This window comes from Nocardia sp. NPDC049220 (assembly GCF_040647855.1).
GTDB lineage: Bacteria > Actinomycetota > Actinomycetes > Mycobacteriales > Mycobacteriaceae > Nocardia.
Genome location: NZ_JBEZDA010000004.1, coordinates 1 through 57,671, shown reverse-complemented (window position 1 = coordinate 57,671; position 57,671 = coordinate 1). Strand labels below are relative to the sequence as shown.

Sequence of the window (57,671 nt, the reverse complement as noted above, 5' to 3'; positions counted from 1 at the left end):
TCGGTGCTCGGCGGAGCCCCCGCCGCAGCTGTGGTGTTCTCGGGAGACGTCAACGTTCGCACGGCCGCTGATTCTCGTGTCCGGGATCTCGAGACCCGTGTCGCGGCCGCGTCCGGGGCCGATCGCGGCGCGTTGAAAGCGGAACTCGACGAACTCCGCTCGACGGTCCGTGCCGAGAAACTCGGCGAAGTGGCGACAGAGTTCGACGGCGTGCACAACATCCAGCGTGCCGTCGAAGTCGGCTCCGTCGACGCCGTCATCCGTGCCGCCGAGCTGCGTCCACGCATCATCGAGGCCATCCAGGCTCGGCTGCCGTAACCGATCATTGGCCCAAGATCTGTCTAGGCAGATCTTGGGCCGCGTTCTCGGGCCCGTGGGCCTCGGTCGTCCGCAGGGGTGTACGGAATGGTGAGGGCGCTGTTCTCATCCACTCGGATCGCGCGACCGAGCTGCGGAAAGGCACGCTGGGCACAGTCGACGCGTTCGCAAACCTTGCACCCGGCGCCGATGGGTACTGCGGTGCTGGGGTCCTCGATGTGGAGTCCATGGGAGTAGACGAGTTTGCCGGCATAGGCGAGGTCGCAACCAAGCCCGATCGCGAAGTCACGTTTGGCGGACAGGTAACCGGGACTGCTCTCGTCGGTGGTGCGCGCGAGCCATAGGTAGTTACGTCCATCCGGCATTTGTGCGATCTGCGTGCGGATTCGGCCCGGGGTGGCGAATGCTTCGTGTACGACCCAGAGCGGACAGCTGCCGCCGACCCGGGAGAAGTGAAATGCGGTGGCCGATTGTCGTTTCGAGATGTTTCCCGCGCGATCGGTGCGAACGAAGAAGAACGGCACACCACGCTGGTCGGGTCGTTGCAGGGTAGACAGTCGGTGGCAGACGGTCTCGAAGCCGACCTCGAATTTGCTCGCCAGCAACTCGATGTCATAGCGCAGGGTTTCCGCGGCGTCGTGAAATTGCGTGTACGGCAAAATCAACGCTCCGCCGAAGTAGTTGGCCAAGCCGATGCGCAACAAGCCACGGGATTGGGCGGGCAGGGTATCCGCGCGTGCGAGTAGGGCGGCGATCGTATCGCCTTGGGTGAGATATGCCAGCTGCGTGGCGAGTTGGAAGGCGCGTTGGCCGGCCGCCAGTCGTCGCGCGAGGGTGAGGATTCTGGCGGCTGGGTCGTAGGTCCGTTTGGGGCCGGGCCGATCGGGGGCATCGGTGCGGATCGCCACGGCGATGTCGTGTTCTTCGCGAAGCAGGCGAGCCAGTTGCAGGTCGAGGCCGCCGAGGGTGAATCGGTTGCGGGCGAACAACTCTTCGGCGGCGCCATCGAGTTCCGGAATATGATTGCGATGGTCGTAGAAGAAATCGCGAACGTCCTCATACGGCATCGCGGTCATCGGCTTATGCACACTGCTCTCGATCCCGGCGGAGAAGCGCTCGAGTTGTTCGGTGGCGCCGCGCAGTCGTCGGTGCAGGCCTACGAGAACCTGGGCTGCGGCGGGAACGCGAGAAACCAGGTCGTCCAGTTCGGTGGTGGAGATCGTGGCGCCTTCCGGATCTTCGGCGAAGACCTCGTGCAGGTCGGCGATCAGGCGCGCATCGGTGTCCGCCGAGAAGAACTTCATGTCCAATTCGAACGTCGCGGTGAGCCGTAGCAACACCGGCACGGTAATCGGACGCTGGTCATTCTCGAGCTGATTGACATAGCTGACCGACAGATCGAGTGCCTTGGCAAGCCCGGACTGGGATAGGCCCCGTCCCTCGCGCAACGCGCGCAACCGCCCACCCGCATACATCTTCTGCACACCCAAATCTACATCAACGATTTATGCAATATTCGCAAATTTGCCGATGGCATTCCGCAAAAATAGGCATTTACGATGGGTTATTGCAGATAGCGAACATGTGTAGTGTGCGAATTGTCTCGACAGTGACCGACGTCTGGAGGATTCGACGGTGAAGAATCATCTCGTCCGCACCCATCGCTCCGCTGAGCAGTTCCCTCGCGACGAGCACCTCGCGTGGCGCATCGCCGAGGTCGCCGCGGATTCGGTCGAGGTGACGCCGGAGGCGGCGGAGATGATCATCAACCGGATCATCGACAACGCCTCGGTCGCGGCAGCGTCGCTGACCCGTCGCCCGGTGGCCAATGCGCGCGCCCAGGCGCGGGTGCATCCGCATTCCCCTGGTTCGACCGTGTTCGGCGTCGATGGCCGCTACTCCCCGGAATGGGCGGCCTGGGCCAATGGAGTCGCGGTGCGTGAACTGGACTTCCACGACACCTTCCTCGCCGCCGAGTATTCGCATCCCGGTGACAACATTCCGCCGATCTTGGCAGTAGCTCAGCACGCCGGACGCAGCGGTGCCGATCTGATCCGCGGGTTGGCAACCGGCTATGAGATCCAGATCGACCTGGTGCGCGCAATCTGCCTGCACGAGTACAAGATCGACCACATCGCCCATCTCGGTCCGTCAGCCGCCGCGGGTATCGGCACGCTACTCGGGCTGGACACCGAGACGATCTACCAAGCGATCGGGCAGGCACTGCACACCACCACCACGACCCGGCAGTCACGCAAGGGCGAGATCTCCAGCTGGAAGGCCTACGCTCCGGCGTTCGCGGGCAAGATGGCCGTCGAGGCCGTCGACCGAGCACTACGCGGTGAAGGTGCGCCAGCGCCGATCTGGGAGGGCGAGGACGGCGTGATCGCGTGGCTGCTCGGCGGTCCGGACAGGGAGTATTCGGTGCCGCTGCCGGGTCCGGGTGAGCCGAAGCGAGCCATCCTGGACTCCTACACCAAGGAACATTCCGCGGAGTATCAGAGTCAGGCGCCGATCGATCTGGCCCGCCGGATGCGCGACCGGATCGGGGATCTCGATCAGGTCGCCTCGATCGTGTTGCACACCAGCCAGCACACGCATGTGGTGATCGGCACCGGTTCGAACGATCCGCAGAAGTTCGATCCGACCGCGTCGCGGGAAACGCTCGATCATTCGGTGATGTACATCTTCGCGGTCGCGTTGCAGGACGGTACCTGGCATCACGAGCGGTCCTATGCGCCTGAGCGTGCCCGACGGCCGGACACCGTGGCACTGTGGCACAAGATCTCCACCGCCGAGGATTCGGAATGGACCCGTCGCTACCACTCCGCCGACCCGGCCGAGAAGGCTTTCGGTGCTCGCGCCGAGGTGACCTTGCGTAGCGGTGAGGTCATCGTCGATGAACTGGTGATCGCGGACGCGCACCCGCTCGGTGCTCGTCCGTTCTCCCGTCCGCAATACATCGCCAAGTTCCGCACCCTCGCCGAGGGCGTGATCGACCGCGCTGAGCAGGAAAGATTCCTCGAGACCGCGCAGCGCGCCAGCGAACTGAAGCCCGCAGAACTGGGCCAACTGACCTTCGCTGTGCCCGGCGAGGTGCTGGCCCGCGCACCGAAACTGTCGAAAGGACTGTTCTGATGACCGGCCCACTCGCTGCTGCCACCGCGGCGGCCGATAAGCGGATCGCTTTCCGTGCCGGATTGGCCTCGGACAAGATCCAGCGGTTCCCCGGCGCCTTCAATCCGTTGGTGGCCAAGCTGATCCAGGAGATCGGTTTCGAAGGGGTCTATGTCTCCGGTGCGGTGGTCTCGGCCGATCTCGCGCTCCCTGATATCGGATTGACGACATTGAGCGAGGTCGCCGATCGCGGGCGGCAGATCGCAAGCGTCACCGATCTGCCGGTGCTCATTGATGCCGATACCGGATTCGGTGAACCGATGAACGCGGCCCGGACCGTGACGATTCTCGAGGACGCGGGGATAGCAGGCTGCCATCTCGAAGATCAGGTCAACCCGAAACGATGTGGCCACCTGGACGGCAAAGCGGTCGTCCCGACCCAGGAGATGGCGCGGCGGCTGCGCGCGGCTGTAGCCGCGCGGCGTGACCCGAATTTCGTAATATGTGCCCGGACCGACGCCGCGGGCATCGAGGGTATCGAAGCCGCCATCGAACGCGCGAAAGTCTATGCCGACACGGGCGCGGATCTGATCTTCGCCGAGGCGCTCGCGGGTCCGGCAGAGTTCGAGAAGTTTCGGGCAGCGGTCTCGATTCCGTTGCTGGCCAACATGACCGAGTTCGGAAAATCCGAACTGCTCTCGGCGAACACACTGCAATCGTTCGGCTTCAACGCGGTGATCTACCCGGTTTCTACCCTGCGCCTGGCGATGTGGGCCGCCGAGTCCGGATTGCGCGAGATCTTCGCGGAAGGGACCCAAGCGGGCCTGCTCGGCCGGATGCAGCACCGTAGCCGGCTCTACGAACTGCTCGGTTATGAGCGTTACAGCGAATTCGATTCCGACATCTTCGATTTCTCCCTGGGAAGGAATCAGTGATGACAAATATCGTACCGACGATCTACAAGGGTCTCGCCGGTGTCGTCGTCGATACGACTGCTGTCTCGAAGGTGGTGTCGGAGACCAACTCGCTGACCTACCGGGGTTACGCCGTGCAAGATTTGGCCGCGCGGTGCAGCTTCGAGGAGGTCGCCTTCCTTCTGCTGAACGGTGAACTGCCCTCCGTCGCCCAGTTGGAGCGGTTCTGTCAGCAGGAACGCGCAGCGCGGCGCGTGGATCGCTCGCTGTTGTCGCTGGTGGCGAAGATGCCGGAGAACTGCCACCCGATGGATGTCGTGCGCACCGCGATCAGCTTTCTGGGTGCGGAGGACCCCGCCGAGGACGACAATTCACCGGCAGCCAACAGGAGCAAAGCATTGCGTATGCTTGCGGTGCTGCCGACAATCGTGGCCGCCGATCACCGGCGCCGACACGGCCTGGACCCGATCGCGCCGCATTCTCACCTCGGATATGCCGACAATTTTCTGAACATGTGTTTCGAGAAGATCCCGTCCCGGGAACTGGTGAAGGCCTTCGAGGTATCGCTGATCCTCTATGCCGAGCACAGTTTCAACGCCTCGACCTTTGCCGCCCGCGTCGTCACCTCCACACTGTCCGACATCTACAGCGCCGTCACCGCGGCTATCGGTGCCTTGAAAGGTCCGCTGCACGGCGGCGCCAACGAAGCGGTCATGCACGACCTGCTCGACATCGACGACCCGGCCCGTGCTGAGCAATGGCTGTCCGACAAGCTCGCCGAGCGGCAAAAAGTGATGGGCTTCGGGCATCGGGTGTACAAGAACGGCGACTCCCGAGTGCCCACGATGAAGAAGGCGTTCGACGAAATCGCCGCCGTGACCGGCGGCCAGAAGTGGGTGCAGATATACGAGGTGCTCGAACGCGCCATGGCCGACGCGACCGGAATCAAGCCCAACCTCGACTTCCCTACCGGTCCCGCCTATTACCTTCTCGGATTCGATATCGAGATGTTCACTCCGATCTTCGTGATGAGCCGCATCACCGGGTGGGCCGCGCACATCATCGAACAGGGCGAATCCAACGCGCTGATCCGGCCTTTGAGCGAATATATCGGCGTGCCACAACGTTCCATTGCCTGAATACCGACCTATCTCGGACCCTGGTCCACGAGTCTGTGCGAACAGCGCTGCGGGCCGAGCTGCGCATGAGGTCGCAGCGACAAGCCGGGGGTTGAGGAGTAGATCCGCCCGATCCAGCGTCAAGCGTGGCACATCGAACGGAGTTGGCCTGTAGGTGAGTTCGTGTCGTCGTGACCGATGAGGGCGGCTACGGCCGGTTCGGGCCCTCGTACCCAAGAATGTTTGCTTCCGGTAGCGCCGTACAGGTTCTCGGACTCGCAATGACAGGATCAGCCATCAACGGTCGGGCCGGTGATTGGTTGGCGGATATTCGCCGCGCAGCGGGAGTGGGTGCGCAGGTTGGGGTTACCGGTTGAGCTGCTCCAGCAATTGTTCGTAACGGTTCGCGTTGTGGAAGTTACCGGGGGTGAAAGGCGCAGGCTCGCCGTCGACTTCGATGTAGCGCTGCTTCAGCCGATCCAGTCCGAACGCCGTCACCGGATCAATCTCCGGGGCTGATCGAATCCGGCTCTCCCACTGCCCGTATTGGTGACTTCCTTCTCGGACAGACCTTGTATAGTCGGGCAGGGAACTGTAGAGATCCTTGTTGAATTCGTTGAGCGCAGCAGGTCTCAGGCCGTCCCGCTCCAGTGACCAGTTCATGGCCTGCCGGGACCACCGGCCGCTGTCACCCATGAGCCATGGATGGATGCTGACGAGGCGTCGCTGTAGTTCTGCAGCGACGCCGTAAGCGTCGTAACCCGGTCCCCTTGTTGCGTTGTTGTACCAGTCGGCCACCGAATGTAACTCGGTGCGAAAGTCATGGAATCTCGGATAGATAATAATGCCGTGTTCGCGCACTACCGGGCCGGATACGAACGCCAACAGCGGATCGCGGTCGATTGCGGCCTTCTCCGAATCGGTCAAAGGTCGGTCCAGCTCACGGAACCAACGGGCTCCTTCCTGCCCTGCATGCCTCGGTTCCATCACGAGTCCATATTCCCCCACCTCGAAGGGAGGTGGAACGTAGGAGAGCAACGGATTGCCTTCGATCGCCGCGATCTCGTCAGCGTTCAGCGGCTTCGTCGGCACACCCCACCCCTTGCCGCGCCCGTCGGTGAGTACACCACCCCATTCAGGGTTATCGGTATGCATCTGAAATCGTCTGTGCAGGTCTTGCATAAAGTCGACGGTCAATGGTCGGCGGCCGAATTTCCGAGCGGCGAGCCGAGCTTCCAGATGCCCAGCCCACTCGGCTTTTCCGAATAGAATTTCCGGTCGCGGTTGGCCGGAGACGAGGGCGATGTCCAGGAACTTCCGGTCGATGAACAGTCTGGCCTCCAGCGCTCGCTGAGCGTCGGTGCGTATGCCGAGTTCTGATTCGAGCCTGCGGATTGTGGTGTCGATCGGGCTGTCGGTCCCGCCGTCATGATGAGCGGCCGCTACTGGTCGAGGACCGTCTTCGACAGTGTGGGATGACCGTTCCGCATCACGCGCGCTCGCCGCGATCTGCTGCCGACCGTGCTCATCGGTGCCTTCATACTCGCGTATCGCGTGGCGGAACTCACCAGCCTTGCCCTCGTACCTGTCATGCAGGTGACCAGCAACCCGGCGACTGAGCAGTTCATCCAAATCGTCCCGCAATCGCCGCAACAGCGCATTGAGCTCATTAGCAAAGAAACCGCTCACCCCAGACCACTCCGGTCACCGCAACCGGCGTTCGAGCACGAAACTCATGCCCGCCCGGGCAGCCGACGCGCGGCTGGGTCGCTGTTGGCTTGATAACGTCGCAGTCCTTCGTCGGACACACGTGCGTACTTCGCGAGGCTTCGCACCGAGGTGTGACCCGACAGCCTCATCAACACTGGTGTCGACGCGCCCTCCCCGGCGGCGTGGGTCAGCCGTGAATGCCGCAGCCGGTGCTGCGTGCGCGGTCCAGCGTCGTAGCGGGCGGTGTGGGCCTCGAGCAGCTCACCGGCGGGGCGGTAGGACAGCCGTGCCCGCCGTGTCGTCGGGTCGATATCGTTGCAGGCCACCGATGGGCGGGCCTTGCGGTCGGTGAAAAACAGCGGACCGGAGTTGCGACCTGCCAGCATCCGAGGCGACAACCGCGCGGTGCCGGTCTGCCACGCGATGATTTCCCGTCCCCCGCGCTCGCGGGTCACCACCGAACACCGGTTCGCCGTGTCGAGATCGGGCACATCCAGCATCAACACCTCCTCGGCGCGCCGAGGATTCACACAGCAGGTGCCACAACACCCGTTTCCGCGACACCGCATCCGATCCCAGGATTTGCTCGACCCGGTCGCGGCTGAACGCCTTACTGGTCTCCGGCGGCACGGGCCGCGCCCGCAACCGCGCCAACAGATCACCGACCAACCAGCCCTGCGCCCGCCATTACCCACACGCCGACGCCAGCGCGGTCAACCGAATGGTGAACGTCTTCGCCGACTTGTCACCCCACACGAACGTGAACCAACCACTCACTCGATCCGGCTCGGAGTCCAGCAGCGCCACATCCGTGTCCGCCCCGAAATCGGCCACCAGCCGATTCAGTGCCGCCGCGCACGTCGCGCGCGTAATTGTGCACCGTGATCGTCGCCAAGTAGATCCGCACCGCATCCGCCACGCCAGCCACCCGCCACTCACCGGTGTCGGCAGCCTTTGAACCCGCCCCATCTGCTGCTCCCTAGATCTACCGCACATAGTTTCCCGAGTCGATCCCGCCGGAAAGGTTGCATCGAGCCAGGACGACTCTGAAGTTACCGCATATAGTTTGCCACTATCCGCGGTAACTACTCAGCGCCGGCTTGGGTTGATTGCTCCTCGCCCGCCAAGCCGAGGGGCGATGCGCCTATGTCATTGAGGGGGCATCGAACGACGCTCTCGAACTGCACGTTATGCGCGAACTACTGGCTCGCAATCACGAACTTGTCATGTTGTCTCGAGATCCGACCGCGCTGGATCGCGTCGCGAGGTACTCGACCTCGTGGGAGAGCCACCGCAACTGATCGATGCGCTTCCTCGTCGGATCCGGACCTTCAGTCGGACGTGTCGTTGCCGCTGCTCGGCCTGCCCCGCAGTATCTTCCGGGCTTTGGCCGATGAGATCGGCGCGATCTGGCACCGTGCCGGCGATATCGAACTGCACGACAATCTGGACGCTCTGGCTGTTCTGGCTCATCTTCGACAGATTTCGCTGTGACGCTGAAGCGTACGGCGCGATTGGTCGGATTCGAAAAGCGAAAAGCGACCGGCGAATGATGATCGCCGGTCGCTTACCTGCCGAACGCTGCTTCGGCGGGCTCGTGGCTTATCGGTCGGGGGACGGGTCGACCACCCAGCTTCCGGCTGAGTCCGGCGAGTCATTGAAGAAGTATTCGCGGATTGAGGCGAATATGACATCTCGTGCGATCAGTCCGTCGTCGTCATGATCGAGTCTACGGATGATCTCGTCGATCTCGGGCTGCGAATGGTTCAGCAGCGAGGCCGCCCAGAGGGTGAACTCGGTCGCGGTCAGTTTTCCGTCGCGGTCGGCGTCCGCGATGTCCAGAGCCGCGTCGATCAAGGGAATATAGTCCTCTTCGAACGAGTCGACTGTTTCCAGCGAGCCCGACAGGGACGCTTCCTTGAACTCGGCTTCACTGACCTTGCCGTCGTTGTTCGCGTCACACTGTGCAACCAGCCGATCCCACAGCGCGAAATTCAATTCCGCGACGCGTTGCAACTCGGGGTCGTCGGGTTTTCGGCCGAACGCGTCTCCCATGCGTTCGACTGCCAGTGCGAAATCACGGCGTTCGATAACGCCGTTTCCGTCCACATCATAGGCCTGGAAGCGTTTCGCGAGTTTACGATCTAGAAAATCGGAAATCATGCTGGGAAGCGCTTTCTCTCTTGACATTTCAGTCTCGGAGCGGTCTCGTTCCGTCGCGACCGACGTACCGTTCCAGCATATCGAGGACCGGGGCGAGCGAGCGGCGGAACGGCGGAATAACAGTGCTGTGTCGGCGGGGTGTCGTGTCGCGTCAATTTCCTGGTTTCGGGCGATTTCAGGAACGACTGCGGGCGTGCGCGATTCGGCCACGCGTCGCGGCAGTAAGGACCGCCACGACCATGACGGTGATGAGTTGCAGCACGTTCCATGCCACGTGGTCGCTGACAGGCACTGCCAACGGGGGTTGGTACGTGGTGACCGCCGGGCTCCGCGGCGTGATCGGCGGTAGCGGTGGTGCAGTCGGTGCAGGCAACGGTGGAGTGGGAGGCGGCGCAAGCATCGGCGTGCCCGGCTGCGGCCCGAGTTGCAGTGGAAGATAGGGATTGGGAATCGGAGCGCCTGGCAGCAGCAACAAGCAGGTCAGCAGCCCGCTCCCAGCGGCCGCGCTGCCTACTGCCGCGCTCCCGAGTGCGACCCGTGGCCACCAACTCGCGGTTGCCGATCCAAGGGTGATCAGGACGCTGCCGGCGACGGCGCTGCCGGCGCAGGCCGTCGCTACGCTGCCGGAGTCGAGGCCGAGCGCATCGCTCGAGCCCGTCGGTGCGGCCTCCGCGGCGCTGACCGCCGGACCGAGTGCCAGTGGGCTGCCCGTGCTTTCCGAGCCTTCGGTCGAATCCGATCGCGGTACGAAACTCCCGGTGGCAGGAGGTGTCGTAGGGAGAGGAGGACCGAGTGCCAACTCGGGACCGACAGAGTCGGCAGCTGTGTGGGGCGGGGCACCGGCCATTGCACTCCCGGAGGTGAGATCACCCAGCGACGGCCATGCCGTCGGATCGGCCGCCGCCGGTGGTGCTGCTGCCATCAGCAAGGCTGCGGCGGTGCATGGGACGAAGACCAATCCGGCTGTCACCCTGCGAATTCGCGTGATATCGAGCGGCGCTGCCATGTCTGCGAGCCTCGGCTGTCTCATACTCGGAGGCCCACTCAGTTCGCGTGTCCGAAACGGGACAACGCCAGTTCGAAGGCATCCCGTGGAACGACGCTGCCGCCGGAGAACGGTCGATCGAGGTTGTAGATCGCAAGGATCACCCAGCCGACCACGACACCGAGCACAGCGGTGGTGAAAATATTTCGGCGGGTGATGTCCTGGCCTGTCAGCACCATACCGAGCAGCAACAGGGCGGTGGCGAACCACAGGGCGGCGTAGAGGAACCCGGGCATCGACAACCGCGCGTCCATCGCCCGGTCGTATCGGGCCTCCGCGACTCCGTCGAGCCCGGTCTTGACGCGCGATCGCGCGTCGTCGTCCGTGTCCGGCAGTGCCGCAGCTTCGGCGCGCAGCGCGTCGAGCGTCTGCTGGGTCGATTCGCTCAGCTGTCGCTTCTCCGCCATGACCGGCCATTCGTGCTCCAACACCTGCGTGGTGTAGTCGCGCACCAGCCCCTGGATCCGATCTCGTTGTGTCTGCGGTAGTTCTTCCGCGGCAGAGTGGACGTCCACCAGCGCTTTGGCCTCCGCAACAGTGTGGGTGTGCGCGTTGTCATAGTTCTGCCACGCGATCACCACCACCAACGCGACCACCGCGGCGAAGAACGTATTGATGATGTCGAGGACCAGTCCGTCGCCACCTTCTTCCTCAATCTTCCGCTTCGACCTCGGACGTAACCGGTTGGCCAGAACAAAGACGGCCACCGCCGCGATTATGAACAGAACTAGCAGAGCCGATTGCGCAATCATGTAGTGCTCCATATCCCGGGGTAGCCGCTCGTCCACGCGGGATCACGACTTGTGTTGAGGGGGCGAAGGATGACGACGATCATGTGGCGGGTGGGGGTGTCCAACGGTTGGTGTGCGATCGGGCGGAGGAAACGCCGAAGTCCTTTTTGAGATGTTCAGGGATGGCGTAATGCATCACACGACCACGTGTCAGAGAGCTGAGTTCGAAGACGGTGGTGAGCTTACCGAGGTGGTCCAGCGCCCAGGCGCCCAACGGCGAACCATCTTCGATGGTTTCGAGAACACCGAGGCAGTTGGGGACAGCTTTGACGGCGGTATCCCATGCGGTGCGCGGCACACGGAGCCAGTCCGCGCAGGTGTCGCCGATGAGATAGCGGATCAGCGCGGAGACGATGGGGTCGAAAAGGCTGCCGGGGACAACCTCCTCGTAGAGGTCGATGAGTTGGCGGGTGAGGTGGGAGCCTTCTTCGCTGGGGCCGATATAGCGCGTCAAGTATGTGTCGAGGAACTGCCGCGCTTCCGCCAAGCTTTGCGGTGCGTGCGTCTGATCGACCCCGAGCATGGCGCCGACGACGCGCCAGGCATAGTAGTACGCCTCGGCGCCGTCGACGCTCATGTGAATGTTGAGCCGATGCAAGCTGTCCAGCACGAGCAGGGAGAAGAGCAGTTGGCCGCCGATCATGTCCTCTTGACAGATGGGCGTGCCGAATGTCTCGATGTCCCATTGGTTTTCCCGGCTGAGGTGGTGCCGGATGGTCGCGTGCAGCAACCGGACTTTCTGGGCAGCGGGGATGAAACGGCCGCCGGCTTCGAAGGCATCCGGCTGCATGAGGTACACGGTGAATTGACCGGTCTCGGCCATGCGTTTGGCGGGGTATGCCAGCGAGTGGGTGGCCGACAGCAGTTTCGCGATGTGCGGAACGAGGTAGCAGGCGGGCATGGCGGCAAAGGACAGCGCGGTGGAGATGTGCACGTTGTTGTCGATGAAGAACAGCCGAGCCTTCTCCATCTCACCCCAGTCCACCCACGATGGCGCGGTCGCGGTTTCGTTCAGGTACTCCCGGGCGACGTCGGGCAGATCGTCGGGTAGGGGCGCGCCTGCGGCGGAGACATTGCGCATGAGCGTATTGAATTTGCCGACCTCGCCACGCTCGAACAGCGTAGCCACGGTGGTGTCGGCGAGTTCGTCACCGTAGTGCCGCAATGCGTCCATCGACGCGTGGGTGTAGGTCATCAGGCGCTCCTTACAGTGACGGGCGAGGCAGCCGACGAGTCGTCGCCTGGGTCAGTGCCTGCGTATCGACGCGGCGTGTGCGAGTTCGGTCAGTGCGTGCGCGGCGTTCGCTGGGACAGCCACACCGACCAGCGCACGAGTGGCCTCCGCCACCCGTGCGGTGATCATTTGTTCGATGCGGGCCGGCGATCCCACCTGGTTCATCAGGGCGCGCATCTCGTGCAGATCCTTGGTATCCAGGTCACGTCGGTCCAGCACGTTGCGTAACTGTTCTCGCTGGAGATCGTCGGCGGCGCGCCAGGTCTCGGCGAGCAGGGCGGTCGGTCGGCGAGTGCGGAGGTCGTCGAGGCTCGCCTTGCCGGTCCGCACCGGATCGCCGAACAGACCCAGCAGGTCATCGCGCAGCTGAAACGCGTCGCCCAGTGGTAATCCATACGCGGAGAACATCTTCAGTAGCCGGCCGTCAGCACCGGCCAACGCACCCCCGATGAGTAGTGGCTGCTCGACGGTGTACTTGGCGGTTTTGTACCGGATCACCTTCAATGACTCGGCGGTGTTCGGTGCTGTGCCGGTCCAGAGGATTTCCAGGCACTCCCCCGCGATCAATTCCCTGGCCAGAGTCGACCAGTGCGGACGCGCGCGCGACAGATAAGCCGCCGGCAGACCACTCTCGATGAACAGCTGTCCTGCCAGAGCCATCAACATATCTCCGACCAGAACGGCGAGCGCCCTGGCGGACTTCTTGGAGCTCGGGCGGCCGCGCAGAGGTGCGCGCAGGGCGACGTGCGCGGTGGGCAGGCCGTGCCGCAACGGGCTCCCGTCGATGATGTCGTCGTGCACGCTGGCCGCCGCATGCACCAATTCCATGGCCGCCGCGGCCCGCACGAGCGCGTCGCTGTCTGGTTGTCCGGACGCGCGCCAGCCCCAATAGCAGAACGCCGCACGCAATCGTTTGCCGTGTGTCGTCGCGACTACGATCTGGTCAGCGACTGGACGCAGTTCGGGATCGATCATCAGGAGCTGGTCGTTCTCCTGCGCGACGAAGTCGCCGAGTGCGGCGTCGATACGCGCCTTGAACGCACCCGGATCGAATCTCTCAGACATCGCCGGAAGCAGCACGTTGTGCCACTACCCGCTGGGCAAGTATTTCCAAGTGGGCAGGCGGCACCGTGGCATACCGGTCCAGCGCCAGCCGACCGCGCGCTTTCAAATCCGTTTCCGCATCGCCCGCCAGACCCACCACATCCGACCGCCGCAACAGCCCCCATACTCGGCCCACCACCGGGCCGACACGACCCAGCGCTACATCGGCTAGACCGGCCGCCAGTAGAAGAGCGTTCTCGCCTCGAGAGCCGGACTGAAAAGAGCGTTGCGACATACGATCACGCTTCCCCTCCGAACGGATGACACCCGATACCGTGTTGTCCCACCAAGATCGGCGCGGCAGGTCCAGTGTGACATCAGCTCCGTCCGGACACGCCGGGAACTTGCCAGAGAATTCGCAGTGCGCCACTCGCATCTGTCCGCCCGCCGGCAAGCGACAGCCGATCTCGGCCTCGGTACGTAGGCGCGCTATCTGTTCGCTGTGTGGCGCTCGATGAGTTCGGCTACCTCGTCGGGTCGTTCTTCGACGAGGTAGTGCTTGCCGTCGGGGACGACATGGGCCCCGACGTCGGACCATCCGTAGTCGGCCAGTAGGTTTTCGGCAAGCTGCGGAAGAATCGGTCCGAAGACATGCTCGCCGCCCGCGAGTAGCAGAGGGATATCAATGGGGTCGGTATGTGCGCTGTTGAAGGTCATGTTGGCGGCGACGGCGCGGTACATCTCGAAGGCCGAATGCAATCGGTCCGGGCCGCGATAGGCAGCGGCGTAGTGCTCGACGTCGGTATCGCTGATGACACTGTTGTCCTTGGTGCCGACGTCGAAGAAGTAGCGGAAGTAGGTCGCCTGTCGATCGGCTACCAGCGCCTCGGGTAGACCGGGGACCATGTGGAATGCGCCATGCCACAACGGAACATCGATGTCGAGGGTGAGCCAGGGTTCGATGCCGGGGATCGGCGTCTCCAGGATTATCACGGTACGGGTGGAGCAAGGGAAACGTCGAGCGAACGCGTAGGCCACCATTCCGCCGATGTCGTGGCCGACCACATGGGCGCGGCTCAGTCCGAGCCCGTCGATGAGCAGGTGGACGTCCTCGGCCATGTCCGCAGCGGCATAGCCCGCCGCGCTCGGCGCGGAACCGCCCACACCGGGCAGATCGACGGCGATTACCGTGAATCGTTCCGACAGCCGTGGCATGACTCGCCGCCACTCGAACCAATCCTGCGGAAAGCCGTGCAGAAGAACCAGGGCGGGGCCGTGCCCGCCCCGCACGTAATGCATGGTCGTGCCGTTGACCTCGGCAGTTACGGCGACGAAGTCTCCGCCGAGTTCGGGCACCACTGAACCGAGTGCCGGCGGCAGGCCCAGCCCTCCGGAATCGAAAGTACTCACACGTGTTCTCCTCGCTGTAGAAATCGACTATGTAGACTCGCAGCGGCAAGAATTCTCATCGCTGTCGGCGTACTCCTGTGATTCGTCGACATATCGTCGTGACATGTGAAGTCGTCATCCGAAAAGGTTCGAGTCGACGCGGATCGAGTCCACCTCGTCCCAACCGATATTGCCGCCGGTGACCATCGTGGCCACCGCCTGCCCTCGCAAGTCGTGCACGGCGCCACCCGCGACATGTCGCATCCCGTCCGACCCGAGAACTGCCATGGGCCCCAGCGTCCCCGGTGCCTCGCACAGGATCACCGATGGCATAGGTCAGCAATGGAATCCCTTGTTCGATCCAGCGGTCCGGCACCAGAACGACATCGTCGGCGCAATCGATGACCTCCGGCAACGAATGGGCGTCGACAGTGGCAACATTCATCGCCTCGGCGATGGTGCGCGGCTGCACAGTGACCGGTCCGCCGGCTTTGATTGATTCATAGATGGTGGGTGCGTTCTCCGGGCACGCGATCAAGATCTTGTACCTCCCGCCCCGGATCTGGTCGAAGTTGCGAACCACACATGCGGCCGACGCGATGGAACCGCCGCGCAACCGGCACCCGCCGTAGGCATTTCCCCCATAGTGCGTCGGCATTTCCCCCATACCGTCCCAGTCGCCAGCTTGGAATGATCGGATCGACCTCAACACGGTGTTCTTCCAAAGACGAGGACGTTCTGTGCATCTCGGCATGCTTACCACTCCGGTTGTCACCCTCACCGCTCTCAGCGCCCGGGGGTGACACGGTCAACGCGTCGAGGTTGTTCCCGACAGTTCCCATGCCCGAGGCACCTCGGCATGAGTCCACTGCCTATGGCGCCGCGGTCGGCTGCCACGAGGGAGGTCATACCCTGGCGGCCTACCGCGCTGATGCGACCGACGACAGGCGCCGCAGTGGGCATGGTCTCCTGACTCGGCCGCTTTTGGGCTGGCTGGTAGGTGGGGTCTCCGGTGAATTGAGCAACCCGCCGCGTGTTGTCCACACCGGAAGGCAATGACCAGGTTTGCGTGCCGTGCGCAGTGTCGGATTGCGCTGGGATCCATCCCAGCGGCGTCGTGCGCCCCGTTACCTGTGGCAACCCGCATCGATGCAGTCGAACCGTCGAAGTAGAGCGAGGAGTGTGTAGCAGTGAAGAGCGTCGCGCGAGCAAAGAGTGAGGGCTCACCGCAGCACGGAAATGGGCGAACGCCGAGAAGGCAGCAGCTGGGGGGAGCCGGCATGGCAGCAAAATCCGACCGTCGGCACCGCGTTCTGGTCGTCGACGACAACCCTGACGTGCGCCGAGCACTAGAGCGAGGACTGCGGCTGGCCGGCTTCGACGTGCTCACCGCACATGATGGGGCGCATGCCATCCGGCTGTGCACCGACCACAACCTGGACGCCATGGTCTTGGACATGCAGATGCCGCGATTGGACGGCCTCGGCGTTATCACTGCATTACGCGCATCCCGCAATGACGTCCTGATCTGCGTCCTCAGCGCTCACAATGCCCCCGACCACCGAATTGCGGGCTTGGAAGCAGGCGCGGACGACTATCTTGCCAAGCCTTTCGTCTTCGATGAACTCACCGCTCGCCTGCGCGCGCTCCTGCGTCGCCGCAACAACCGGTCCGATCCCCCTCGCATGGAGCCGGCCACCATCGGATCGCTGCATCTGGACCTGGTCGGCCGTCGAACCTACCGCGCGGGTCTGGAAATCCCCCTAACGCAACGTGAGTATGAACTGCTGTCTGTTTTCGTCACCCACGCTGGTGTCGTCCTCCCGCGTCAGTATCTTCTGGACAACGTCTGGGGCTACAACTTCGTCACGGACACCAACGTCGTCGACGTGTTCGTCGGTTATCTTCGCCGCAAGCTCGAAGCAACCGGTGAACCCCGCCTGATCCACACTGTCCGTGGCGTCGGCTACGTGCTGCGCAACGACTAACGGGTTTCTCGGGCGAATGTCATCTCTTCCTTCTCGGGCAGCGCTGGTCGCCGCAGTCGGCGCATTTGTTGTCGTCTGTGCGCTGACCGCCGCGCTCTGTGCGGGCGCCACGGTCACCCCATGGCGACGTGTCCGGTGCGCGGGGGCCGCCGCAGTCTTGGCCGCTGCCGCGCTCGGATGGATGGATCTTCGGGGGCCGCATCGCACGGCCCATCGTCGAACTCACTCGCCAGATCAACCAAGGCGCCCCGATGCCCGTACAAGCCCCGGCACGTTCCTCCGTCCGTGAAGCCCGTCAATTATCGGAAGCCGTCACCCATTTGTTCGATGACATCACCCGAGCACAAGTCCGAACCCAAGCCGCCCTGAAGTCCGCGCGCATCTTCGCGGCCTCCGCGGCACATGAACTGCGAACCCCGCCGACCACGATGCGCACAGACCTCGAGGTCGTGCGCGGTCTCGACCTGTCTCGTAGCCAAATCCGGGACGCCGCCACCGATACCCGCCGCCGAAACCCAGACGTGGCGATCGAGGTACGCAGCGCAGGACCGGTGCTGTTCGACTGTCTACCCAGCGGCATTCGGCTCACCATCGGCAACGCAATTGCCAACGCCATCAAGCACGGCCATGCCACCACCGTCCTCATCGGCGCCGAACATGTCCAGGGCCGACTCTCCGTTACCGTCGACGACAACGGCACTGGAATCCCCGGAAACGAACGGGACGCGGTTTTCCGCCGCTTCTATCGTGGTACGAATGCCGCCGACGACGGCTCAGGACTCGGTTTGGCGCTCGTCGCACAGCTGGCTGAAATCCACAATGGCAGAGCCTGTTTCACTGATAGTGCGCTCGGCGGAATCCGCCTGCTTTCGACATCCCGTCTTCGCTATAGGTTCACAGTCCGGTCGGCGGTTGTGGTGTCAGGGATGATCTCGCTGATGGCATCGACGGTTTTGAAGACCGGGATGGTACGCGCGGCAGCGAGGTACGGCGTACCTTCTGTGTAGCCGGTGCCGGTGGCGTCGCCGAGCATCCGCACCGCCAGCCGATAATGCGTGGTGCGCCAGCGGAGCAGGGCGGCGGAGAAATCCGCCATCGCCTCCGTCAGCCGTGCCCGCTCTGGTTCGGCGAGGTCGCCGGAGCGGAGCGCTCGGGTGTACGCGTCGTCCAGTGTGACCTGTTGTCCGGTCATGAGGCGATCGCGCACCTCGGGTACCGACAGGTAGGCGGGTGAGTCGGCACGCTCGGCGTCCGGCTTTCGGCACAGTGATTCGACGAATTTGTAGTTGCGCGACTGTATCGCGCTGGCCCCATCGGTGAACTGGCGGAAGGTCCTGAAGGACTCGATCTGCATTGTCGCCAGCATCGAAAACAGTGGCGCGGTCTGGCGCAGCGTCGCCGTGGAGCTGGTGATAAAATACACCGCTCGGTCGATTTCGTCGACCTCCAGTGCCATCACGGCCACGCGCAGATGTATGGCCAGCAGCGCGAACATCGATTCGAACGCTTGGAGAACTCGCAGGAACAGGTACTCGTCGTGCACGGTATACACCGGCAGGATGCTCAGATCTATGGAGTGCCGCTCCGCGAACGACATGTCGGCTCGCACCAGCGCGCAGATCTCGCGCGCCTGCTCGATCGGACTTCCAGCCGTCGGCTCGATGTTCAGTCCCATGCGGGGCAGTGTCGGCTGGATCGCCCGCAGCCCGTGGCGGCACCGCTTCACGACCACCTCCGGTTCCGGTCGCATCGTTGGCAACAGCGTGGTCATTCCCTCGAGCGCGGCCAGCTCGAACGCCAGGACGTCGGTGACAAGCTGCGCGATACGCCGGTCGCACCGGGAACGGGCATATGGTGCGTATTCGACCGGGTCGTCGAGTGTCGGCAGTTCCAGCAGCGACAGTGCGAGATAGGTCGGGTATTCATAGCGCTTGTCCGGCTTGTCCAGTGCGGTGTCGAGGAATGCTGCCAGTGTTCGTAACCGGGGCCATGGGCCAGATATCTCGGGCAGCGCAGTCCGGGCCTCGCCGAGCAGTTCTAGCAGGTCGGAGGGCACGAAGTGTTTCCCGACGCTGTGGTATGCGTGGACAACAGTTTTGTAGGGGAATCGACTGGTGTTCGGCGCAAGGAGCCACGATCTCAGTTCGGCTGCGTACATGAAAGCCTGCTTCTCGGGTCGATAGGGCTGGGGGTGGGTTGGCGGCCGACCCCAGCCCGGTCGGCGCGTAGGGCCGCGCAGAGCGCGGCGATGTCTTCGATATCGCTGTAGTAATGGAATGCCAGGCGGATGAGGTCGCCGCGCGGGCTGACCACGACGCCACGTTCGGCCAGCCGGCGAGTGAGCGCGGCAGGATCGGCGTCGATCAGCCCGATGTGGGCGCCGCGCCGTGTCGGTGGCAGGGCGCGCACCTGTTCGCCTTGCTCGGTCAGCCGTTCGCAAGCCAACTCCCCCAGCTGCCGCACGTGTGCACGCACGGTGGTCGGATTCAGCTCGGCGATCAGGCGCAGCCCGGCGTTGGCGGCGTAGCAGGCGGGCACTGCTGGCGTCCCGGTCTCGAAACGCGTTGCGGACGTGGAAAAGTCCAGGTGGTAGGGGTCGAAGGCAAACGGGTCGACCCGGCCGAACCACCCGGTGAGACGTGGAGCGTGGTCGGTGCGCTCGGGCGAGCGGGTGTAGAGGAAGGCGAGACCGGGCAGGCCCAACAGATACTTCGAAGTGCCAGCGACAAGGAAGTCACAGTCCAGGCGCGTGACGTCAACCGGTTCCACGCCGACGGCCTGGTAGGCATCGACGAAGACCTCGGCGCCCACCGACCGCGCGGCCTGTACCACTTCGGCGACCGGCGGCCGCGCCGCATCGTAATAGCTGATCAGCGGAACCGAGACCAGACTGGTGTGGCGATTGATCAGCGCGGCATAATCTTCCGCGGCGGGAGCGGCGTACACGACCTCGGCGCCGCACGCGCGCTGGGCAAGCCAGACGTGGGCTATGGAGGGGAACTCCGCCGTGGTGGTGACGATCCGCTTGCGCGCTCCCCAATTCCGGGTGGAGGCCACCTGGTAGGCGCCGACCGAGGCGTTGGGCATCACCGCAACTTGGTCGTCGCGTGCCCCGATCAGTGCGGCGAACCGGCTCCGCGCCTCGTCTACCTGACGCTCGAACGCCCCCCACGGCGCGCCCCCGACGGCCATGTCCTCCAGCATCTGCGCCAGGGCTCGGTCGAGTTCCGTTGAACGCGCTCCCAGACTGCAACTGGCCAGGTGGACCGTACGTCGTAGCATGGGGAAGCGTTTCCGGAACGCCTCTGGGGTCAGTGCGGGAAGCACTGTCATGGCGAAACGGCCTCGACCGGATCGGTGTGCGACTCAGCCATTGGTCCGGTCTCGGTCAGATGGGTGCGGACTTCCCACAGTTCGGGGAAGAACTTGTACGCGATGAGCTTGGCCAGCGTTTCCACGGGCGTGCCCTGTGTGCCGGTGACTTGGTGGCCGATTACCCGAGTGGCGATCTTGTAATGCCGTACCCGCCACAGCGAGACCCGCTCGTCCCACTCGATCAACGCCTCGGCCAGCCGGTAGGTCTCACCCTTGCACTCAGCGCGGTAGACGTCGACCAGGTCGATGCCCCGTTTTTCGATGAACGCCGAAAATGCCCGCCCCACAGCGCGACTGTCCCTGCGGACCGAAAGCCATCCCGGGGAATCACCTCCCGACCCGTGACCGAGCACAGTGCGGATGGTCTGAAAGTCCCACGGCGACAGGTGGCGCATCATCTCCAGTTGATCCGTCACTAGTTCTACTGCCAACGAAGCGCGAGTCAACAGCGTGGTCGCCCCGTCCTGCTCCCCGTCCTCGATAAGTGCCGTCGCCGCACGTAATTCGAAGCATGCCAGCTTCAACCATAATTCGGCTGACTGATGGACAACCTGGAACAGGAGTTCATCGCGGTGCGCCATCTCCTCCGGGCTGCGCTGGAGCGCGAGGAGCGTGTCGGTCCGCATGTAGCGGGTGTAATCGTTTTCGCCTTCGCCACTCAAGATTTGTCGCGAATAGTCCCTCATCGAGCGTTTCCTTCGGTTCTCGCGCTCCACCATGGCGACATCGGCAGATGCTGCGTCAGCCTCGCCACGATTTCTCGGCTTCTTCGTGGTGTGTCGAGGGTCACAGTAGTGACGACGGGTCTGCGATCAACACTGGAATGTCCCCATCTGCTGGAAGAATTGACGGCAATCTGGACAATTCCACCTTCACGAACCGGGCGGTATGGGGGAAACCCCCACTGTCTACGCCCGTCGATCGATGACCTTCACCCGAGCCAGATCGCCGGCCCCGAGTTCGAACGGTGGTTGTTACCGCCGGCCGCTGGGCGAAGTTGCTGAGCAAACTTCCTGTCGCAGTATTCCGTTCGACACTGCTGGGCCTGATGTCCGATCACGCTGGCAGTCGAACACAGTCTGCTCCAACGGAACACCGCACCACCAGAACTTCTCGTCGGGTATCGCGGATCAGTAGCGCCAGAGCCGAGACCACCCCCGAATCGATCGAGCGTGCGCGGAGAACTTCCGTCTACGCCTCGTCACCTGGGCACTCGTGACGGCGGTGCATCGCCGCCGCCAGTCCGGCACGGGAAGAAGCGCCCACCTTCACGTAAATTTTTGTCAGGTGCTTCTCGACGGTCTTCGGGCTGATGAACAGCTCCGCGGCAATGTCGCGGTTCGAATACCCCTTCGCAACTAGATCCGCGACGCCGCGTTCGCGTTCGGTCAAGACCGCCGGGCTTTCCGGCTCATCGATCGTGGGTCTACGTGTTACGCGTCTGCCGAGAGTTCGCAGTGCCTTCGCGGCTTCATCTCCGAGCCGCGCAGCTCCCGCATCGCGGAAAATACTATGGGCCAGTTCGAGTTCACGGACTGCGGTGGGAAGTTCGTCGGCTCGCGCCAGCGCACGGCCTGCCGTGAGCCGGGCTCGGCCGACCCATACGCGCATCTCGGCGGCGTCGAAACGCTCATGTGCCTGCCGGGCGGCTGCGGCTGCGGCACGGTAATCACCTCGCGCAGTGTGTATCCGCGCCCGAGCGAGAAAAGCCTGAGCCTCGCGGGATCGCAACCCCTCCGCGGAGTCTTCGATGCGGCGGGTGATCGCCTCGGCCGCGTCGATCCGGTCGGCCATCAGTTCCGCCGTGACGAGCGCTTGATACCAGACCGGTCGCGAGGTGGGTGACATACCCGACAACTCGGGGCCGCCGAGCGACAGGATTTCGTGACGACCTCGCTCGAACTCGCCCGCTTCGATGAGCGCCTCGCCGTAACACGCGTGCGCCAACCAGGCATACAGTGCGCGCGGACGGCGATCGGCCGCCTGCACCGCGGCGCGCCCAGCGGCCAGCGCTGCGGGTAGGTCGCCGTGCTGGGTCTCCACCCAGCACCGTACGGCCTGTGTCTGGGAGCGTAGCTGATCGTTGTCCAGCAGGAGCGCCGTCTCCACCGCAGATTCGGCCGAACGACGGGCTGCCCCGAGTTGGCCGAGCATCAGCTTCGTCGAGGTCGAGCCGAGGATGAAACGGGCGACCACATGGCCGTGACCGGTAGCGCGGCTGATGTTCAACCCCCGTTCGGCGTGCCGCCCGGCGGCGCGAAAATGGTCGATCGAAATCTCCGTGTAAACCAAGTTCGCCAGCGGCTCCAGCAGTTCGGGCGCCAGCATGACGTCGCTGCCGTCCAGGCCGTCGGCGACCAGTCGAACGAGCCTCTGCGCCGCGGCGACATCGCCTCGGTCAGCGGCGAACAGGGCAAGGCACGACCTGGCGGCGAGTTGCAGGGCACGATCGCCGAGCGCCTCCGCCTGCGCGCAGGCGTGCGCCGCAGTCGCGACCGCTTGCTCCCACTGTCCTCTCATCAGGTGGCTCGAAGCGAGTTCCAATTCCAGCGTGATCGCATCCGCACTGCCCGCAATCGCGTGACCGAGAGTCGCGACGATGAGGTGGTGAGCGTCCTCGGCTCGGCCGAGTCCGTGGTCAGCACGGGCGATCATGCCGATGATCCGCACCCGGTCACCGAGCGAGTCGACCGGAAGTAGTTCCAGCGCATGTTCCAACTTCGCTCGGCTGTCGCGTAAGTGGCCGGCGGAAGCGAGCGCGCCGGCCAACATGACAACCAGTGGGAGCCGTCGTTCTACCCCGCTGGTTGCCGGCAGCAGCCGCAGTGCCGCTTCGAACCACCGCGCGGCCGCGGCCGGCGCTCGGGGGGCCACCGCCTGCCCCGCCTCGGTCAATGTCGCGACGGCGTCCTCATCACCCGGACTCGCCGACTGCTCGACATGATGGGCTCGTACGCCCAACGGGGCGCCGCGCTGGGCTAGCGCCCGCGCTGCCTGCTTGTGGGCGCCGAAGCGCCAGCCGGGCAGCGCGTCGTCGTACACGACGCGGCGCACGATCGGATGACGGAAACGGAACTGCCCCGGCGTCGTGGTCGACCGTACGAGCTCAACGGCGACGAGTTCGTCGAGACATTCGAGTACCCGAGTCTCATCCGTATCCACGATCGCGGTCACCAGTGCCGCATCGAAGGGATCGCCGGCCACCGCCCCGGCCTGTAGCACTCTGAGCGTGTCGCCTGCCAGCGCAGTCAGTTCCTGAGCGATCGTCATACGTACTGCGGTAGGTGTGTCGGTTTCGCGCGCTATTCCGACCGTCTGGTCGGGCATTCGCGTCGGCAATCCCTTTCGCGCGCTCCGTGCCAATTGCTCGAGATAGAACGGGTTCCCGCCGCTCTCCGAGTGCAACGCACGGACGATCGGGGATTCAGGTCGCTGCCCTACTGCCTCAGCGGCTTCGCGAATCGTCAGCGGTGTCAGCTCTAGCTCGCACAGCAGATTGTCGCGTGTCGCGCGAGCGACGGCGTCGTACAGCAGGCGCGGGGCTTGTCGCGAACGATAAGCCAGCGCCAGCACCATGCCGGGAACCAAGCGACGCAGCAGGTGAGCCACCAACTCCGTGGAAGCCGGGTCTGCCCAGTGCACGTCGTCGAGAGCCAGCACGAGCGGTCGTTGGCGCACAAGCTGTTCGAATGTGGCGCGGACCGCGCGATGGAATTCGAAGCGCTCCACTTCCAGTCGGCGCGCGGGCTGCCCGCCGCGTCCCGCCAATGAGGGCAGCACCGCGGCGAGTTCGGCCAACCGGTCGGGCCCCAAGCCTGTAGTGACGGGGGTGTCGAGCGTCATGAACCTCTCGTCGAGGGCATCGACCACCAGTCCGAAGGGAACATCGATTTCCAACTCGGACCCGCGGCTGGTCATGACATCGAACCCCGCCGCAGCGGCTCGCTCACACAACTCGCCGAGTAGCCGGGTCTTGCCGATCCCCGGCTCGCCCAGCACCACCACGGCACCTGCCGAGCCGCTACGGGCATCGTTCAATACCTTCTCCATGCTCAGCACTTCGGATGCCCTGCCCGCCATCCGCAGGCCTCCCCCACCGGCGGTGCCGATCAGTGCCATCGAGCGTCCCGCACGAGAGCGAAACGAAACGCGACGGCCGCCGACGACATCGCCTGCGAGGTTCGGGCGCAGCGCTTACCCGCCGATGCCTCGCCGATGCCGATGAGACAGGTCGATGGCTCGTGAAGCAGCACGAGATGCGACTGTCGATCGACGATTCCAGCGACCGGCACTACAGACGGCCCGGCGCCCCGGACTTCGCACTGCACGCGGGCGATGGGCACGGCCGACGACGCCTCGGCGACGGGAGCGGGAACAGTCGAGGTCATTCATCTTCCAGGTATGCCAGTGCAACAAGGTCACCCATACAGACCGCTGGGCGACCTCCAATTCATCGACGCCGAGCATTCGAGTGAATGCGCCGCTCGGTCGCCCAGAACAGGTTACCCAAACCAGCACCGGGAAGGCCCGGATGACGGCACCGCCCGCGCTGTCTCATGCTGCGCGAAGCTGTGTTCGCTGGTGACGATCGGGGCCGCGCGCCGATGGGCAGCCGAAGCGGCGCATCCAGGCACTATTGGAGCGATGGAAGATATCTATATATACCGCTGACATCGGCCACACGGCCGAGCGGCGATCAAGTCGTTCGAAACAAGCCGATCGATGCCCTTTCGAGCGTTCGATACGACGTCCGCGCCTGGTGCGATCCCCGTCCCAGGGACGAGGACCGCACCGCGGCTGCTAGTTCGTCGCGCTGAGTTCGTCGGTCATCGGTCGGTGCTGCGCGGTCGTCACCCGACGCGGTGGCTCCTTGGTGAACAGCAGCATCGCTGTCGAACCGATCAGGCACAGCGCCGCCATGACGACGAATCCGCCGTCGTAGTTACCCGTCCGAGTCACGATGAATCCCATGACCGAGGGGGCGACGATCCCGGAGAGCGCGAAACAGGCGTCCGCGAATCCCGCTGCGGTGCCGGGCTGAGTGGGCGCGGCATCGATCGAGGCCACCCACCAGATTCCGCCGGTGATGAAGCCGAATCCGACACCGGCCGAGATGCAGATCAGTGCGACGGTGAGGTTGCCGGGGACGAAGAGGATCGGGACGATCGAAGCGCCGGCGAGCAACAGTGCCACGCCGATGATGACGAATCGCGACCGGATGCTCTGGGTGCGTTTGTAGACGCGATCGACGATGATTCCGCCGGCGAGTGCTCCGACGACACCGGCCGCCCACGGCGCGACCGAGAACGCACCAACCGCCTTGATGGACAAATGGAATGCGCCTTCCAGGTATTGCGGGAGCCAGTACATGAATACCCAGAACATGAATCCCCAGGCGAAATAGCCGAGGCCGACGATCCACAGGTTGCGGTTGCGCAGAATTTCGCCCCAGTCGACGGTCGATTCATGGCCGCTGTCTTCGCCATCGGCCTGTCCGGCTCGGATGTAGCGCAGTTCTTCGTTCGAGACGAAAGACGCCTCGCTCGGTGAATTCTTCAGGAAGGGGTATGCCACGACTACCCAGACGATTCCGGCGAGTGCGAGCACCCAGAACATGCCCTTCCAGCCGGTGAGTGCGATCAGCTGGGTCAGGATGGGGCCGCCGATGAGCAGACTGCCCGAGACGGCGACGCCGCCGATGAGCGCGAGCGCTTTGCCGCGCTCTTGTGTCGGCAGCCATCGGCTCGCGATCCGGGTCGAGGCCGGGAAGCAAGGAGCTTCACCTGATCCGAGCAGGATACGCAGGAGGATCAGACCGATGAATCCGCCGGCGAACGGGGTCAAGGCGGTAGCGGCGGCCCAGATGAACATGCCCGTGAGAAGGACACGTCGTGAGCCGAAACGATCGACCAGCGGCCCCGAGAGCAGGGCGAAGAGCATGTAGCCGATCGAGAAGGCGGAACTGATGATGCCGTAATCGCCCGGAGTGATTCCGAACTCTTTTCGAAGATCACTGGCAGCGAACGAGATCGCGCTGCGATCAATATAATTCACCACCACCAGGCCCAGAACGATGGCGATGGTCAACCAGCGCGTTTTCAAAGCGAACTCCTTGGATAAAGCAGTGGCGGGTCAGATGATCCCGCGCACCCGCAGGTTGTCGATTTCCTCGGCGCTGCGCCCGAGGCTGGTGAGAATGTTGTCGGTATCGGCTCCTGCGGGCCGTCCGGTGTGGCGAATCGAACCGGGCGAGCGCCCCATGCGCCACATGACGTTCTGCATGCGCACCGGGCCCAGGTCGTCGTCCTCGACGGTGGTGATCATGTCGGTCGCGACGACCTGTGGGTCGGTCAGGAGATCGCTCGGACGGTAGACGGGCGCGACTGCCGCGCCCGCTTGCTCGAATACGGTGGTGACCTCGTCGCGGGTGCGTTCGGCGATCCACTCGCCGACATAGCGATCCAGCAGGTCCGCATGCTGAGCGCGGGTGCGCCCAGTCGCGAACCAGTCCTCGTCGATCACTTCTGGATGCTCCACGATCCGCATGACGCGTTCCGCGATCGCTTGGGCGCTGGTCGAGATCGCCAACCAGTGCTCATCCTTGGTGCGGTAGAGGTTTCGTGGAGCGTTGTTCTGCGATCTGTTTCCAGTCCGCTCCTGGTCGATGCCGAGCTGATCGGCATAGATCACGCCGGGTCCGACCGCCGTCATGATCGGCGTGAGCAGGTCGAGATCGATCTCCTGTCCGATCCCGCCGCTGCGTTCGCGGTCGAGTAAGGCCATCGATACCGCTGACGAGCCGGCGATCCCGGCGATGGAATCGGCGAGACCGAAAGCCGGAAGAGTGGGCGGCCCATCGGGCTGGCCGGTCAGATAGGCGAATCCACTCATCGACTCGACCAGGGTGCCGAACGCGGGCCGGGTGGCGTAGGGACCGTGCTGTCCGAACCCCGTGACCCGGAGCATTATCAATCCGGGATTGGCGGCCGAAAGGTCCGCGTACGACAGCCCCCAGCGTTCGAACGTTCCTGGTCGGAAGTTCTCGATGACGACATCGGCTGCACGCGCGAGATCTCGGAAGATCTCCTGCCCCTCGGCGGTACTCAGGTTCAATGTGATGGTCCGCTTGTTGCGGTTGACCATCTTCCACCACAACGGAACACCATTTTTGTCGAGTCCGTGCCCGCGCATCCCGTCCGGCTGCTGCGGATGTTCGATCTTGATTACATCCGCGCCGAAGTCGCCCAAGATTTGGGCTGTCAACGGACCGGCCAGAATAGTGGAGGCATCGAGAACCTTGATTCCGCGTAGCGGGCCGGAGGAACCCTTCTCGTTCGTGTCGTGCACAGCGTCCCCTCAGTACGGCCGGGCCAGGTAGCGCCCCGTCGGGTCGCCCGTGACCATGCCGTCGGACAGCACGCGATTGCCGCGGACAAAGGTGTCGGTGACCGCGGCGGTCAGTTCGAACCCTTCGAACGGCGTGTACTCCTGCGTGGACTCGGAGTCCGCGGCGCGCACGGTCCAGGTCCGGTTCGGGTCGACGATCGCGATATCCGCGTCGGCGCCCTCGGCGATCCTTCCCTTCCCGGGAAGTCCGTAGCGATCGGCCGGGTTCGATGCGGTGAGTTGCGCGATCCGGCGAAGCGACAGGCCACGTTTGCGGCCCTCGGTGATTAGGCCGGGCAGTAGGTATTCGGTGCCGCCGAACCCGGATTTCGCGGCGAACACATCGTCACGATCCTCGCCGAACTTGACCTCGTCCTTGCAGCACGCGTGATCGGAGACCACCCAGTCGATATTGCCGGCGAGTAGATGTTCCCAGAGCGCCTCGACGTCTTCGCGCGGACGGATGGGCGGATTCACCTTGGCACCGAGGCCGTTCGCGTTGTCGATATCGGTGAGCAGGTGCCCGATCGTGACCTCGCGGCGGAAGTTCACGTGCGGGAAGGCCTCGGCCATCTTCATCGCGGCCTTCAGAGCCTTGGCCGAGCTCAGGTGCAGCAGGTTGATGTTCGGCAGTCCGGTCTCGTCGGCGAGGAAGGAGGCGATGGTCACGGCCAGTCCCTCGGAGTGCTGCGGCCGGGATGCGCTGTATGCGGCGAGCCCGCTGAGGGTGCCTTCCTGTTCGACGATCTTGGTGTAGGCGCTCATGATCTCGGCGGTCTCACAGTGCAGCGAGAGTGACATATGCGGCGCGAGTTCGGGAAGCTGTTCGCGTGCCTGCTGGATCCCGCGCATGACGAACTCGAAGTGGGCGATGTCGTAGCGCTCGTCCTCGGGGATCATCAGGAAATCGCTCTGCGAGGTGGAACGTCCGTGCAGGCCGTGGCTGCCGTAGAACATGAAGATCTTGAACGACGTCACACCCTGGTCGGCGGCGAGTTCGGGAATCTCGCCGATGTGCTGCTTGGACATCGGCGCCAGATGGAAGGCGTAGTCGATATAGCTCCGCCCGTTCGAGGCGTCGAGGACTTCCGGGAAGAAGTCGGCGTACGCGCCGCCTTTGTTGAGGTAGTACTGCCCGGTCCGCATGTAGGTCAACGCGGTGGTGACGCCCCCCTGCGCGCTCGCGCGCGACTCGGTGAGCGTGTCCTCGGCGAGTGGGTTGTAGATACCCCAGTGCTGGTGGGCGTCCACGACACCGGGAAAGACGAGTTTTCCGGTGGCATCAACGATCTCGGCATCCGCACCGGCCTGCGTGCTGAGGTCAGGGCCGATCGCCGCGATCTTGCCGTCGACGATCAGGATGTCCGCCGACTCACCCTCTGCGGGCGCCGTGTCGTCGGTGCGTACGACGATTCCATTCTTGATCAGGTATGTGGTCAATTCTTTCTCCTGGCGAAATCTGAGTAGGTGCGGTCGGTGTTCAGGCGGTGACGGTGCTGGTCACGTGTTCGGCGGCGAGGAACGCGAGACCGAACGCCGTGATGAGGCCGTTGCCCGCGAGGTATCCGCCGGCCCCGTGGCCGGAGATGCCGATCGCGGCGCCGCCCGACGCGTAGAGCCCGGGAATCGGTGATCCGCCGGCCAGTACACGTGCGTGGTCGTCCACGACGAGGCCGCCCTGCGTGTGGAACAGTGCGGGAGTGATGCCGATCGCGATGAACGGCGCCGACAGGGGATGGCGGTCGTCGGTGCGACCCTGACGGTCCGGTTCCGCTCCGGCGGCCGCGCGGCGGGCGGCCGCAAGTTCGTCCGCGAGTGTTTCTGGGGTGACGCCGAGACGCTGGGCCAACTCCGTGGTGGTCTCGGCTCGAATCAGTGATCCGCTCGCGGCGACCGTGCGGAAGTCGTCGAAGGCCGAGCACAGTGCTTCGATGTACTCGTCGATGATGATCCAGCCGGTACCGCTCGGTTGCGCGGCGAGGGTCGCCGCGAATTCCGAGTAACCGGTCGATTCGGGGGCGAAGCGTCTGCCATCGTGGTTGACGATTATCCCGCCGTGCATGACCGTGGCCCAGCCGACAAGCGTCTGACTGCGCGAGGACAGCGCGGCGTGGCCCTGATAGGCATCGAGGTAGGCGCTGTCTGCGCCGAGGCGCGCCCCGATGCGCAGCGCGTCACCTCGGCTGAATTGACCACCGTGGTAGTGGGATTCGGCGATCTCCGGAATCCAGCGGCGAACCAGTTCGCGGTCCGCGCCGAAGCCGTTGGTGGCCAGTAGCACCGATGACGTGGCCAGTTGCTCGTGATGCCCGTCGGGGGTGGCTATCTCGATCCCGGAAACACGTCCGTCCGTGGTGAGCACCTCGCGCAGGCTCATCGGCGCGATGACCTCGATCCGAGGATGTGCGCGGGCGCGCTCCACGAGATGTTTGAGCAGACGCGAGCCGTGGCGTCCGGCAATGGTGTGGCAGCGATCTGCGCTGTGTCCTGGGTAGCGGAAATCGGTGACGAGTTCGAGGTCGAGAGCCTGGGAATCGGCCAGCCAGGTGACCAGGGGCGCGCTTGCCTCGGTGAGCGCGCCTGCCAGCCGCCGGTCGGCGGTGCCTGCGGTTTTGCTCTCGATATCCGCGAGGAACTGGTCCGGGCTGTCGTCCACCCCTGCCTGGCGCTGCCAGCGGGTGCCGGCCGCGGGGATCATCGCGGTGCACATCGACGTGTTGTTGCCGCGCTGGAAGTGCTCGTCGGCGTCGATCACCAACACGTCCGAGCCGTGTTCGGCAGCGCGCAAGGCGGCGACGAGCCCGCCACCCGCACCGGCGACGACGAGATCGAAATCCGGACCGTCCACGCTTCCTCCTATCATGTTCCGACTGGCGGAACGCAAGAATGTGGTCCTCTGCACTATGCACGTTCGTCTATCCGTGCACAAGTGCCTGTTTAATGGATTAACTTCCAGGAAACTCGAGCCTTCCCTCCGTGGGGCGCGCTGGACAATCGTTTCGCTAAGCGGTACAACTTGTTCAGGTTGCGTCGGCTTGCCCCGCACCACGGAGAACGAATCGATCTCGGAGAACGATCTCGGAGACCTCGGAGAACGGAGCCACGATGGAGCCCTCCAGTGGAGGCACCACGTCCGCCGCACGGGCAGCAGATGTCCTGCTCGAATTCGGCCGACGGTCCAGCGCGCTCGGAGTCTCGGAGATCGCTCGTGCGACGGGTATGTCGAAGGCGGTCGCCCACCGCATCCTCACGACGTTCGTCGAGTGCGGACTGCTGCTCTACGAGCCTTCCACCCGCCGATACCTCCTTGGACCGGCCGCCGCGACGCTCGGGGCGCGGGCATTGGACGTCTCACCCCTGCGTCGGGTGGCCCGCGAAGCGCTGGTCGAGTTGCAGCGCGCGACGGGCGAGACGGCGACGGTATCTGCTCGACTGCCGGGCGGTCGCGTCTACCTCGACCAGGTCGAGAGCACCCAGGAAATCAAGATGACCGTCGATCTGGGCAGGCGGTTCGATCTGCACAGCGGCTCGTCGGGCCGCGTCATCTTGGCTCATCTGTCCGATGAAGAGCAGGACGATCTGCTGGCTCAGCCGCTGCAGCGACTGACCGCGACCACGATCGTCGACCCGGCCGAATTGCGTGCCGCGCTGCGCGTGGCGCGGGAGCGGGGCGTGTGCCGATCGACTGGCGAACGACAGGAAGGCGCCGGATCGATCGCCGCTCCGGTATTCGGGGCGGATGGCTCCGTCGTCGGGTCGGTGTCGGTATGCGGGCCCAGTTATCGAATGACCGACGACGCTTGTGACCGGTACGAAAACCCGCTGGTCGCAGCGGCGCAACAGGTTTCGCGCGCGCTCGGCTACCGCGCCCAGAATCCGGATTTCGTGGAGGCGTTATGACGCCGCGCAGCTGGCTCTATGTGCCGGGACATCGCGATGACCGCATCGGCAGGGCGCTCGATAGCGCCGCCGACGCCGTTGTCATCGATCTCGAGGACGCGGTCCCGGTCGGCGCGAAGGACCGTGCCCTCGCGAACGCGCTCGACGCCGTGCGTACGGCGCCGCAGAGCCGGGAGATCTGGTTGCGACTCAATGCCGTCGGAACCGAGTGGCTCGATCGCGAACTCGATGCGTTGGCGACGGCCGCTGCTCTCCCCGCAGGCGTCAGATTGCCGAAATCCGAGGATCCGGAATCGGTATCGGCGGTAGCACAGCGACTCGAATGCGATGTTCATGCCATCGTGGAATCCGCGGCGGGTCTGCTCGCGGCACCGCAGATCGCGCGGAGTCATCAGCGAGTGACGGGCATCGCGCTCGGCGAGGCGGACCTCGCGGCCGATTTGCGTACCGAGTCGAGTGGTCTGGTGTGGGCGCGTGGCTGGATTGTCGCCGCTGCGCGTGCCGCCGGGTTGTCTTCGCCGGTCCAGAGCGTCTGGACCGCGGTCGACGACCCCGTCGGGTTGGCGCAGACATCGCGTGTCGGACGCGCCGAGGGATTCTTCGGACGGTCCGTCATACACCCGAAGCAGATCGACATCGTCAACGAGGCCTACACGCCATCGCCGGACGAGCAGAGCAGGGCACGACGGATCGTGGACCGTGCCGCCGCATCCATGGCGGCGGGTGAAGCCGCGGTGCTCGATGAGGACGGCAGATTCATTGATCCCGCCGTTGTCGCGAACGCCCGCATCGTCCTCGACCGAGCAGAGGCCGCAGCAGCACGAGGAGTGGAAGTATGACCGAACAATCCGTCACCGCCGGACCGGACGCACTGTTGAATGCCGTGGTGGACGCCGCAGTCGACATTGTTGAGCTCGGACACCCACATACGACCGGGATGCCGTGCTCGCCCAATCACCCCGGGTTCCGGATGACCTTGATCCGCCGGCACGGCGATATGGTGCGTCCGGATGGCGGGTCGGCGTCCAACGAGATCATCGTGACCGGCGGGCACGTCGGTACCCACGTAGACGCTCTTTCGCATGTCAGCCACGAGGGCAAGCTGTACGGAGGTATCGATGCCGAGGACGCGCAACGCGGTGGCCGGTTCTCGGAACTGGGCGCGGAGACGATTCCGTTCCTGCTCCGGCGCGGCGTGCTGCTCGATGTGGCGCGGGTTCGTGGGGTCGATGCCCTCGACGCCGGGCGTGCCGTCACCGAGCAGGATCTGCGTGACGCCGCCGATGCCGCCGGGGTGATTCCGCGCAGCGGGGATGTTGCGCTTATTCGTACGGGCTGGGCCAGGCACTTCGACGACGCCCAGCGTTACCTCGGTCAACGGGACGGGGTTCCGGGGCCCGATGTCGGCGCGGCGCGCTGGCTCGCCGCCGCGGGTATCGTGGCCGCGGGCGCGGATACCACCGCCTTCGAGCATATTCCAGCGGGCAAAGGCCACAGCGTGCTTCCCGTGCATCGAGTCTTGCTCGTGGAGAACGGAATCCACATCATCGAGCACCTGAATCTCGAGGCGGCGAGCGAGCGCGGGCTCACCGAGTTCACCTTCGTGATGGCCGCACTGCGCATCACCGGCGGGACCGGATCGCCGGTGCGCCCCGTCGCAGTGGTGTCCCGATGAGCGGCTCCGACATCGCGCCACGCCACGACCCGCAGGGGACAGTCGTGGGTCGTCTCGCCGCCTTGGCGGCGCACATCCGCACCGTCGGACTCGGCGAGGAACTGCACAAGGACGTTGCCCGCCGGGTTCTCGACGTGCTCGGCAACTCGGTAGCCGCGCAAGGGCAACCGTCCGCCCGCGCTGTCACCGCAGTGGCGCGTGACTGGGCAGGCGCCTGCTCTGCTACCGGGATCGGAACCGGTGAACGCTTCCCGGCGGCCACGGCTGCCCTGGTGAACGGCACGCTCGCACACTCGATGGATTCCGATGACACCCACCTTCCTTCGGTATTGCATCCATCCGCATCGGTGGTGCCCGCGGCGCTCGCAGTCGGCGAGTCGACCGGCGCATCCGGAGCCGCGGTCCTCGATGCGGCCGGCGTGGGTATCGAAATCGCGGTGCGCCTAGGCATGGGCGGTTACGACGAGGACCTCGGCAACTCGGAGTTCTTCGAACGCGGTCTGCACGCGACTTCGATCTGTGGTGCTGTCGGGTCCGCCGCCGCTGCCGCGATGCTGTACGGTCTGGACGCCGAGGGCATCGCCGATGCGATGGGGATCGCTGCAAGCTTCGGCGCCGGGCTGCTCGAGGCCAACAGAACCGGTGGCACGGTCAAGCGCGCGCACTGTGGTTGGGCAGCGCATTCGGGTGTGACCGCGGCGGAGTTCGCCCGTCACGGACTCACCGGACCGCCCACGGTGATCGAAGGCAGATTCGGTTTCCTGCATGCGTTCTGCGGTGACCGAGCCGATGCGGCCAAAGTGGTCGAAAAGCTCGGCGAGCATTGGGAATTGCCTGGCATCTTCTTCAAGCCCTATCCGTGTAATCACTTCACCCACGCCGGCATCGACGCCGCTCGCGTTCTTCGACGTGATGGACTCGACCCCGCCGAGATCGTGGAGATCGATCTCGGCGTACCGAAGCCGGTGCTGCGCACGATCGCGGAGCCGCCCGCCGCGAAGGCCGCTCCGGAATCGGGATACCACGCGGCCTTCTCCGGCCCGTTCACCGTGGCGCGGGCGTTGCTCGGTGGGTCGGGGCTCGGTGTGGGGCATGCGGATTTCACGGACGAGGCAGCGAAAGATCCTCGCACCCTCGCGTTGGCATCGCTCGTCGTCAGTCACAGTGACGATCGTTGTGATGAGCTCTACCCGCACCAGTTCCCCGCGGTCCTCCGGGTGCGAACTCGCGACGGCCTGTGGCATGAGGCTCGTGTCGACCATAATCGAGGGGGCCCGGCGAATCCGCTCTCCGACGACGAACTCACCCTGAAGTTCGATCTCAATGTCGAAGGGCGATTGTCCTCGGCGGCTGGACGTGTCGTCGCCGAGCGGGCACTCGGGTTACCGGCGGCCGACTCGCTTGACGACCTGATGTCGATTGTTCGTGGTTGACGATGGCAGTGAGAACTTCTTTATAAAGGTTTCGCCGCGGTGCTATTTGTGTAGCGGATTCTGAGGACCGTATGCTGCCCACATTTCGTGACGCGGCTGCTTGCGAGATCGACAGTCACTGCTGGACTCTATTATTTCATGAGCAGCAGCCGGGTCAGGACATGCCTTTGGTACTCCGAGTCCGTTCGCGGGTCCACTTCGCTGTCAGGTGCGATGGCCTTCGAGCTGATTGCCCCAGCGGGTTGATAACCCTCGTCGCTCATGGTGTCGAGCAGTCGATTCAGAAAATTGACAAGCATCTGAGGCCTCCGAAGCGGTGTGCCGATGAATTGCCGGACTGGCCAATCACTAGTAGATCGCCCAGCATGATCGTTCCGTTAACGCGGTGCCGTGATCTGTGGTTTTGGGCCAGCGCCTCCGGCGCGTCGAGAGCTGATTGATACCACCCCCCACCCCAGAAAATTCGGGTACGGCTAACGACAACTCGTCGAAATCCCACCGAGTTTCGACAGCGTGGCGGGGCCGAATGCCGACGTGGTGACTTCGAACAGTCCGAGGTACTTCGCCAGGCCCTGGCGATTCAGCACCGTCCGCATTTCGTTCGTCAGATGCCCCGGTATGAGCCACACCGCCGGCGCGACGGTGCCGAAGCCGATTCGGCCTGAACTTTCCCATTCCTCTTCGCATCTCGCGGAGCCGATGTCAACGGTGAGCGGATGGATTCGGCGAAGCCGAGTCCTTGTCAGCGGTGGCTCGGCGCGCCACCCGGAGCGACCACGGCTGTGTCCGGCGTTGTCTGCGGTGTCCGACGCGGTCTGCACAGCAAGACGAGCAGCGCACCCACGAAGGAGATGCCTGTGGTGAACAGGCTCGCGTGATTCCAGCCGTCCGCCAACGCGACCGCGCCCGAACCCGCCGGTCGGGCGGCGAGCACCGCGACGATGGTGACGCCGACCGCGGAGCCGACGTAGCGGGCCGTGTTGTTCGCGCCACTGCCCAAACTGCCGCGTCCGGCGGGCACGCTGGCAACCGCCTCGCGGCCCAGTGCGGCGTTCACCACGCCACTGGCCATTCCGGTGAAGACGAGACTGGGGACCAAGCGCTGCCAACTGGTATCGCTGGTGATGCCGAGCAGGCTCAACTGGCCGAGCCCGACCGCAACGAGCCCCCCGACCAACTGCATCCGCCCCGATACTCGGATCCGGCGGGCGAGCAGAGCGGTGACGACGCTGGTCGCCGACCAGGCCGAGAGCAACCACGCCGCGCCGAGCGTCGAAATGCCCAGAGCCACACTGACAAACCCACCCATGTAGGACATGAGCGCGATGATCCCGGCGCCGGTCGCGACCGCAGCGCCGGTGGCGGCCAAGAACGCCGGCTCGGTGAACAGACGCAGGTCGAGCATGGCGACGCGACTGCGTGCTTCGACAATGACAAAGGCGGTGAGCAGCACTACGGCAGTTGCCGCCAAAACCAGCACCACCGGCCGACCCCACCCGGACCGCCCCTCCACCAGCGCGGCGAGCAGGGCGCTCATGCCGGTCGCGAGCAGCACGGTACCGGCGACATCGAGGCCGCGAGCATGCTCGGCGCGGGACTCGACCAGCAGTCGTCGAGCGACGACAGCCACGAACCCGGACGCTATCGCGATCACCCAGTAGGCATCACGCCAGTCGGCCGAGCGCTCGAAGCCGGCCGCGACCAACGGGCCCAAGCCGATTCCGCCACCGACGGCCGCCCCCCACACTCCGCTGGCGGCGGCGCGCGCTGGCCCGGCGAGGAAAGCGTGCGCGATGAGGCCCAGGCTGGAGGCGATCACCGCGGCGCCGCCCACACCTTGTGCGATCCGGGCGATCACGAACGGCAGGGTGCTCGGCGCCAGCGCAGCGGCGACCGAGGCGCCCGCGAGCACGATCGCACCGCCGACAAAAGTACGTCGACGCCCGAAGTCATCGGCGATGGTGCCGGCCGACAATAGAACGGCGCCCAAGCCGATGCTCATCGAGCTGAGGATCCAGGTCCGGCCGGCAGTGTCGGCGCCGAGAGCCGCTGCCGTCGGGTTGATGGTGGCCAGCGGTGCGGTAAACGCGATCAGGGCGATCAGGGTGCCGCCCGCCGCGACGGACAGTGTCCGTGATTCCGACGTTCCCATGCGCATTACTAGGCTCCCTTGGTCTGCTGATCGAACCGTTACGATAGAGTAGGCGTTAGGTTCGGTCAACAGACCAAATGTGTATGCTGATGAGCATGAGCCTCGGAGTGGACTATGCGAAGCAGGACTGCCCGCTGGCGCGCGCGCTCGAGCTGGTCGGTGAGCGCTGGACGCTCTTGATCCTGCGCGACGCGTTCTATGGCGTGCGTCGGTTCACCGACTTCGCCGGCCATCTGGACATCTCGAAGGCGGTTCTCACGCAACGTCTTTCGTCGCTGGTCCGCGCGGGCCTGCTCACCAAGGTGCCGTGCGGTGGTCGTGACGAATACTTGCTGACCGACTCGGCGCGCATGCTGTGGCCTGCGCTCTACGCGCTGTCTCAGTGGGGCGAACAGCAGGCCGGGCAAAGTTCACCGCGCCGGCTCTTCCTTCACGTGGGCTGCGGCAGCAGGGTCGACGCGGTAGGACACTGCGCGACCTGTCGGTATTCCCCTGGCCCGGAGGAACTCGAAATTCATCCCGGCCCGGGCGCGGACTTCAGCGTTCGTGATGATCCCGTCTCCCGGGCTCTGCGCACTCCGCATCGCCTCTTGCAGCCACTCGATACACGCGCACATTCCGAACGTATGCCCTAATGCTGAACTCGTCGGCGACCGAGATGAGTTCCCGCGTCCGGATTTCGTGTGCCGCGGCGAGATCCGACGGGCGGGCGGTCGGATCCGGCAGGTTCTGACGACTGGCGATTGCCGCGCGGCGGTCTTCCGCGCCCCGTTTCCATAACTTGCAGTACCTGAAATTTTACAGTTTGTGCTAAATTCTGCGGCATGTCCCAGGCCAAGCGTGCCGAGCCGACGATCGGGTTGCGCGAGCAGAAGAAACTGCGGACCCAACTCGACCTCGCCATGGCGGCGCGGCGGCTCACGGTCGAGCGCGGGCTCGATGCCACGACCGTCGAGGACATCGCGCGAGCCGTCGGCGTCTCGCAGCGCACATTTTTCAACTACTACGAGACCAAGATGGATGCGGTGGTCGGCCCGGTCGGCGAGATCGGCACACCGGAGTTGCGGGAGCGATTCATCGCAGGTGGCCCCACCGGTGTACTCATCGAGGACCTCACTTGGCTGTTCGCTATCGGATACGAGCCGGAAGGTGAAGTACGCGAAGGTATCTCGCTGGTCATGGAGATAATAAAGACCGAACCGCGCGTGCTCGCCGCCTTCGTCGCCTCCGGCGTCCGATTGGAGGCCACCCTGGGCGAGCTCCTTGTGGCGCGGCTGGGTAACGAGGTTTCGCCCGAATTCGTCTCACTCGCGGCGGGCGTCATGACAACCATCACCACGAGGGCGGCGATGTCCTCGGCTGGTGATCCGACCGTATCGCTGGCTGTGTCGATGCGGGACCACTGTGCAATGGCTGCCCGGCTGTTCGAGCAGCCGGCAGGCAAGAAAAGGAGACGTGCCGAATGACTGCGACGGCTGAATCGCCGCCCACACCGATTGTCCTGACTCAGCGCCGGATCGGGCTCATCTTCACTGCGCTGATCGCGGGCATGTTTCTGGCCAGCCTCGATCAGACCATCGTGGGCACCGCCATGCCGACCATCGTCGGCGATCTGGGTGGCATTTCCCACATGGCCTGGACCGCAACGTCATACCTGCTGGCGACCACCATCATGATGCCGATCTATGGAAAATTCGGTGACCTGTTCGGCCGGCGCTGGCCGTTCTTGTTCGCGATCACCATCTTCACCGTCGCATCCGTCGGCGCGGCCGCGGCGACGGGTTTCTGGGAGTTCATCACCTTCCGAGGTTTGCAGGGCGTGGGCGGCGGCGGTCTGATGATCTTGGCGCAGGCCATCATCGCGGATGTGGTGCCTGCGAAGGATCGGGGCAAGTACATGGCGCCGATGGGCGCTGTCTTCGGCATCACGTCGGTCGCGGGTCCGCTGCTCGGCGGCTTCTTCGCCGACCACCTCGGCTGGCGCTGGTGCTTCTGGATCAACGTGCCGGTCGGTATCGCCGCGCTGGTCGTCGCCTTTCGCTACCTGAGCATTCCGAGCCACCGCCCCAAGACCCGGCCCGATTACTTCGGAGTCGTGCTCATGTCGGCCGCGACCACACTGCTGATCCTGATCACCGACTGGGGCGGCAAGCAGTACGCCTGGGGTTCGATGGTAATCGTGACGATGATCGCCGCGCTCGTGGTGATCGTGGCCTTGTTCGTCATGGTGCAAGCTCGGGCCGAGGAGCCGATGCTGCCGCTGTGGCTGTTCCGCAATCGGACTTTCGTCCTGACCTCGGCGATCGGCTTCCTGGTCGGCCTCGTGATGTTCGCGGCGCTCGCCTTTATTCCGACGTACCTCCAAATGGCCAGCGGCGCATCGGCTTCGGTCTCGGGTCTCTTGCTGATACCGATGATGGTCGGTCTGATGATCACCCTGATCGCTTCGATGACCATGATCACCAAGACCGGTCGCTACAAGGTCTATCCGCCGCTCGGTGCGGCGCTGATGTTCGCGGACATGCTATGGCTGACGCGGCTGGGCGCCGATACCCCGATGTGGGTGGTTTCGGCGATGCTGTTTGTGATGGGCGCGGGTCTCGGTCTGATGATGCAGATCATCGTGCTCGTCGTGCAGAATGCGGTGTCGCCCGACCAGATCGGCACCGCCACCAGCGCCAACAACTACTTTCGTGAGATGGGTGGCGCGCTCGGTGTCGCTATCTTCGGTTCGATTTTCACCGACAGGTTGACCGAGGGTCTCCGCACGGTGTTCCAGACGCACGGTCGGGAGGCGATCCAGGCGAAACTCGACCCGAGTGCGCTGGTGCCGTCGGCGGTCAAGAATCTGCCCGACGCCCTGCACGACGCGATCGTTGGATCGTATGTCGACGCGCTGGTCCCCGGCTTCTGGTATCTGATTCCGGGTGTCGTGCTCGCATTCGTGCTCGCGTTGTTCATTCCGCATATGAAACTCGCCGACGAGGCGGGCATGGTTGCCCGCGGCGAAGCGGTGATGGCGGAGAGCATCCCGCACTCGGATGTCGATCCGGAGCCGGAGCTCGTGGCCGAGCGCTGAGGTGTAGGCGCCGAATGTGAAGTGGGCCGGGCGAATATAATCACCCGGCCCACTGTTGTGCGATGCTCGCCCGTCGACTTTTACGGCTGCCGCGCCGAGGGGTGCGTGCCGCGCGGTGGGCATGGTGTTGCTCACGTCCTGCGATGATCAGCGTTGGTGAATATTAGGATAGCCTGACCATAGTCGGATAGGGTCGGCGTCCTATGCGCGGTAGCGGCTGGCGACGTGAGTACACCGAATGCCTCGACGCGACCGTGCGCGGTGCCGACGGAGTCGCGCTGACAGCGCGATTCGGCGCATCGGGCTGCAATCAACGGAGGCAATGGCAATGGCGTGGGAACGTACGTTCCAGGATCCTGCTCGGTGGCAACCGTGCGAGATCTTGCGGCGTCTGCACACTGCGGCCACCGCGACTCGCGGTCGACGCCGTGTCGTGTGGTTCCTGGCCCTGGTCCCCGCTCTGGTCATTCTTCCGGGCTGCATCGGTGCGGTAGCAACGGCGCAGAGCGATACGGCCAGAGCCGGTGGGACGAGAATCGCGGCGCTGAGCTGGATGGAGATCCGAGACTCCGCTGGAGTGCCGTTGACCGACTACCTGCTCGCCACCGGCCACGGCGGTCTGCTGAATCCGTTGGAGACAGCGGTGGCAATGGTTCTCGGCCTGGAATTCATCGGGTACATGGTTCTGGTGACCTCGGCAGTGTGGGTGATCGGTTTTGCGATGAGCTTCCGGTGGCTGGACCCGTTCGGCAATGCGTTGCAAGGTGTCGCGGACGCCCTCACCGGACAGATCGCCACTCCCATTCTGCTGATGGTGGCGGCATCAATCGGCGCCTTCTTCGTGGCGTGGTTCGTAATGCGCGGCTATCACGCCAAGGCGGCAATGCAGGTTGTGACGATGGTGGGTGTCGGGCTGCTCGGCCCGATCGTGCTGGCGGAGCCACTGGCGGAAGTCATGTCGTCGCACGGACTGCTGACTACGGGCCGCGATCTCGGCATCTCGGTAGCTGCAGGATTGCATGGTCACGCCCGTCCGGATCCCGATCAGTTGGTGGCCTCCATGCAGGCCGATATGGCCGACAACTTCGCACGGCACCCGGTGCAAGTGTGGAACTTCGGACATGTAGTCGACCGCTCGCCCACCTGCCGGGCCGCGTGGTCGGCAGGAGTGCGCGCCGGCGACGACACCCGAGTGCTGAACGGCATGCGGACATGTGGTGACTTGGCAGCCTATTCCGAGGCCGACCATCCCGGGATGGGGCAGATCGGTTCCGGACTGGTGTTGCTGGTCTGCGGGACTATCGTGTTGTGCTTCGGATCCTATTTGGGGTTGAAGGTCATCTGGGCCGCACTGGATGCGATGTATCACGCTTTCATGGCCATATTCGGTATGGCCGCAGGTGGATTCGTCTACGGGCCTACCCAGACCTTCCTGGTCCGCAATCTCGTCGACAGCTTCGTCGCGGCGGCGCGCATGACGATTTTCACTCTTTTCCTGGCCGTCTACACCTTATTCCTCGGCAACTTGTTCGCACAGGCCCGCGACCAGGTCATGGTCGTGCTCGTGCTGGGGGCTATCGTCGAGGTCCTCGCCATCGTCCAACTCCGGCGGCTCAACGGCAGTCTCACCAACGGCACCGATTGGATCGCCGACCGGTTCGCCGTCGCCATTCAGAGTGCCGGGACCTCGGCCGGGGACGGCTCGAATGGTCACGCCCTCGGCATGGGTTACGCCGGTGCACAGCACGCCATGACCGGCCCGCATGGCGCGCACGCCGGGCTCCTCGGCGCGGTGTATGCGGTCAATGCCATCAACACCAGCCCGCTGGCCTCCTGGATGTTCATGCGGGAACACCCACTCGACCCCTATTCGAGGATGAAGAACAGGGCGCAACGGGAACTGTGGCAGGCTCAAGCCACCCCGATCGGCTCGTCCACGATCTATGGACGAGATGGGTTGTTCACACACAATTTCCGCGACAAGCAAAGCCTTGTGCATGCTGCCCGTGTCGGCGTCACCGCGGCCGAACACGCTGGCCGTGGCGGCATCGATACCGCTCGTGGTGCCGCGGCGGCTATCGAGGAGGCGATGACCCAGCGCGGCGCGAGCCTGTCCCAGTTGAGTTCCGCCTTACGCGGCGCGGGTTTCACCGACGATGATCTGGTGCACCGAGCGGTCCAGGCCCGCAGCCAAGTCATGCGATACAGTGCGGCCGATTCGCTGGCCGACAAGAACCTCTCCGGGGTCGTCGCCGCTGCCGCTCATGTCAACGCGACGCATACCCCCGCCGCCATCGCGGAGATCGAACGTGCGGCACTCGCCTACCGGACGCAGATGCCCGACGCGGTCACGCTCCATGGCAGCATCACTGATATCGACACCCCACTGGGATATGTGCACGACTATATGACCGCCCCGACAAAGGCGAAACTGGCCGCGCTGCAGAAGGTCGCGGATGGGGAGGATACGGCTCCATACAGCCGGGACGACGCGCTGCTCATAATGCGACGGATCGGCACCGAACACGCGCAGCGAACCGCTACCGCTGTCGACAGATTCGTCGCCGACCCGTCCGACCCGGCCCACCTGCGTGCCGTCCAAGCGCAACTCAGCGCCGCGATCGACACCGACCGATGGGCCGCCGGCGCCAAGAGAACGCCCGCCAACATCGTCCTCTCCCCCGCTGTCCGGTGATTGTCCGATGCACCACCAGGGAAGTGGTCGTTGCGTGCGCGAATGACTGGCCGTGCGCCAATAGGATCGTCTACCTTCTGAAGGGCGAGCCGCATCCAGGTGGATCGTGCTCGAGCACCGCCGAACCGGCGGCTGATGTTCACCGCGCTGCAACATCTCATGAGATCTCTTCGACAAGGAGCCGCACGTGCGTCCTGACGGTACGGAAATCACCACCGAGTGCCCTGGTCGATACTCCACCGCGAACGGAATGGTGAGTGCCGCCCGATCGAGGAACCAGCCGACCTGTGCGGGGGATGGTGCGTCCGCCGATTGCGCCGACCGCGAGCAGGTGGTGGCATGATGACCGATCTCGAGGGTAAGCGAGTGGTGATCACCGGCGCGGCACGCGGCATCGGTCTGTCCACCGCGCGCGCCGCGATCGCGCGGGGAGCTCGGGTGGCGCTGCTCGACCGCGATGAAATCGAGTTGGGGCGCGTGGTACCGGAACTCGGTGCGTCAGCCTCAGCTTTCGTCGCCGATGTCACCGATCCCGAAGGGCTGACCGCTGCGGTTGCGGCGGCCGCCGCGGAACTTGGTGGTGTCGACGTGGTTGTCGCCAATGCTGGCGTAGCGCCGAAGATGGCGACCGTGGAGGGCACGAGCCTGGCCGAGTTCGACCGCGTGATCGGCGTGAACCTGCGGGGAGTGTGGAACACGGTCCAGGCCGGTGTGCCGCACCTGGGCGTGAGCCGCGGCCGACTGGTCGTGGTCGCCTCGGTGTACTCGTTTGTCAACGGTGTGCTCGGCGCGCCCTACGCGGTGAGCAAAGCCGGTGTCGAAGCGCTCGCGCGTACGCTGCGCGTCGAGTTGTCGGTGGCTGGGATCGGTATCACCACAGCGTATTTCGGCTTCGTCGATACGGACCTGGTGAACAACACCAAGGGAGCCGATCCACTGTTCGAGAAGACCGAAGAGCTGTTCCCGCGCATGCTCACCCGGCGGATCAGCCCTGACCGGGCGGCGAAGGAAATCCTGAGGGCGGTAGAACGCGAACGCACCCGAGTTGTGGCGCCAGCCCTCTGGCGCCCCCTGGACTGGCTGCGTGGCATGGTCGGTCCGCTTGGTGACATGATTCTCGCCCGGGCAGGAAAACTGCGTAACGTCTTGGTCCAGGTCCGTGCCCGCGAAATCTCGTCCCCAGACGAACGCTGAACGGTCGGGTCGGCGTCGACGACACGAACGGCCTCCTGTGCGGCCGTGCCGTACTGCGGACGCCAACCCGGTCGGCCTCCTGAACGGTGCGCATGTCACCGGGGCTTCGGGCTCTCCAGGACGGCTTGCAGCAGGGGGTTTCGATGTGTACGAGCGCCGACCACAGCAGGTGCGCAGCGAGCATCGACACCTCGGTGTGCTCACGGTCGGCGCCGGTCAGCTGGGAATCCTTGCCGTAGAAGAAGACGACGATGGTGGCGGAGTTCCAGTTTTCTACCACCCGCAACCCGCTGTTGATCTCCCGCCTGAGTTCTTCCGCCGCCCCCACCAACCTGCCAGTCGTTCCCGACCAGCGTCCACGACCCGATCCGACCAGATCCCCGGTCGACCACTCCTGACACCCGCCCGGTCAGCTGGACGAACCCGCTGCCGCCGAGGCACTTTGCAATTCCTAACAGCTTCAGGATTCCGGGGTCATGTCGAGATGCCTGTGCTGAGGTGCTTCCATACCTGTGTGGAATACCGAAACAATCGGCACCCAGTGCCCTGAAGTTGCACATCTCCTGGCATTTGCTCCACTATGATCTGAATCGCCTTCGCCTCATGCATGATGCGGTATTCGCACGGAAACTCCTGGTTGAGCTGTATTAGTGGAATCACTGCGTCTAGGAAATTGGCGGATGCCAATGGATAGCCAGTGCCTCATGTTGCCGATTGCCACTTAGAGTTCCAGTCCATGGTGCAGCCGACTCCCTGGCAATTGACCGCGACGTCACGCCCACCGCTGATCAAGACCGCCGGCCGCCCCGAAAGGGCTTCTCCCCCACGGCGTGTCGACTTCCGCGTGTTCCGTGCCGCAGGGCGGGACGACTGGGGGTACCTGGCTGCCGCGGTGGGAAGTGCTGTCACGTTTGTGCTGTTGTTCCAGCCGTGGCTTGCCGCTACCGGTCCCGATGGCAAGATCAGCACCAATGCCTTCGGCCGAGTCACTGTTACCACGACCATGGCTGGTCTGTGGTCGGGGTCGCCACCGCCCAGCGCGAAGGTCGATGGATTGTGGGGCATCCTCGCGGGGGTGGCGGTTGTCGTCACCGTGGCCACCGTGGTGCTGAATCTCCGGGCCCGCGTCGAGACGCTGTCGAGATTGACAGTGGGTTCCACGGTCGCCGTCTCGGTTTTCGTCGTCGTCGCCCTGATCTATTTCAACGGAAAAGGAAGCGATCTGCGGGCGATGGTCGGCGCCGGATCGCCGCGGGACGTGGGCACCCAGATCGGTCTGCTCATCCGCACGGCCGCAGGCAACGGTCAGTACCCTGTTCCGGGGCTGCGCAGCATGTCTTACGCAAGCCCGACCCTCACGACATCGGGTGTCATAGCAGGCACGACATCGCTGGTATCGGCGGTCGCCGCGGTCGCCCAACTACTCTATGGACGCCGCACCGCGCCCGGACGCTCGCGGACGCCTGACATGTTCCGACGCTGGGCAATTCCGCCCGCCGCGCGATCGGGCACCGACTGAGGTCTGCCGCGAGAGGGCCGTGGCCAATGGTCCGCTGGGAATTGTCCTCAGTTCAGAGTGGATTCGGAGAGATCGCTGGTCCGGATGCGGTAGACCTGCAACCTCAGCCCGTAGTACTTGGTGGTTTCACCGACCCACTGCATGCCGAGACGTTGTGCTGTGCGGATGGCGCGCACGTTGTTCGGCCGCGCAACCGCGAACAGTTCGTCGACATCCTGGGCCAAGGCCCAGGCGACCAGGGCTCCTGCCGCCTCGGTGGCATAGCCATGTGCCCACGCACCAGGGTTGAGGTGCCAGCTGAGTTCGAGGTCATCAGCGGGCGGCAACAAACGGATACTCACACCACCGATGACCGCTCTGTCGTCGTTCCGCTCTACGGCCCACCGGCCCTGGGGCGGTATGAGGTCCGGCTGGGCCTGTTGCCAAGCCTCCAGCGTCCTACGCATCGCGTCGATGGTGTCTACCTGCTCCATCACGGGTGTCAACCATCGGGCAACCTCAGGGGAACCGTAGATCCCCAAAGCCGACTCGGCATCGTCGGCTGTCCAACCCCGGATGGTCAGTCTGTCGCTGGTCAGCACGGTCGTCGTCATGACCCGATCCTCCGCTCCGGCCGAATGGATGCGTCGTCGAAAACAATGCGACGAGTCCATTCCGTGCGCGTCGGCCGCGACTGAACCACACCATCTTCCATCGCGGCTATCTGGACGTGGGGGTGGGGCGGCTGAACAGGTCGCGGTGACCGGCGACGTACTGCTCGACCGATTGCGGAGGCTGACCGGTGAGTGTCTCGACGTCACTGGTGAGCCGGTTGTAGCGGTCGTTGCGGTGCAACTTCGCCATGGTGAGCAGGTGTTGCACTGTGTGCGGGGAAATGCCCGGCACCGCGCCTATCTGCTGCGCGAAGTCGTCGTAGGGCATATCGATACCCGACACCGGGTGTCCCAGCGCCCGGGTGTATTGCTCGGCCAAACCTTCGATGTCCAAAGCGGCGGGCCCGGTCAACTCGTACACGTGACCGACGCGCTCGGTCGGATCGCAGAGAACAGCGGCGACCACACGTGCTACATCGGTGGCGGCGATCGGTGAGGTCCGGCCGGTGCCGAACGGCAACGACAGAACTCCTCGATCGGCGACCTGCCGACTGGCAACGATGGTGAACAGCGGATTGTCCAGGAAAACGGTGGGTCTGACGTGAACGACGGGGACGCCCGACCAATTCATCATGTGTTCGGCCAGCCAGTGCAGCCGCTGATGCTGCGATTCATCGGAGCTCGTCGACGTCATCTGCGAGACCGTCATCTGCGACATATTTACCAGTGCTTCGAGATCGCCGCGCTCATCGGCGATCGTGCACACCACCGCCGCGGCCTCCAGATAGTCGGCCGACACAGCCATGTTGAAGAATGCCCGGCGCACGCCGCGGAAAGCCGCGGCGACATCGACCGGCACGGTGAGATCTCCGACGACGATTTCGGCGCCGAGTTCGCGGAGCGCATCGGCCCGCCCGTCGTCACGATGCACCATCGCCCGCACCGGCTCGCCGCCGGTGAGCAGCAGTTCGGCCACTAACCGGCTGACGCTGCTTTCACCGCCGCCCACACCGGTGACAAGATACGGCGCTGGATCACTCATGCCCGAATTCTCCTTGCCGCGAAATAGTTTCGGGTTACTCCTGGTTGTCCCGCTCAGGTTGGATAATTCGAAACGTAGGCAATCCAAGCCCGATTCTCGGGGGTGTGGTTCCCGTACCGCGTGCCATATGGTGGAGCTGTCATGAACAGCAATATCGTGGCAGTCATTCGACCGCAGAAAGATCAAGTCTGCGAATTCGGAGTTTACACGCGTGTAGGCATTCAGGACTACGCGGCGTAATGGCCGGCGATCCCCCGCCATCACCGATAGCGGGCGTGGTCGTACTCCTGCTCGGCGATCGGGCGGCCGGTCTATCGGGTTGAGAGACCCGGCGCGGCGCCGCCGTCGCGATCAGGTCAGGTCTTCGTGGGGGTCTCCAGTCCGGTGGTAAGCGTGCGGCGGAAGTGGGCAGTAAGAACAAGTCCGATGGCATGGAGTGCGTCGGGATCGGTCATCCGTTCGTGCCGACCGGGTATGTGGTGATCGGTGATACGGCCGGTGATGTGGTCGTTCCAGGCGCGAGCCGGGGAGAGCCCGTTCCCTGTGCGCCCAGCGTCCGCGCTGAAGTAGATCAGGTCACCGTCGAAGAGTCCGGGCCGGTGATTCAGGGTGAGCTCGACCAGGCGGGTGTAATCACGGTGCAGGATCTCGAGATGCTCAGTGGTCACGGCTGTGAAAAGTCCGCCCTGCCGACGGAGCAGGTCGGCCGCGGCCTCTACGGGGAGATCGGCAGGGTCCGGTGGCACGGCGAGGCCTCCGAATTCGGCGAGCATCTGGCCGATGCTCGGTGTGGGAGCACGCACGCTGCTGGTAGTCACGACACGGGTGTCCATCATGGCCAGCGTCGCGACGGAGTCGCCATCGCGACGAAGGTGGACGGCGATCGCGTGAGCGATGGTGCCGCCGAGCGAGTAGCCGAGCAAGTGGTACGGGCCGTGCGGCTGGACGGACCGGATCTCCTGAACATAGCGGTCGGCAAGTTGGTCGAGCGTGTCGAACCGCGCGGTAGGTTCGGTCATTGCCGGGGATTGCAGTCCGTATACCGGGCGGTCGGGCTCGAGGTGCGGCAGCAGACCGCTGAAACCCCACGCCAATCCGATGGCGGGGTGAACGCAGAACAGCGGTTGCCCGGACCCGGTGGCGCGCAGCGGAAGCAGAACCGACAGTGCGTCGTTCGAGTCCTGTTCGTCGAGACCACGCAGACGGGTGTCGATCCGTCGAGCCAGTGCTTGCGGGGTCGGATCGGTGAAGATCCATTGCACCGGCAGGCTGGCACCGGTCGCCTCCTGCAACCGCGCCACGAGTTGGGCGGCGGCCAGCGAATTGCCGCCGAGGGTGAAGAACTCGTCGTCGACGCCGACGCGTTCGATGTCGAGGGTCTGGGTGAAGGCTTCGCAGACGGTGACCTCGAGTGGGGTGGACGGCGCCCGGAACCGGGAGCGTCGCCGGTTGGGGACGGGCAGGGCGTTGCGGTCGATCTTGCCGGTGGGGGTGAGAGGTATTCGGTCCAAGATGAGGATGGTGGTGGGAATCATGTGGGCGGGTAGTCGGGTCGCGAGGAAGGTGGTGAGCGCGCTGGTGTCGGGTGAACTGTCCGGCCCGAGTACGACATAGCCGACGAGTTGGTCGGTGCCGTTGGGTGGGGTGTGGACTGTGACAGCAGCGTTCACGATGTCGGGGTGGCGGCGTAGCGTGCTCTCGATCTCGCCGGGTTCGATGCGCTGACCGTGGATTTTGATTTGTTGATCGCTGCGGCCGTTGTATTGCAGCGTTTGGTCGGCGACCCAGGTGACCAGATCGCCGGTGCGGTACATGATTGTCCCGGCCGGCCCGTAGGGGTCGGGGACGAAGTGGGCTGCGGTTGTTGTCGGTTGCTTGTGATAACAGCGGGCCAATCCTGGTCCGGACACGTACAGTTCGCCGGCTACTCCCGGCGGGACCGGGCGTAGTCCGCGGTCGAGTACTACGGCGGTGAATCCACGCAAAGGACCACCGATCGGCATCGGGTTGTCCGTGGCCGTCCGCAACGGAGTGGTGGCACAGCTCATGATCGTGGTTTCGGAAGCCCCGTAGGTATTGATCACCGTGCGGCCCGGTGTCCATCGATGTGCCAGCTCCGGCGGGCAGATCTCGCCACCGAGTATCAGGGTGTCCAGGGTGTCGACTTCGTTGGGGCGCATCGAAGCCAGCACAGACGGCGTGAGTGCGGCATGGCTGACATGTTCGGCGTTGATCAGCTCGGCGAGTTCGGTGCCGCCGAGTACCGATGCGGGGGCGAGGACCAGAGTGGCTCCCGCCGCGATGGCGCTGATCAATTCGAGGATCGAGACATCGAAGCTCGGCGACGCGGCGGCCAGCATTCGAGAGGTCGGGGTCAGGCCGAACCGTTCCCGTGTTTCGGCGGCCAGGTTCGCCAGCCCGGCGTGGGTGATCATGACCCCTTTGGGGGTGCCGGTGGAGCCCGAAGTGTAGATCAAGTAAGCCGGGTGTTGTGGCTCGAGCGGGACCATGCGCTCGGAGTCGGTGATTGCCGCGGGGTCTGCTGCCGCCGACGTCGCGGTGAAGGACAGGCTGTTGAGGTCCGTCCAACTGATCGTGTCCGGTAACCGGTTTCGGTAGGTCTGGTGTGTCAGCCCGACCGACGCACCGGAATCGGTGAGGATGCTTGTGATCCGGTCGTGGGGGTGAGTGGGATCTATCTGAACAAATGCGCCGCCGGCTTTGGCGATAGCCCATACAGCGATCACGGCGTCGATAGAGCGCGGTAACGCAACGGCTACCAAGGATTCCGGCCCAATCCCGGCGTCGATCAACACCCGAGCCCACCGGTTCGTGATTTCATCGAGTTCGCGGTAGGACAGTCTTTCGAGGTCACAGACCACCGCTTCGGAGTCCGGCATCATCGCGGTCGTCAACATGTGCGGCAACACCGACGCCACCTCGCCGGGCCTCCCGCGAGCGGGCACCAGCGTTGCTCGTTCAACCGACGACAGCAGTTGTAATCGGGCGAGCGGAAGGTCGATGTCGGTGGTGATGCTGTCGAGCACTCGAGCCACTCGGTCGGCGATGGCGTCGATTCGGTGTTGGGTGAATAGTTCGGGCAGGTATTTGAAGGTCAGGCGTAGCTGGGTGTCGTGCTCGATGATCAGGCCGAGCGGGTAGTGCGCGGCGTCCCGTCCGTGCATGTCGAGAACATGCATTCCGGCGATATCGGTGTCCTTGGACAGTCCGGCACGGTCGACCGGGTAGGACTCGAAGACCGTCACGGTGTCGAACATCGCGCCGGGACCAGCCACGCGTTGGATCTGGGTGAGTCCGAGGTGGTGATGGTCGAGCAGCGCGGCCTGGCCGGCCTGGATGCGCCGTAGAAGTTGGGCGAGGCTTTCGCGGTGGTCGAGCCGGACCCGGACAGGCACGGTGTTGACGAACAGCCCGATCATCGATTCGATCCCGGGGATCTGTGGGGGGCGTCCCGAGACCGTGGTACCGAAGACCACGTCGTCGCGCGCGGTTTCGGTGGCCAGCACAATCGCCCACACGGCTTGGATGAGTGTGTTGAGGGTGATCTCTTGCTGATGCGCCACCATGACCAGCGCCGCGGTGTGGTGTTCGCTCAATGGCAGCTGTACCTCACGTGCGGCTGTGCGGTGTTGACGGCCGCGATCCGCGGGCGCCATCAGAGTCGGCTCGGTGACGCCGTCGAGTGCTCGCGCCCATGCGATTTCGGCCGCGTCCTGGTCCTGGGCGTTCAGCCACATCAGATAGTCGCGATAAGGACGCACTCGGGTGAGCGCCGCGGGGTCGCTGTCACTGGCGTAGAGGGTCAGTAACTCCCGGACGAGCAGTGGCGTGGACCAGCCGTCTATCAGGATGTGATGCATGCTCAACAGCAGCCGGTACCGCTGTGGCCCGGTGCTGATCAGTGTCAGTCGAAGCAGTGGCGCGGCGGTCACATCGAAGCGGATGCGGCGATCTGTGTCCATGAGTTGTTCGACCACGGCCGCGGAGTCACCGTGCTCGGTGACGTCGATCTGGGTGAACGGAATGTCGACGTGCTGGTGCACCACCTGGACCGGTCTGCCGGCGCTGTCGCGAACGAACGCGGTGCGCAGGTTTGGGTGCCGTGTGAGGATAGCCTGCGCGGCGCGGCGCAGCCGGTCCGCGTCTACGTGCCCGCCGAGTTCCGCGCAGAGTTGCACGATATAGGCGTCGAGAGACTCGTCGGCGAGCTGGGCATGGAACAGCAACCCCGTCTGCAGCGGCGTGAGGGGCCAGATGTCGTCCAGGGTGGGGTGTCGGGCCTCGAGCTGATCGATCGCGTCCTGGTCGAGGTCGACAAGGCTTACATCGGAGGGGGTCAGCCCGCCGACGCCGGGCTCGGACGCGTGGTCGGCCAGCGCGGTCACCGCGTCCAGCCACAGTCCCGCCAGGTCGGTGACGTCGGCGGAAGTGAGCAGTTCGCTGGGATAGTCCCAGGTGGCGGTAAGTATAGGCCCGTCCGATGTTTCCATCGTGACTGCGTTGATGCCCAGTACGGCTGCTAGGGGAGCATCGGGATTTTGGACGCCGCCGCCATCGGTGTCATCACCTGCGGGCATCCACCCGCTGTCGCGCACGTTCGCCGGAATGGTGTCGAATCGACCGAGGTAGTTGAAGCTCACCTGAGGGGTGGGTAGCGCACCCAAGACACGGGCGGTGTCGGCGTTGAGGTAGCGCAGCAGCCCATAGCCGATCCCGTGCCCGGGGACCTGTCGGAGTTGTTCTTTGACCGATTTGATGACCGCTCCGGCGGCGGACCCGGCCGCAAACGCGTCGTCGACATCGATATCGGACAGGTCGAGCCGCACCGGGTAGGTGGTGGTGAACCATCCGACGGTGCGAGTGAGGTCGGCGCCGGGCAGTACCGTGTCGTGGCGGCCGTGGCTTTCGAATGTGAGCAGCGTGTCAGTGACCGCACATCCGCGCCGTTGACGCCAGCGAGTCAGCGCCAGCGCGAGTCCCGCGATGAGGGCGTCATCCACGTTGCCGTGGAAGGCCGCCGGCAAGGTAGTGAGTACAGCGCGGGTCACCGCGGTCGGTAGCGCCACCTCGACAGTGGCGACGGTTGCCTGGACGTCCGCGGCGGGGTCGATATCGCGTGCACCGATCGGCGGATCGGCGGCGCCGAGCGTCAATTGCCACCAGTCGAGTTCATCGACGTTCTCGGCGGCGGTGTTCAGCCCATGCGCCCAGCGCCGCATCGAGGTGCCGACCGGCGCGAGCTGCGGCGTTTGCCCGCTACTGATCTGGGCCCACGCGATAGCGAGGTCGGGAATGAGGATCCGCCACGACACGCCGTCAATTACCAGATGGTGTGCGACGACGAGTAGCCGTCCCGGCTGTTCGGCCCAGTCGAGCCAGACCAGTTGCAGCATTACTCCCGCCGCGGGATCCAGACGTTCGGCTGCCGCGTTCGCCTCCGCGGCGACGAGTTCGGCAAATGCCGCAGTGCCGGGCGCCGCGTCCACCGACACGTGACGGATCAGTGCGGCCGCCGATGCCGCGATCGGCTGCACCTGCACAGCCCAACCGGCGGCGTGTGTCGGATCCGGCTCCAGCCGGGCCCGCAACATGTCGTGATGGTCGATCACCGCCTGGACAGTGGCAGCGATTCCGGCGCTATCGATGTCGGCCGGCAAAGTGAGCATGGTCCACTGGCAGAACCGATCGAATCCGCCGCCGCGTTCGAACATCCACGCCGCGATCGGTGTCATCGGTATCGGCCCGACACCTCCGCCGGGCAGTTCCTCCGGAAGGGGCGTAGCGGCGGTGCTGTCGCGGACGGCGATCTGGGCCAGATCGGCGACGGTTTTACGTTCGAACACCTCGCGTGCGGAGAACACCAGCCCCGCCGCCCTGGCCCGGGTCACCAGCTGGATCGACATGATGCTGTCACCGCCGAGCGCGAAGAACGAATCCTCCACCCCGACCTCGTCGAGTCCGAGCACCTCCGCGAACAGCTTCGCGAGCTCGGTCTCCACCTCGCCGACCGGTGCACGGAATTCGGCTCGGGCCGTGGTGAAGTCCGGCTCCGGCAGAGCGGCGCGGTCGAGTTTGCCGTTCGCCGTCATCGGCAACGTGTCGAGCACCATCACCGTCGCGGGGACCATATGCGGGGCCAACCGCTCCGCAGCGTCGGCGAGAACCGCAGCCGTGTCGAGGTCGACGCCGGGCACGGGCACCACATATCCGATCAACCGGTCGCTGGTGGTGCGGCCCCGGCGAACCGTCGCCGCGGCGCGAGCGACGCCTCCGCAGGCCAGCAGAGCCGATTCGATCTCGCCGAGTTCGATGCGGAAACCACGAACCTTGACCTGGAAGTCTGCCCGGCCGACATAGTCGAGCGTCAATCCTCCTCGGGGTAGCCGCAGCCAGCGCACCAGGTCTCCGGTCCGATACATGCGTTGTCCGAAACCCTCGAACGGGTCGGCGACGAACCTCGACGCCGTCAAACCAATCCGGTTGCGGTAACCACGAGCCAGACCGGGACCCGCCAAATACAACTCCCCCACCACTCCGACCGGCACCGGCTGCAGCCGCGCGTCCAGCACGACCTGCCCGACCCCGCGAATCGGTCGGCCGATCGTCACGGTCCCGCCTGCCACCATCGGCGCACTGACATCGGTCTGGATCGTGGCCTCTGCCGGACCGTAGGTGTTGAACAATCTCCGGCCCGGCGCCCATCGCGACACCAGTTCGGGCGGGGGCGCCTCGCCACCGACTACGACGGTCCTGAGGTCGTCGAGCCCGGTCGGATCGACCGTCCCCAACGCCGCAGGCGTCAGTGCGGCATGGGTTACCTTCTCCCGCAACAAGATCTGCGCCAGTTCGGCCCCGCCGTAGATGGTCGGCGGCGCGATCACCAGCTGCCCACCCGAAGTGAGCGCCCACAGATGTTCCAGGACAGCTGCGTCGAAACTCGGAGATGCGGCATTCAGCACCCGCGCGCCTGGCTCGATGCCGAAGCGTGAACATTGTTCGGCCATCAGATTCGCCAACCCCCGGTGTGACACCACCACACCCTTCGGCGCGCCGGTCGAGCCGGACGTGTAGATCACATAGGCCGCATGATCGACCCGTACCGGCCGGGTTCGCTCCGCATCGGTCATCGACACGGCGGGCAACGCCGCTACCTCCGCCTCGACCTCCGACTCGTCGAGGATCAACCACTGCACCGACCCCGGCAGTTGGTCCCGCCACTCCGACAAGGTGATTCCGACCTCCACCCCCGAGTCGGTGAGCATGTGCTCGATCCGGCCGATCGGGTAGGTGGGGTCGACGGGTACGAACGCGGCACCTGTTTTGGCTATCGCCCAGGTGGCCAGAACCGACTCGACCGATCGTGGTAGTCCGACCGCGACACTGGTCTCTGGTCCCGCGCCCCGACCGATCAACAGTCGCGCCAACCGGTTGGATTCGGTATCCAGTTCGCGGTAGGTCCAGCGCTGGTCCTCGCATACCACCGCGACCGCTGCGGGGTCTGTTCGCACTGCGGCCGCCAACAGTTCGTGCAGCACCCGTCCGGGCATCGCCGCGACACCCGATACCGAGGTCAGTTCACGGTATTCCGCGGCGGAGAGCAGGTTCAACCGGGCCAGTGGCAGATCCGGGTCGTCGGTGAGATAGCCGATCACGCGCAGGACCCGCTGCAAGGTCGAATCCATCGTGTCGGGGTCGAAGAATTCCGGCAAATATTTGATTCTCAAATGCAGTCGCGTGTCGACATGCGCGACCACTCCCAACGGGTAGTGCGCGGCGTCGGTACCAGCCACACCCAGTAGCCGCATGCCAGCGATATCGGTATCGGTAGTCAGTCCGCCGCGATCGACCGGATAGGACTCGAACACAGTCATCGTGTCGAACACCGCGCCCGGACCCGCTACCCGCTCGATATCGGTCAAACCCACATGATGGTGATCGAGCAACATCGTCTGCTCGGACTGGATCCGATCGAGCAACCCTCCCAAACTCTCACTGCTATCGAGACGCACGCGCACCGGCAACGTATTGACGAACAACCCGATCATCGACTCGATACCCGCGAGCTGCGGCGGCCGACCAGAAACCGTCGAACCGAACGTGACATCCTCCCGAGAAGTCAACTCCCCGAGCACGATCGCCCATGCCATTTGGACGACGGTGTTGAGGGTGATTCCACGAGATTTGGCGAGGTCTGTGAGTGTGGCGGTTTGTTGTTCGGTCAGTTCGCCGAGCACGTCACGTGATTCGGTGTAGCGGCGGCCGGGATCGATCGCCGCTACCAGGGTGGGTTCGTCGGTGCCATCGAACACCCGAGCCCACACCTCGAGTGCGGCGGCGCGGTCTTGTCCGGCCATCCATGCCAGGAAGTTTCGGTAGGGGTGGACAGCGGGCAGTATCGTCGTGTCGCTGTCGGTGGCGTACGCCACCAGCAGCTCTTTCAGCAGTAGTGGCGTGGACCAGCCGTCGAGTAGGAGGTGGTGGTTGGTCAGCACCAGCCGGTGGTGATCGGGCGCGATGGTGACCAGCATCCAGCGCAGTAGTGGGGCGTGTGCCGGGTCGAATCGGGTTACCCGGTCCGCGGCCATCAACCGGTCCCACTCCCGGTCGCGTGCGTCCTCGTCCAACCCGGACAGGTCGAGTTCTGACCAGGGTGCTTCGAGGTTGTCGGTGATTACTTGGACCGGTCCGGTGTCGGTGTCGGTGATGAACGAGGCGCGCAGGTTCGGATGCCGGTCCAGTACTGTCTGTCCGGCTCGACGTAGCCGGGCCGGGTCGAGTTGTCCACCCAGTTCGAGGACCAGTTGCACCATGTAGGCGTCCACCGATTCCTCGGATATCGTCGCGTGGAACAGCAGCCCTGCTTGTAGTGGGGTCAACGGCCAGGCGTCGCTCAACATCGGATACCTGTCCTCGAGGCGTTCGATCTCGGACTGGCCGAGTCGAACCAAATCCAGATCCGACGGCGTCCGACCCCCAAGACCAACACGGGAACCGGCACCGGCACCGCGAGTGTGTGTCGCCAACGCGGTCAATACCCGGCTCCATGAGTCTGCTATCTCACGCACTTGGGTCGAGGTGAGTATCCCGACGGGGTATGACCAGCTCGCCCGTAACCGTGACCGGTTCCCGTCGTCGAGGGTGTGGGCATTGATATCGAGTACCGCGGGCATCGGCATGTCCGGGTTTCGGGCACCGGCGAGTTCGGTGTCCCAGCGGCCACCGTCGTCGACGGGTATCCACCCGATCGCTTGCCTGTCTTCCTGGGTCCCGACCGTGACGCGGCCGAGGTAGTTGAACCCGATCTGTGGCGCCGGCAGCGCCGCAAGAATCGGTCCGGTGTCCTCGTTGAGATACCGCAACAGCCCATAACCGATCCCGTGATCAGCAACAGCGAGAAGCTGTTCCTTGACCGACTTGACCGCAACCCCCAACGCCGACCCACCCGCACCCGCATCATCGAGATCGACACTCGAAATATCCAAACGCATCGGGTATCTCGTCGTGAACCAACCCACCGTCCGAGTCAAATCCGCACCCACCACCGCGCCATCCTCACGACCGTGGCCTTCCACACCGATCAACATCTGCGCGAGCACAGCACCAGACCCCCCGGTTTCGGTTTCGTGCAAGTGTTCGCGCCGCCACTTCGTCACCGCCACCGCCAACGCAGCCAGCAACCCATCAGCGACACTGCCGTGGAACGCTGCGGGCACGTCGGTCAACAACGCGGCGGTCACCTCCGGCGACACCTCGACCTCGACCGTGCCCGCAGTGGCCGCCACATCGACCGCGGGATCCAACGGCCGCGACCCAATCACCGGATCATTCTCCACAACCATCGCCTGCCACGATTCGAGTTCCGCCGCGCGGCGCGGACAGTGGGCCTCCTCGACCAGCCCATGCGCCCACCGACGCATCGATGTCCCCACCGGAGGCAGGTCAGGTGGCTGGTCGGCCGCGATCCGCGCCCACGCGACCGCAAGATCAGGCACCAACACCCGCCACGAAACCCCATCGACCGCCGAATGATGCACTACCACCAACACCCGACCCGCCACTGCCGCGTCGGCTGGATCGAACCACACCACCTGCACCACGATTCCCGCGTCCGGATCGAGCCGATCCGCAGCCGCATCCAACTCCGCCGCCGCCAGCGACCGGAACTCCTCGCTGTTCGCTCGTGGTTCGGTCACCACTCGGTGGATGATGTCGTCGGCTCGAACCACCCCGACCGGCAACACCTCCCACGCCCAACCCCCATCGACGGCCGGGTGTAGCCGTGCGCGCAACATGTCATGCCGATCCAGCACTGCCTGCACCGTGCTTGTCAGGGTCTGCCGGTCGATTCCCGCGGGCAAACCCAACAGCAACGACTGCGAGAAACGCCCGAACCCGGACCCCGGCTCGGTCTGTTCGAGTAGCCATCGCATGATCGGCGTCAACGGTATCGGCCCGACACCGCCACCGGGCAGTTCTTCCGCAACAGCGACAGCAGCGGCAGTATCCCGGACAGCGACCTGAGCCAAACCAGCGACGGTTTTACGTTCGAACACCTCCCGCGCGGAGAACACCCACCCCGCCGCCCTGGCCCGGGTCACCAACTGGATCGACATGATGCTGTCACCACCCAGAGCGAAGAACGAATCATCCACACCCACCCGCTCGACACCGAGAATGTCAACGAACGATTGGGCGATAGCCTGTTCGACCGGTGTCGTGGGTGCCCGGTATACGGTGTTGTCGGTGAATACCGGGGTGGGTAACGCTTTACGGTCC

Annotated in this window: 39 protein-coding genes and 1 pseudogene (1 of these 40 running past the window's edge); 17 read left to right on the top strand and 23 right to left on the bottom strand. The window is 64.6% G+C overall.

Features of this window, described 5'->3' with window-relative positions; all coding sequences use genetic code 11:
- Positions 1-318: the 3' portion of a carboxyl transferase domain-containing protein gene (locus tag AB0C34_RS14180; RefSeq protein ID WP_357071505.1), read on the top strand. The gene continues 5,145 nt to the left of window position 1, outside the view; the window shows 318 of its 5,463 coding nt (coding positions 5,146-5,463); the start codon falls outside the window, past its left edge; it ends in the stop codon at positions 316-318.
- A 23-nt stretch (positions 319-341) separates the two neighbouring features.
- On the opposite strand, the gene AB0C34_RS14175 is transcribed toward AB0C34_RS14180, so the two are convergent.
- Positions 342-1,802: a short-chain fatty acyl-CoA regulator family protein gene (locus AB0C34_RS14175; RefSeq protein WP_357071502.1), complete on the bottom strand. Its 1,461-nt coding sequence runs from the start codon at positions 1,800-1,802 to the stop codon at positions 342-344.
- Between the two features lie 151 nt (positions 1,803-1,953).
- Between AB0C34_RS14175 and prpD the strand changes: the two genes are divergently transcribed.
- Genes prpD through AB0C34_RS14160 form a run of 3 tightly spaced genes read left to right on the top strand, consistent with a single transcriptional unit; the run spans position 1,954 to position 5,488 of the window.
- The gene (prpD, locus tag AB0C34_RS14170; RefSeq protein ID WP_357071499.1) at positions 1,954-3,456 is read left to right on the top strand and encodes a 2-methylcitrate dehydratase PrpD; all 1,503 of its coding nucleotides are present in this window, start codon (positions 1,954-1,956) and stop codon (positions 3,454-3,456) included.
- Positions 3,456-4,370, top strand: coding sequence for a methylisocitrate lyase (prpB, locus tag AB0C34_RS14165; RefSeq protein WP_357071496.1), 915 nt, complete (start codon positions 3,456-3,458; stop codon positions 4,368-4,370). The genes prpD and prpB overlap by 1 nt, the downstream gene beginning before the upstream one ends.
- Complete coding sequence (locus AB0C34_RS14160) at positions 4,370-5,488, top strand: bifunctional 2-methylcitrate synthase/citrate synthase (protein ID WP_357071494.1); 1,119 nt, start codon at positions 4,370-4,372, stop codon at positions 5,486-5,488. Before prpB ends, AB0C34_RS14160 begins: the two co-directional genes overlap by 1 nt.
- A 345-nt stretch (positions 5,489-5,833) precedes the next feature.
- On the opposite strand, the gene AB0C34_RS14155 is transcribed toward AB0C34_RS14160, so the two are convergent.
- The 3 genes from AB0C34_RS14155 to AB0C34_RS14145 form a co-directional block, all read right to left on the bottom strand.
- On the bottom strand, positions 5,834-7,156 hold the full coding sequence (locus tag AB0C34_RS14155; RefSeq protein ID WP_357071491.1) for a hypothetical protein: 1,323 nt from the start codon (positions 7,154-7,156) through the stop codon (positions 5,834-5,836).
- Between the two features lie 44 nt (positions 7,157-7,200).
- Positions 7,201-7,677, bottom strand: a complete 477-nt coding sequence (locus AB0C34_RS14150; protein WP_357071488.1) for a tyrosine-type recombinase/integrase — start codon at positions 7,675-7,677, stop codon at positions 7,201-7,203.
- Positions 7,678-7,864: 187 nt separating this feature from the next.
- A complete protein-coding gene (locus AB0C34_RS14145; RefSeq protein ID WP_357071485.1) occupies positions 7,865-8,011 on the bottom strand; it encodes a hypothetical protein in 147 nt (48 codons plus the stop codon).
- Positions 8,012-8,518: 507 nt separating this feature from the next.
- On the opposite strand from AB0C34_RS14145, the gene AB0C34_RS14140 reads away from it, so the two are divergent.
- Entirely contained in the window at positions 8,519-8,671 is a 153-nt protein-coding gene (locus AB0C34_RS14140) for a hypothetical protein (protein ID WP_357071482.1), read from the top strand.
- A gap of 108 nt (positions 8,672-8,779) precedes the next feature.
- Here AB0C34_RS14140 and AB0C34_RS14135 read toward each other — a convergent pair whose 3' ends face one another.
- From AB0C34_RS14135 to AB0C34_RS14105, 7 genes are all read right to left on the bottom strand, one after another.
- A complete protein-coding gene (locus AB0C34_RS14135; protein WP_357071479.1) occupies positions 8,780-9,550 on the bottom strand; it encodes an EF-hand domain-containing protein in 771 nt (256 codons plus the stop codon).
- Between the two features lie 834 nt (positions 9,551-10,384).
- The gene (locus tag AB0C34_RS14130) at positions 10,385-11,137 is read right to left on the bottom strand and encodes a DUF4239 domain-containing protein (protein ID WP_357071476.1); all 753 of its coding nucleotides are present in this window, start codon (positions 11,135-11,137) and stop codon (positions 10,385-10,387) included.
- Between the two features lie 79 nt (positions 11,138-11,216).
- Entirely contained in the window at positions 11,217-12,371 is a 1,155-nt protein-coding gene (locus AB0C34_RS14125) for an oxygenase MpaB family protein (protein WP_357071473.1), read from the bottom strand.
- Positions 12,372-12,422: 51 nt separating this feature from the next.
- Positions 12,423-13,475 (bottom strand): polyprenyl synthetase family protein, encoded by a 1,053-nt coding sequence (locus AB0C34_RS14120; RefSeq protein ID WP_357071470.1) that lies wholly within the window; start codon positions 13,473-13,475, stop codon positions 12,423-12,425.
- The gene (locus AB0C34_RS14115; protein WP_357071467.1) at positions 13,468-13,749 is read right to left on the bottom strand and encodes a hypothetical protein; all 282 of its coding nucleotides are present in this window, start codon (positions 13,747-13,749) and stop codon (positions 13,468-13,470) included. The genes AB0C34_RS14120 and AB0C34_RS14115 overlap by 8 nt, the downstream gene beginning before the upstream one ends.
- A 194-nt stretch (positions 13,750-13,943) precedes the next feature.
- Complete coding sequence (locus AB0C34_RS14110) at positions 13,944-14,864, bottom strand: alpha/beta hydrolase (protein ID WP_357071465.1); 921 nt, start codon at positions 14,862-14,864, stop codon at positions 13,944-13,946.
- A gap of 114 nt (positions 14,865-14,978) precedes the next feature.
- Positions 14,979-15,131 (bottom strand): hypothetical protein, encoded by a 153-nt coding sequence (locus AB0C34_RS14105; RefSeq protein WP_357071462.1) that lies wholly within the window; start codon positions 15,129-15,131, stop codon positions 14,979-14,981.
- 992 nt (positions 15,132-16,123) lie between these two features.
- Between AB0C34_RS14105 and AB0C34_RS14100 the strand changes: the two genes are divergently transcribed.
- Both AB0C34_RS14100 and AB0C34_RS14095 read left to right on the top strand, forming a co-directional pair.
- Positions 16,124-16,831: a response regulator transcription factor gene (locus AB0C34_RS14100; RefSeq protein WP_357071460.1), complete on the top strand. Its 708-nt coding sequence runs from the start codon at positions 16,124-16,126 to the stop codon at positions 16,829-16,831.
- A 251-nt stretch (positions 16,832-17,082) separates the two neighbouring features.
- Positions 17,083-17,838 carry a HAMP domain-containing sensor histidine kinase gene (locus tag AB0C34_RS14095; RefSeq protein WP_357071457.1) on the top strand — a complete coding sequence of 252 codons (756 nt, stop codon included), beginning with the start codon at positions 17,083-17,085 and terminating at the stop codon, positions 17,836-17,838.
- 1,132 nt (positions 17,839-18,970) lie between these two features.
- Here the strand turns inward: AB0C34_RS14095 and AB0C34_RS14090 are convergent.
- The 7 genes from AB0C34_RS14090 to AB0C34_RS14060 all read right to left on the bottom strand — a co-directional run bounded on the left by AB0C34_RS14090 (position 18,971) and on the right by AB0C34_RS14060 (position 30,440).
- Positions 18,971-20,164 carry an aminotransferase class V-fold PLP-dependent enzyme gene (locus AB0C34_RS14090; protein ID WP_357071454.1) on the bottom strand — a complete coding sequence of 398 codons (1,194 nt, stop codon included), beginning with the start codon at positions 20,162-20,164 and terminating at the stop codon, positions 18,971-18,973.
- Positions 20,161-20,892: a tryptophan 2,3-dioxygenase family protein gene (locus AB0C34_RS14085; RefSeq protein ID WP_357071451.1), complete on the bottom strand. Its 732-nt coding sequence runs from the start codon at positions 20,890-20,892 to the stop codon at positions 20,161-20,163. The genes AB0C34_RS14090 and AB0C34_RS14085 overlap by 4 nt, the downstream gene beginning before the upstream one ends.
- A 505-nt stretch (positions 20,893-21,397) precedes the next feature.
- Positions 21,398-24,325 (bottom strand): AAA family ATPase, encoded by a 2,928-nt coding sequence (locus AB0C34_RS14080; protein ID WP_357071448.1) that lies wholly within the window; start codon positions 24,323-24,325, stop codon positions 21,398-21,400.
- Between the two features lie 681 nt (positions 24,326-25,006).
- Positions 25,007-26,308 (bottom strand): MFS transporter, encoded by a 1,302-nt coding sequence (locus tag AB0C34_RS14075; protein WP_357071445.1) that lies wholly within the window; start codon positions 26,306-26,308, stop codon positions 25,007-25,009.
- Between the two features lie 30 nt (positions 26,309-26,338).
- A complete protein-coding gene (locus AB0C34_RS14070) occupies positions 26,339-27,553 on the bottom strand; it encodes a CoA transferase (RefSeq protein WP_357071442.1) in 1,215 nt (404 codons plus the stop codon).
- Between the two features lie 9 nt (positions 27,554-27,562).
- Positions 27,563-29,032 carry a dihydroorotase family protein gene (locus tag AB0C34_RS14065; RefSeq protein WP_357071439.1) on the bottom strand — a complete coding sequence of 490 codons (1,470 nt, stop codon included), beginning with the start codon at positions 29,030-29,032 and terminating at the stop codon, positions 27,563-27,565.
- 40 nt (positions 29,033-29,072) lie between these two features.
- Complete coding sequence (locus AB0C34_RS14060) at positions 29,073-30,440, bottom strand: FAD-binding protein (protein WP_357071437.1); 1,368 nt, start codon at positions 30,438-30,440, stop codon at positions 29,073-29,075.
- A gap of 257 nt (positions 30,441-30,697) precedes the next feature.
- Between AB0C34_RS14060 and AB0C34_RS14055 the strand changes: the two genes are divergently transcribed.
- Genes AB0C34_RS14055 through AB0C34_RS14040 form a run of 4 tightly spaced genes read left to right on the top strand, consistent with a single transcriptional unit; the run spans position 30,698 to position 34,600 of the window.
- Positions 30,698-31,492, top strand: coding sequence for an IclR family transcriptional regulator (locus AB0C34_RS14055; protein WP_357071434.1), 795 nt, complete (start codon positions 30,698-30,700; stop codon positions 31,490-31,492).
- A complete protein-coding gene (locus AB0C34_RS14050; protein WP_357071431.1) occupies positions 31,489-32,331 on the top strand; it encodes a CoA ester lyase in 843 nt (280 codons plus the stop codon). Before AB0C34_RS14055 ends, AB0C34_RS14050 begins: the two co-directional genes overlap by 4 nt.
- Positions 32,328-33,167, top strand: coding sequence for a cyclase family protein (locus tag AB0C34_RS14045; RefSeq protein ID WP_357071428.1), 840 nt, complete (start codon positions 32,328-32,330; stop codon positions 33,165-33,167). Before AB0C34_RS14050 ends, AB0C34_RS14045 begins: the two co-directional genes overlap by 4 nt.
- Complete coding sequence (locus AB0C34_RS14040) at positions 33,164-34,600, top strand: MmgE/PrpD family protein (RefSeq protein ID WP_357071425.1); 1,437 nt, start codon at positions 33,164-33,166, stop codon at positions 34,598-34,600. The genes AB0C34_RS14045 and AB0C34_RS14040 overlap by 4 nt, the downstream gene beginning before the upstream one ends.
- 742 nt (positions 34,601-35,342) lie before the next feature.
- Here AB0C34_RS14040 and AB0C34_RS14035 read toward each other — a convergent pair.
- Positions 35,343-36,758 carry an MFS transporter gene (locus AB0C34_RS14035; RefSeq protein ID WP_357071422.1) on the bottom strand — a complete coding sequence of 472 codons (1,416 nt, stop codon included), beginning with the start codon at positions 36,756-36,758 and terminating at the stop codon, positions 35,343-35,345.
- Between the two features lie 89 nt (positions 36,759-36,847).
- Here AB0C34_RS14035 and AB0C34_RS14030 point away from each other — a divergent pair, with 89 nt between their 5' ends.
- The 5 genes from AB0C34_RS14030 to AB0C34_RS14010 all read left to right on the top strand — a co-directional run bounded on the left by AB0C34_RS14030 (position 36,848) and on the right by AB0C34_RS14010 (position 43,720).
- A complete protein-coding gene (locus AB0C34_RS14030; RefSeq protein ID WP_357071419.1) occupies positions 36,848-37,387 on the top strand; it encodes a helix-turn-helix domain-containing protein in 540 nt (179 codons plus the stop codon).
- Between the two features lie 189 nt (positions 37,388-37,576).
- Positions 37,577-38,218 carry a helix-turn-helix domain-containing protein gene (locus AB0C34_RS14025; RefSeq protein WP_357071416.1) on the top strand — a complete coding sequence of 214 codons (642 nt, stop codon included), beginning with the start codon at positions 37,577-37,579 and terminating at the stop codon, positions 38,216-38,218.
- Complete coding sequence (locus AB0C34_RS14020; protein ID WP_357071413.1) at positions 38,215-39,831, top strand: MDR family MFS transporter; 1,617 nt, start codon at positions 38,215-38,217, stop codon at positions 39,829-39,831. Before AB0C34_RS14025 ends, AB0C34_RS14020 begins: the two co-directional genes overlap by 4 nt.
- A 328-nt stretch (positions 39,832-40,159) precedes the next feature.
- Positions 40,160-42,526 carry a hypothetical protein gene (locus tag AB0C34_RS14015; RefSeq protein ID WP_357071411.1) on the top strand — a complete coding sequence of 789 codons (2,367 nt, stop codon included), beginning with the start codon at positions 40,160-40,162 and terminating at the stop codon, positions 42,524-42,526.
- 339 nt (positions 42,527-42,865) lie between these two features.
- A complete protein-coding gene (locus tag AB0C34_RS14010; RefSeq protein ID WP_357071408.1) occupies positions 42,866-43,720 on the top strand; it encodes an SDR family NAD(P)-dependent oxidoreductase in 855 nt (284 codons plus the stop codon).
- A 148-nt stretch (positions 43,721-43,868) separates the two neighbouring features.
- Here the strand turns inward: AB0C34_RS14010 and AB0C34_RS14005 are convergent.
- Positions 43,869-44,048: pseudogene (locus AB0C34_RS14005) on the bottom strand (Tn3 family transposase); the annotation flags it as partial.
- A gap of 408 nt (positions 44,049-44,456) precedes the next feature.
- Here AB0C34_RS14005 and AB0C34_RS14000 point away from each other — a divergent pair.
- Positions 44,457-45,239 (top strand): hypothetical protein, encoded by a 783-nt coding sequence (locus AB0C34_RS14000; protein ID WP_357071405.1) that lies wholly within the window; start codon positions 44,457-44,459, stop codon positions 45,237-45,239.
- A 47-nt stretch (positions 45,240-45,286) separates the two neighbouring features.
- Here AB0C34_RS14000 and AB0C34_RS13995 read toward each other — a convergent pair whose 3' ends face one another.
- The 3 genes from AB0C34_RS13995 to AB0C34_RS13985 form a co-directional block, all read right to left on the bottom strand.
- On the bottom strand, positions 45,287-45,832 hold the full coding sequence (locus AB0C34_RS13995; RefSeq protein ID WP_357071402.1) for a GNAT family N-acetyltransferase: 546 nt from the start codon (positions 45,830-45,832) through the stop codon (positions 45,287-45,289).
- Between the two features lie 106 nt (positions 45,833-45,938).
- Positions 45,939-46,874 carry an NAD(P)H-binding protein gene (locus AB0C34_RS13990; RefSeq protein ID WP_357071399.1) on the bottom strand — a complete coding sequence of 312 codons (936 nt, stop codon included), beginning with the start codon at positions 46,872-46,874 and terminating at the stop codon, positions 45,939-45,941.
- A 356-nt stretch (positions 46,875-47,230) separates the two neighbouring features.
- Positions 47,231-57,592: an amino acid adenylation domain-containing protein gene (locus AB0C34_RS13985; RefSeq protein WP_357072225.1), complete on the bottom strand. Its 10,362-nt coding sequence runs from the start codon at positions 57,590-57,592 to the stop codon at positions 47,231-47,233.
- Positions 57,593-57,671: the final 79 nt, after the last annotated feature.

Bases quoted from the DNA above. Each gene is read 5' to 3' on its own strand.
- prpB (WP_357071496.1), top strand. From the start codon at position 3,456: ATGACCGGCCCACTCGCTGCTGCCACCGCGGCGGCCGATAAGCGGATC.
- AB0C34_RS14160 (WP_357071494.1), top strand. From the start codon at position 4,370: ATGACAAATATCGTACCGACGATCTACAAGGGTCTCGCCGGTGTCGTC.
- AB0C34_RS14150 (WP_357071488.1), bottom strand. From the start codon at position 7,677: ATGCTGGATGTGCCCGATCTCGACACGGCGAACCGGTGTTCGGTGGTG.
- AB0C34_RS14130 (WP_357071476.1), bottom strand. From the start codon at position 11,137: ATGATTGCGCAATCGGCTCTGCTAGTTCTGTTCATAATCGCGGCGGTG.
- AB0C34_RS14125 (WP_357071473.1), bottom strand. From the start codon at position 12,371: ATGACCTACACCCACGCGTCGATGGACGCATTGCGGCACTACGGTGAC.
- AB0C34_RS14120 (WP_357071470.1), bottom strand. From the start codon at position 13,475: ATGTCTGAGAGATTCGATCCGGGTGCGTTCAAGGCGCGTATCGACGCC.
- AB0C34_RS14115 (WP_357071467.1), bottom strand. From the start codon at position 13,749: ATGTCGCAACGCTCTTTTCAGTCCGGCTCTCGAGGCGAGAACGCTCTT.
- AB0C34_RS14105 (WP_357071462.1), bottom strand. From the start codon at position 15,131: ATGGCAGTTCTCGGGTCGGACGGGATGCGACATGTCGCGGGTGGCGCC.
- AB0C34_RS14100 (WP_357071460.1), top strand. From the start codon at position 16,124: ATGGCAGCAAAATCCGACCGTCGGCACCGCGTTCTGGTCGTCGACGAC.
- AB0C34_RS14095 (WP_357071457.1), top strand. From the start codon at position 17,083: ATGCCCGTACAAGCCCCGGCACGTTCCTCCGTCCGTGAAGCCCGTCAA.
- AB0C34_RS14090 (WP_357071454.1), bottom strand. From the start codon at position 20,164: ATGACAGTGCTTCCCGCACTGACCCCAGAGGCGTTCCGGAAACGCTTC.
- AB0C34_RS14085 (WP_357071451.1), bottom strand. From the start codon at position 20,892: ATGAGGGACTATTCGCGACAAATCTTGAGTGGCGAAGGCGAAAACGAT.
- AB0C34_RS14080 (WP_357071448.1), bottom strand. From the start codon at position 24,325: ATGGCACTGATCGGCACCGCCGGTGGGGGAGGCCTGCGGATGGCGGGC.
- AB0C34_RS14055 (WP_357071434.1), top strand. From the start codon at position 30,698: ATGGAGCCCTCCAGTGGAGGCACCACGTCCGCCGCACGGGCAGCAGAT.
- AB0C34_RS14050 (WP_357071431.1), top strand. From the start codon at position 31,489: ATGACGCCGCGCAGCTGGCTCTATGTGCCGGGACATCGCGATGACCGC.
- AB0C34_RS14045 (WP_357071428.1), top strand. From the start codon at position 32,328: ATGACCGAACAATCCGTCACCGCCGGACCGGACGCACTGTTGAATGCC.
- AB0C34_RS14040 (WP_357071425.1), top strand. From the start codon at position 33,164: ATGAGCGGCTCCGACATCGCGCCACGCCACGACCCGCAGGGGACAGTC.
- AB0C34_RS14035 (WP_357071422.1), bottom strand. From the start codon at position 36,758: ATGCGCATGGGAACGTCGGAATCACGGACACTGTCCGTCGCGGCGGGC.
- AB0C34_RS14030 (WP_357071419.1), top strand. From the start codon at position 36,848: ATGAGCCTCGGAGTGGACTATGCGAAGCAGGACTGCCCGCTGGCGCGC.
- AB0C34_RS14025 (WP_357071416.1), top strand. From the start codon at position 37,577: ATGTCCCAGGCCAAGCGTGCCGAGCCGACGATCGGGTTGCGCGAGCAG.
- AB0C34_RS14020 (WP_357071413.1), top strand. From the start codon at position 38,215: ATGACTGCGACGGCTGAATCGCCGCCCACACCGATTGTCCTGACTCAG.
- AB0C34_RS14015 (WP_357071411.1), top strand. From the start codon at position 40,160: ATGGCGTGGGAACGTACGTTCCAGGATCCTGCTCGGTGGCAACCGTGC.
- AB0C34_RS14010 (WP_357071408.1), top strand. From the start codon at position 42,866: ATGATGACCGATCTCGAGGGTAAGCGAGTGGTGATCACCGGCGCGGCA.
- AB0C34_RS14000 (WP_357071405.1), top strand. From the start codon at position 44,457: ATGGTGCAGCCGACTCCCTGGCAATTGACCGCGACGTCACGCCCACCG.
- AB0C34_RS13995 (WP_357071402.1), bottom strand. From the start codon at position 45,832: ATGACGACGACCGTGCTGACCAGCGACAGACTGACCATCCGGGGTTGG.
- AB0C34_RS13990 (WP_357071399.1), bottom strand. From the start codon at position 46,874: ATGAGTGATCCAGCGCCGTATCTTGTCACCGGTGTGGGCGGCGGTGAA.